General features: G+C 63.2%; 51 protein-coding genes and 1 pseudogene. 20 read left to right on the top strand and 32 right to left on the bottom strand.

Annotated elements, in window-relative coordinates:
• The 6 genes and pseudogenes from EN932_RS00565 to EN932_RS00590 all read right to left on the bottom strand — a co-directional run.
• Positions 1-271 (bottom strand): annotated as a pseudogene (locus EN932_RS00565) (PAS domain-containing protein); the annotation flags it as partial.
• Positions 232-1320: a sn-glycerol-3-phosphate ABC transporter ATP-binding protein UgpC gene (gene ugpC, locus EN932_RS00570; protein WP_128368675.1), complete on the bottom strand. Its 1089-nt coding sequence runs from the start codon at positions 1318-1320 to the stop codon at positions 232-234. The pseudogene EN932_RS00565 and the gene ugpC, both read right to left, overlap by 40 nt.
• Positions 1321-1344: 24 nt before the next feature.
• Complete coding sequence (locus EN932_RS00575; protein ID WP_128336337.1) at positions 1345-3009, bottom strand: alpha-glucosidase; 1665 nt, start codon at positions 3007-3009, stop codon at positions 1345-1347.
• Positions 3010-3013: 4 nt separating this feature from the next.
• Positions 3014-4168 carry a carbohydrate ABC transporter permease gene (locus EN932_RS00580; RefSeq protein WP_064992880.1) on the bottom strand — a complete coding sequence of 385 codons (1155 nt, stop codon included), beginning with the start codon at positions 4166-4168 and terminating at the stop codon, positions 3014-3016.
• A gap of 1 nt (position 4169) precedes the next feature.
• The gene (locus tag EN932_RS00585; RefSeq protein WP_063169814.1) at positions 4170-5183 is read right to left on the bottom strand and encodes a sugar ABC transporter permease; all 1014 of its coding nucleotides are present in this window, start codon (positions 5181-5183) and stop codon (positions 4170-4172) included.
• Between the two features lie 228 nt (positions 5184-5411).
• Entirely contained in the window at positions 5412-6767 is a 1356-nt protein-coding gene (locus EN932_RS00590; protein ID WP_013528261.1) for an ABC transporter substrate-binding protein, read from the bottom strand.
• 361 nt (positions 6768-7128) lie between these two features.
• On the opposite strand from EN932_RS00590, the gene EN932_RS00595 reads away from it, so the two are divergent.
• A complete protein-coding gene (locus EN932_RS00595; protein ID WP_013528260.1) occupies positions 7129-8151 on the top strand; it encodes a substrate-binding domain-containing protein in 1023 nt (340 codons plus the stop codon).
• Between the two features lie 119 nt (positions 8152-8270).
• On the opposite strand, the gene EN932_RS00600 is transcribed toward EN932_RS00595, so the two are convergent.
• The gene (locus EN932_RS00600) at positions 8271-9179 is read right to left on the bottom strand and encodes a LysR family transcriptional regulator (RefSeq protein WP_013528259.1); all 909 of its coding nucleotides are present in this window, start codon (positions 9177-9179) and stop codon (positions 8271-8273) included.
• A 78-nt stretch (positions 9180-9257) separates the two neighbouring features.
• Between EN932_RS00600 and EN932_RS00605 the strand changes: the two genes are divergently transcribed.
• Positions 9258-10076, top strand: a complete 819-nt coding sequence (locus EN932_RS00605) for a class I SAM-dependent methyltransferase (protein WP_128368676.1) — start codon at positions 9258-9260, stop codon at positions 10074-10076.
• A 23-nt stretch (positions 10077-10099) separates the two neighbouring features.
• Positions 10100-10609, top strand: a complete 510-nt coding sequence (locus EN932_RS00610) for a hypothetical protein (RefSeq protein ID WP_013528257.1) — start codon at positions 10100-10102, stop codon at positions 10607-10609.
• On the opposite strand, the gene EN932_RS00615 is transcribed toward EN932_RS00610, so the two are convergent.
• The 14 genes from EN932_RS00615 to puuE all read right to left on the bottom strand — a co-directional run bounded on the left by EN932_RS00615 (position 10606) and on the right by puuE (position 26804).
• On the bottom strand, positions 10606-12042 hold the full coding sequence (locus EN932_RS00615) for a S8 family serine peptidase (RefSeq protein WP_127385129.1): 1437 nt from the start codon (positions 12040-12042) through the stop codon (positions 10606-10608). The two genes, EN932_RS00610 and EN932_RS00615, sit on opposite strands and share 4 nt — an antisense overlap.
• Positions 12032-12700: a hypothetical protein gene (locus EN932_RS00620; protein ID WP_013528255.1), complete on the bottom strand. Its 669-nt coding sequence runs from the start codon at positions 12698-12700 to the stop codon at positions 12032-12034. The genes EN932_RS00615 and EN932_RS00620 overlap by 11 nt, the downstream gene beginning before the upstream one ends.
• A complete protein-coding gene (locus tag EN932_RS00625) occupies positions 12697-13263 on the bottom strand; it encodes a sigma-70 family RNA polymerase sigma factor (protein ID WP_013528254.1) in 567 nt (188 codons plus the stop codon). Before EN932_RS00625 ends, EN932_RS00620 begins: the two co-directional genes overlap by 4 nt.
• Before the next feature lie 170 nt (positions 13264-13433).
• Positions 13434-14273 carry an alkaline phosphatase family protein gene (locus tag EN932_RS00630; protein WP_127368851.1) on the bottom strand — a complete coding sequence of 280 codons (840 nt, stop codon included), beginning with the start codon at positions 14271-14273 and terminating at the stop codon, positions 13434-13436.
• 97 nt (positions 14274-14370) lie between these two features.
• Entirely contained in the window at positions 14371-15960 is a 1590-nt protein-coding gene (locus EN932_RS00635; RefSeq protein ID WP_024501943.1) for an ABC transporter substrate-binding protein, read from the bottom strand.
• Between the two features lie 168 nt (positions 15961-16128).
• On the bottom strand, positions 16129-17799 hold the full coding sequence (locus EN932_RS00640) for an ABC transporter ATP-binding protein (RefSeq protein WP_127368852.1): 1671 nt from the start codon (positions 17797-17799) through the stop codon (positions 16129-16131).
• Positions 17799-18623, bottom strand: a complete 825-nt coding sequence (locus EN932_RS00645; protein WP_013528250.1) for an ABC transporter permease — start codon at positions 18621-18623, stop codon at positions 17799-17801. The genes EN932_RS00640 and EN932_RS00645 overlap by 1 nt, the downstream gene beginning before the upstream one ends.
• Before the next feature lie 10 nt (positions 18624-18633).
• Complete coding sequence (locus EN932_RS00650; RefSeq protein WP_013528249.1) at positions 18634-19593, bottom strand: ABC transporter permease; 960 nt, start codon at positions 19591-19593, stop codon at positions 18634-18636.
• Between the two features lie 16 nt (positions 19594-19609).
• Positions 19610-21196, bottom strand: a complete 1587-nt coding sequence (locus EN932_RS00655; RefSeq protein ID WP_128368677.1) for an ABC transporter substrate-binding protein — start codon at positions 21194-21196, stop codon at positions 19610-19612.
• Positions 21197-21350: 154 nt separating this feature from the next.
• Entirely contained in the window at positions 21351-23336 is a 1986-nt protein-coding gene (locus tag EN932_RS00660; RefSeq protein ID WP_127384914.1) for a CocE/NonD family hydrolase, read from the bottom strand.
• Between the two features lie 82 nt (positions 23337-23418).
• Positions 23419-24012: a nucleoside deaminase gene (locus EN932_RS00665; protein WP_024501941.1), complete on the bottom strand. Its 594-nt coding sequence runs from the start codon at positions 24010-24012 to the stop codon at positions 23419-23421.
• Positions 24009-24515 (bottom strand): ureidoglycolate lyase, encoded by a 507-nt coding sequence (locus tag EN932_RS00670; RefSeq protein ID WP_013528245.1) that lies wholly within the window; start codon positions 24513-24515, stop codon positions 24009-24011. Before EN932_RS00670 ends, EN932_RS00665 begins: the two co-directional genes overlap by 4 nt.
• Positions 24512-25375 carry a bifunctional allantoicase/(S)-ureidoglycine aminohydrolase gene (locus tag EN932_RS00675; protein ID WP_024501939.1) on the bottom strand — a complete coding sequence of 288 codons (864 nt, stop codon included), beginning with the start codon at positions 25373-25375 and terminating at the stop codon, positions 24512-24514. Before EN932_RS00675 ends, EN932_RS00670 begins: the two co-directional genes overlap by 4 nt.
• A 10-nt stretch (positions 25376-25385) precedes the next feature.
• On the bottom strand, positions 25386-26804 hold the full coding sequence (gene puuE / locus EN932_RS00680) for an allantoinase PuuE (RefSeq protein ID WP_127369374.1): 1419 nt from the start codon (positions 26802-26804) through the stop codon (positions 25386-25388).
• Between the two features lie 203 nt (positions 26805-27007).
• On the opposite strand from puuE, the gene uraH reads away from it, so the two are divergent.
• The 4 genes from uraH (at position 27008) to xdhC (ending at position 32368) form a co-directional block, all read left to right on the top strand.
• Complete coding sequence (uraH, locus tag EN932_RS00685) at positions 27008-27382, top strand: hydroxyisourate hydrolase (protein ID WP_013528242.1); 375 nt, start codon at positions 27008-27010, stop codon at positions 27380-27382.
• Between the two features lie 3 nt (positions 27383-27385).
• Positions 27386-28867, top strand: coding sequence for a xanthine dehydrogenase small subunit (xdhA, locus tag EN932_RS00690; RefSeq protein ID WP_127384915.1), 1482 nt, complete (start codon positions 27386-27388; stop codon positions 28865-28867).
• Positions 28868-29057: 190 nt separating this feature from the next.
• Complete coding sequence (xdhB, locus tag EN932_RS00695) at positions 29058-31412, top strand: xanthine dehydrogenase molybdopterin binding subunit (protein ID WP_127370157.1); 2355 nt, start codon at positions 29058-29060, stop codon at positions 31410-31412.
• 74 nt (positions 31413-31486) lie between these two features.
• The gene (gene xdhC / locus EN932_RS00700; RefSeq protein ID WP_127384916.1) at positions 31487-32368 is read left to right on the top strand and encodes a xanthine dehydrogenase accessory protein XdhC; all 882 of its coding nucleotides are present in this window, start codon (positions 31487-31489) and stop codon (positions 32366-32368) included.
• Positions 32369-32380: 12 nt separating this feature from the next.
• Here the strand turns inward: xdhC and EN932_RS00705 are convergent, their stop codons facing one another.
• The 3 genes from EN932_RS00705 to EN932_RS00715 form a co-directional block, all read right to left on the bottom strand.
• Entirely contained in the window at positions 32381-33631 is a 1251-nt protein-coding gene (locus EN932_RS00705; protein ID WP_127369942.1) for an LLM class flavin-dependent oxidoreductase, read from the bottom strand.
• Entirely contained in the window at positions 33628-34635 is a 1008-nt protein-coding gene (locus EN932_RS00710; RefSeq protein WP_128368678.1) for an LLM class flavin-dependent oxidoreductase, read from the bottom strand. The genes EN932_RS00705 and EN932_RS00710 overlap by 4 nt, the downstream gene beginning before the upstream one ends.
• A gap of 124 nt (positions 34636-34759) precedes the next feature.
• Positions 34760-35680 carry a LysR family transcriptional regulator gene (locus EN932_RS00715; RefSeq protein WP_024501932.1) on the bottom strand — a complete coding sequence of 307 codons (921 nt, stop codon included), beginning with the start codon at positions 35678-35680 and terminating at the stop codon, positions 34760-34762.
• A gap of 131 nt (positions 35681-35811) precedes the next feature.
• Here EN932_RS00715 and EN932_RS00720 point away from each other — a divergent pair, with 131 nt between their 5' ends.
• The 4 genes from EN932_RS00720 to EN932_RS00735 all read left to right on the top strand — a co-directional run bounded on the left by EN932_RS00720 (position 35812) and on the right by EN932_RS00735 (position 40306).
• Entirely contained in the window at positions 35812-37029 is a 1218-nt protein-coding gene (locus tag EN932_RS00720; protein WP_064992893.1) for a urate hydroxylase PuuD, read from the top strand.
• A gap of 1 nt (position 37030) precedes the next feature.
• Positions 37031-38347, top strand: coding sequence for a guanine deaminase (gene guaD, locus EN932_RS00725; RefSeq protein WP_063169826.1), 1317 nt, complete (start codon positions 37031-37033; stop codon positions 38345-38347).
• 193 nt (positions 38348-38540) lie between these two features.
• Entirely contained in the window at positions 38541-39044 is a 504-nt protein-coding gene (locus EN932_RS00730) for a heme-degrading domain-containing protein (RefSeq protein WP_064992895.1), read from the top strand.
• The gene (locus EN932_RS00735) at positions 39041-40306 is read left to right on the top strand and encodes a glycerate kinase (RefSeq protein ID WP_127384917.1); all 1266 of its coding nucleotides are present in this window, start codon (positions 39041-39043) and stop codon (positions 40304-40306) included. The genes EN932_RS00730 and EN932_RS00735 overlap by 4 nt, the downstream gene beginning before the upstream one ends.
• A gap of 52 nt (positions 40307-40358) precedes the next feature.
• On the opposite strand, the gene EN932_RS00740 is transcribed toward EN932_RS00735, so the two are convergent.
• From EN932_RS00740 to EN932_RS00755, 4 genes are all read right to left on the bottom strand, one after another.
• Positions 40359-41816 (bottom strand): UdgX family uracil-DNA binding protein, encoded by a 1458-nt coding sequence (locus tag EN932_RS00740; protein WP_064992897.1) that lies wholly within the window; start codon positions 41814-41816, stop codon positions 40359-40361.
• 2 nt (positions 41817-41818) lie between these two features.
• Entirely contained in the window at positions 41819-43054 is a 1236-nt protein-coding gene (locus tag EN932_RS00745) for a putative DNA modification/repair radical SAM protein (RefSeq protein WP_064992898.1), read from the bottom strand.
• Between the two features lie 80 nt (positions 43055-43134).
• On the bottom strand, positions 43135-44541 hold the full coding sequence (locus EN932_RS00750; protein ID WP_082827523.1) for a glutamine synthetase family protein: 1407 nt from the start codon (positions 44539-44541) through the stop codon (positions 43135-43137).
• A gap of 11 nt (positions 44542-44552) precedes the next feature.
• Complete coding sequence (locus EN932_RS00755) at positions 44553-45932, bottom strand: aspartate aminotransferase family protein (protein ID WP_127369174.1); 1380 nt, start codon at positions 45930-45932, stop codon at positions 44553-44555.
• A gap of 155 nt (positions 45933-46087) precedes the next feature.
• Here EN932_RS00755 and EN932_RS00760 point away from each other — a divergent pair, with 155 nt between their 5' ends.
• Entirely contained in the window at positions 46088-46540 is a 453-nt protein-coding gene (locus EN932_RS00760) for a hypothetical protein (protein ID WP_127369175.1), read from the top strand.
• Positions 46541-46546: 6 nt separating this feature from the next.
• Here EN932_RS00760 and EN932_RS00765 read toward each other — a convergent pair whose 3' ends face one another.
• The gene (locus tag EN932_RS00765) at positions 46547-47521 is read right to left on the bottom strand and encodes a WD40 repeat domain-containing protein (protein WP_127369176.1); all 975 of its coding nucleotides are present in this window, start codon (positions 47519-47521) and stop codon (positions 46547-46549) included.
• Positions 47522-47774: 253 nt separating this feature from the next.
• On the bottom strand, positions 47775-48830 hold the full coding sequence (locus tag EN932_RS00770) for a GTP-binding protein (RefSeq protein ID WP_127369177.1): 1056 nt from the start codon (positions 48828-48830) through the stop codon (positions 47775-47777).
• A gap of 199 nt (positions 48831-49029) precedes the next feature.
• Here EN932_RS00770 and EN932_RS00775 point away from each other — a divergent pair, with 199 nt between their 5' ends.
• A complete protein-coding gene (locus EN932_RS00775; RefSeq protein WP_128368679.1) occupies positions 49030-49776 on the top strand; it encodes an intradiol ring-cleavage dioxygenase in 747 nt (248 codons plus the stop codon).
• Positions 49777-49987: 211 nt separating this feature from the next.
• Positions 49988-50458, top strand: coding sequence for a MarR family winged helix-turn-helix transcriptional regulator (locus EN932_RS00780; protein WP_127369179.1), 471 nt, complete (start codon positions 49988-49990; stop codon positions 50456-50458).
• Positions 50459-50482: 24 nt separating this feature from the next.
• Here the strand turns inward: EN932_RS00780 and EN932_RS00785 are convergent, their stop codons facing one another.
• On the bottom strand, positions 50483-51352 hold the full coding sequence (locus EN932_RS00785) for an AraC family transcriptional regulator (protein WP_128337702.1): 870 nt from the start codon (positions 51350-51352) through the stop codon (positions 50483-50485).
• Positions 51353-51401: 49 nt separating this feature from the next.
• On the opposite strand from EN932_RS00785, the gene EN932_RS00790 reads away from it, so the two are divergent.
• From EN932_RS00790 to EN932_RS00810, 5 genes are all read left to right on the top strand, one after another.
• The gene (locus EN932_RS00790) at positions 51402-51809 is read left to right on the top strand and encodes a DUF2000 family protein (protein WP_024501919.1); all 408 of its coding nucleotides are present in this window, start codon (positions 51402-51404) and stop codon (positions 51807-51809) included.
• 198 nt (positions 51810-52007) lie between these two features.
• Positions 52008-52892, top strand: a complete 885-nt coding sequence (locus EN932_RS00795) for a DMT family transporter (RefSeq protein WP_063173523.1) — start codon at positions 52008-52010, stop codon at positions 52890-52892.
• Between the two features lie 77 nt (positions 52893-52969).
• Positions 52970-53992: a LacI family DNA-binding transcriptional regulator gene (locus tag EN932_RS00800; protein ID WP_127259551.1), complete on the top strand. Its 1023-nt coding sequence runs from the start codon at positions 52970-52972 to the stop codon at positions 53990-53992.
• Complete coding sequence (locus EN932_RS00805; RefSeq protein WP_127369338.1) at positions 53989-54972, top strand: 2-hydroxyacid dehydrogenase; 984 nt, start codon at positions 53989-53991, stop codon at positions 54970-54972. The genes EN932_RS00800 and EN932_RS00805 overlap by 4 nt, the downstream gene beginning before the upstream one ends.
• Positions 54973-55054: 82 nt before the next feature.
• Positions 55055-55459 carry a hypothetical protein gene (locus tag EN932_RS00810; protein WP_164766146.1) on the top strand — a complete coding sequence of 135 codons (405 nt, stop codon included), beginning with the start codon at positions 55055-55057 and terminating at the stop codon, positions 55457-55459.
• Here the strand turns inward: EN932_RS00810 and EN932_RS00815 are convergent, their stop codons facing one another.
• Positions 55460-56233, bottom strand: coding sequence for a gamma-glutamyl-gamma-aminobutyrate hydrolase family protein (locus tag EN932_RS00815; protein WP_027164201.1), 774 nt, complete (start codon positions 56231-56233; stop codon positions 55460-55462).
• Between the two features lie 263 nt (positions 56234-56496).
• Here EN932_RS00815 and EN932_RS00820 point away from each other — a divergent pair, with 263 nt between their 5' ends.
• Complete coding sequence (locus EN932_RS00820; protein WP_127384919.1) at positions 56497-57606, top strand: TRAP transporter substrate-binding protein; 1110 nt, start codon at positions 56497-56499, stop codon at positions 57604-57606.
• Positions 57607-57671: the final 65 nt, after the last annotated feature.

Raw genomic sequence — 57671 nt, forward strand, 5'->3', positions numbered from 1 at the left:
CCTTCTTCCGCTCCGTAATGTCGCGTGTGATCTTCGCGAACCCCAGGAGTTCGCCATCCTCGTGCCGAATGGCGTCGATGACCACGTGGGACCAGAACGTAGTTCCGTCTTTGCGTATACGCCAGCCTTCGCGCTCAACTCGCCCTTCACGGGCGGCGATCTCCAGGGCACTTTGCGGACTGCCCCGCTCACGGTCCTCGGGCGTATAGAATTGGGAAAAGTGCCTGCCGATTATTTCATCTGCCGAATAACCCTTGATGCGTTCCGCACCCGCATAATGCGCTGACCCTTGGCGTTGAACAGATGCAACTGGGTGAGGTCCGGCGCCAGGAAAACCTTCTGGCCCGGCATCACGGAAATCCGCTCGCGCAGCAACGCGCTCAAGGTGTTGTTGCCGGCTTTGGCCATGACAAGGGTTTCCGCGCCGGTCGGCTCGACCACTTCGACCACCGCCGGCACGCCGCTGTCTGAGAGCTTGAGATGTTCGGGCCGGATGCCCCAGGCAAGCGCACTTTCGCCCTGTCCCAACGCAGGCAGCGGAAATACCGTGCCGTCGCTGGCGACAAAACCGTCCGTAGTGGTGCGGCCGTCCAGGATGTTCATGGCCGGCGAGCCGATGAACTGGGCAACGAACAGATTGCCGGGCTTCTTGTAGAGGTCCATCGGCGTGCCGACCTGCTCGATATGGCCGTCCTTGAGCACCACGATGCGGTCGGCCAGCGTCATCGCCTCGACCTGGTCGTGGGTAACGTAGATCATGGTCGTGTTGGGCATCGATTCCTTGAGCTTGGCGATCTCGATGCGGGTGGCGACGCGCAGCGCGGCGTCGAGGTTCGAAAGCGGCTCGTCGAACAGGAACACCTTCGGATTGCGCACGATGGCGCGGCCGATGGCGACGCGCTGGCGCTGGCCACCCGACATCGCCTTGGGCAGGCGGTCGAGATATTTGGTCAGCTGCAGGATCTCGGCGGCCTGGCGCACGCGGCGGTCGATCTCGGCCTTGTTCTCTTTGCCGATCTTCATCGAGAACGCCATGTTGTCGTAGACGGTCATGTGCGGGTACAGCGCGTAGGACTGGAACACCATGGCGATGCCCCGCTTCGACGGCGGCACGTCGTTCACCACTTCGCCGGCTATTCTGAGTTCGCCGGAGGTGATTTCCTCGAGCCCGGCGATCGACCTCAGCAATGTCGACTTGCCGCAGCCCGACGGGCCGACGAAGACGATGAACTCGCCCGACCTAATATCGAGGTCGATGCCGTGGAGAATGTTCAGATTGCCGTAGGACTTCTTCACTTGTCTTAGCGTGACATCGGCCATTGGTTTCCTCCAGTGATTGGAAATTCAGTCGAGACGCCCGAACCAGGCGCCGTAGCCGCCAAGCTCGATGGAACCGCTGCTCGCCTGCCCCGAAAATCCGTGCCCGGGCAGAGGTTGCAGCGATCGGCCGCCAAGGTCAACCTTGGCCCGCCCGGCTCCCAGATTGAAGACGCAGACGATCTGCTCGTTGCCTGCGCGGCGCGTGAAGGCCACGGTATCTCCCTCACTTTCGATGAAGGTGATGTCGCCCTTGGCCAGCGCCGGATGGGCACGCCGGAAGCTGAGAAAGCGCCGGTAGTGCTCGAGCAGCGAAGCCTCGTCGCCCTGCTGGACATTGACCGCTTGCGCCAAATGCTTGGCCGGCACCGGCAGCCAGGGTTTTGCCTGGGAGAAGCCGCCATTCTTGGCGCCGCCGTCCCACACCATCGGTGTGCGGCAGCCGTCGCGGCCCTTGAATTCAGGCCAGAAGCGGATGCCGTAGGGATCCTGCAAATCCTCGAACCGAAGGTCGGCCTCGCCGAGCCCAAGTTCCTCACCCTGATAGATGCAGACCGAACCGCGCAAGGACATCAGCAGCGCCGAGATGACCTTGAGGTAGGCGGTCGGGTCGGGCTCATTGGCGGCCCAGCGCGAGGCCGGGCGCATTACATCGTGGTTGGAGAAGGCCCAGCACGACCAGCCATCGCTGGCGACCTTGCCGAAGGATTCCAGCACCGAGCGGACCTTGCCCGCGCTGATCTTTTCCGGCGCCAGGAAATCGAAGGAGTAGCACATGTGCACGCGCTTGCCGCCGGCGGTGTAGGCGGCCACCACTTCAAGCCCACGCTGCGAATCGCCGACCTCGCCGACCGCTGCCGTTGCCGGATATTCATCGAGCAGGGCACGGAACCGTTCGAGGAAGCCGAGATTCTCGGGCCGGCTCTTGTCGTAGAGATGGTCCTGGTAGTTGTAGGGGTTGACCGCCGGCGCGGTCTGGTCGTTGCGCTCTTCTGGCGGCAGCGGCGGGGTGTTTTCCAAGCCCTGGCTGTGGAAGTAGAAATTGATGGTGTCGAGCCGGAAACCATCGACGCCGCGCTCCAGCCAGAAGCGGGTGACGTCGAGCAACGCGTCCTGGACTTCGTGGTTGTGGAAGTTGAGGTCGGGCTGCTCGGCCAAGAAATTGTGCATGTAATATTGCTGGCGGCTGGTGTCCCATTGCCAGGCCGAGCCGCCGAAGATCGACAGCCAGTTGTTGGGCGGCGTGCCGTCCGGCCTGGCGTCTGCCCAGACGTACCAGTCGGCTTTCGGGTTGCTGCGGCTCGACCGGCTTTCCTTGAACCAGGGATGATTGTCGGCGGTGTGCGACAGCACCTCGTCGATCATCACCTTCAAGCCCAACCTGTGTGCCTCGGCGGTCAGCGCGTCGAAGTCGGCCAACGTGCCGAACATCGGATCGACATCGCAGTAATCCGACACGTCATAGCCGAAATCCTTCATCGGCGACTTGAAGAACGGCGAAATCCAGATAGCGTCCGCGCCGAGTGCGGCGATGTAGGCGAGGCGGCCTATGATGCCCTTGAGATCGCCGATGCCGTCGCCGTTCGAGTCCTGGTAGCTGCGCGGATAGATCTGGTAGATCACCGCGCCCCGCCACCAGTCGCGATCGATGGCGAGGTCAGGCTTCGAGCTGGCCTTCAAAGCGGATTGCATCGTCTCAGCCTCCTTTCACCGAGCCGGCAAGCAGCCCGCGGACAAAATAGCGCTGCAGCGAGAAGAACACGATCAGCGGCACGATGATGGTCACGAAAGCCGATGTCGTCAGAATCTCCCAGTCGCCGCCGCGTGAGCCCAACAGCGCGTTGAGCTTGGCGGTCAGCACAATCTGGTCTGCCTCTGTGCCGAGGAAAACCATCGCCACCAGCAGATCGTTCCATACCCACAGGAACTGGAAGATGGCAAACGAAGCCAGCACCGGAAACGACAGCGGCAAGACGATCTTGACGAAGATCTCGAAATCGCTGGCGCCGTCGATGCGCGCCGATTCCATGATTTCGCGCGGCAGGCCGGCAATGTAGCTGCGCAGCAGGTAGATGGCGAAGGGCAGGCCGAAGCCGGTATGCGCCAGCCAGATGCCGAGATAGGTCTTCGACGGCATGCCGAAGAAAGCGCCGACGCCGTTGTAGAGTTTCAACAGCGGGATCAGCGACATCTGCAATGGCACCACCAGCAAGCCGATGATGACCGCGATCAGCAGCGCCCGGCCGGGAAACCGCATCCAGGCCAGCGCATAGGCGGCAAAGGCGGCGATCAGGATCGGGATGACGGTCGCCGGAATGGTGACGGTCAGGGAATTCATGAAAGACCGTCCGATGCCTTCGGAAAACAGCACGGTTTTGTAATTATCGGTGGTGAATTTCGGCGGCGCCGACGAAGCATAATAGACGCGCTGGCCGCGATCGCCTTCGAACGCTTTCGGGGACTGCATGACGAAGCTGCCGTCGGCATTGAGCTGCAAGGTCACGCCGTCGCCGAGATCGGCTGTGGTGCCGGCGGGATACTGCGTCGGTGCCGCCGATTTGACCCCGAAGGCGCTGATGTCGCGCTTGGCGCCGTCGCCAAAGATATTGCCCTCGAGCACGAACTTGCCGGCCTTCTCGACTTGCGCCGAGGCGGGCGGCAGCCGGCCGGCTTCGGTCTGGGTGGAACTGGCGAACGAGTTCCACCAGCCCGAGGCGATGATCTGGTTCTTGTCGCGCAGCGACGAGACCAGGATGCCGAGGGTCGGTATGGTCCAGATCGCGACGAAGATGAGCACGGCGATGTGGACGCCGAAGCGGCTGGCGAAGGAATTTCCGGTCGCGACGGCCATCTCAATGTCCTCCCGTCTCTTTGTTCGCCTGTCGGATGTTCCAGACCATGATCGGAATGACCGCAATCATGATGATGATGGCGATGGTGGCGCCGCGGCCGAAATCGCCGCCGCCGCGGAACATCCAGTCGAACATCAGATTGGCCAGCACCTGGCTGTTCCACTGGCCGTTGGTCATGGTCAGCACGATGTCGAACACTTTGAGCACCAGAATGGTGATCGTGGTCCAGACCACGGCGATGGTGCCCCAGATCTGCGGCACCATGATCTTCCAGAAGATCTGGAACGGATTGGCGCCGTCGATGACGGCGGCTTCCAGCGTTTCCTCGGGGATGCCGCGCAGGGCGGAAGACAGGATGACCATGGCAAAGCCGGTCTGGATCCAGATCAGGATGATCATCAGGAAGAAATTGTTCCAGAACGGCAGCGATATCCAGACCTGCGGCTGGCCGCCGAAATGCTGGATGATGGCGTTGAGGATGCCGATCTGCGTCTGGCCCTCGCCCCGATACTCGTAGATGAATTTCCAGATCACGCTGGCGCCGACGAAGGAGATCGCCAATGGCAGGAAGATCAGGCTCTTGGCGATCGTGCCCCACCAGATCTTGTCCGTAAGCACGGCGATGATCAGCCCGAGGAAGGTGCAGGCGGCCGGCACCACCGCCAGCCAGATGATGTTGTTGAGGATCGAGTTGCGGAACTCGCGGTCGCCGAACGCCCATTCATAGTTCGCCAGGCCGACGAAACTGATGCCGCCGCGATCGAGGAACGACAGCCGCAGCGTCTCGACCACCGGATAGATCAGGTAAATGGTGAGGATGATCATCGCCGGGCCGACGAACAGCCATGGGCGGACCAACCCTTGCCGGCGTAGATTGTCGATGGCCGCGGCACCGGCGACGCCGCGTGACGGGAATATCAGGTCGACCAGTTTGTTGGCGCCCCAGAAATAGGCGACGCAACCGCCGACGCCGACGATGATGACGAATATGGCCGAGAAAATCTGAGCCGCCATGGGTCCCTCTCCCCCTGCGCATGACCCGACAAGGAATGACCTTGGTGACGGGGACCAGGCGCCGATTCAGTTGTTTGGAGCGCGTCATCGGCGGCTTGCGCACATTGCCGATCGCGCTTCATGTCAATGCGCTCATGACGAAAGGCTGCGGCACGGGCCGCCGTCGGATCCGGGCCGGTATGGTCCGGATCCAGTGCGAGAATGGTTGGTCGTCTACGTGCCAGCCGTCTACTTGATGGCGTCCCAGCTCTTCTGGATGTCGGTGGCGACGTCCTGTGCCGACTTGCCGCCGACCAGGTCGATCATGCCGGTCCAGAAGGCGCCGGCGCCGATCTTGCCCGGCATCAGGTCGGAACCGTCGAAGCGGAAAGTCGAGGCATTGGCGAGGATTTCGCCCTGTTTCTTCAGCGCGTCGCTGGCATAGGCATCCTTGTTGACCGACTTGAGCGGCGTCACGAAGCCGCCCTCGGCCATCCAGATCTCGTGGGCGAGCGGCATCTTCAGGAATTCGATGAACGCGCGCGCACTCTTGCTGTCCTTGGTGATCATCGCCAGCGTACCGGCGCCGAGCACGGGCGTGCCCAGTTCAGGCTTGGCGGCATAGGGCGGGAAGTAGAAGAAGTCCGCGTCCTGGCCGACCTTGGTGCCTTCCGGGAAGAAGGTCGGAATGAACGATGCCTGGTGGTGCAGGTAGCATTTCGGCGGCACCGAAAAGAGGCCCTTCGGGCTGTCGCGGAAGTCGGTCGCCGCAACCGCCTTGGCGCCGCCGTCGACCATCTTGTCGTCGGTCGCGATCTTGCCGAAAATGTCGATGGCGTTGACCACCGCCGGATCGTTGAACGGGATCTCGTTCTTCACCCATTTGTCGTAGACCTCCGGAGGCTGGGTGCGCAGCATCAGGTCTTCGACCCAGTCGGTTGCCGGCCAGCCGGTGGCACCGCCGGAGCCGAGGCCGATGCACCACGGCTTGCCGCCATCGGCGATGATCTTCTTTTCGAGATCGGCGAGTTCTTCCTGGGTCTTCGGCACCTTGTAGCCGGCTTCCTCGAAATTATCCGGCGAGTACCAGACCAGCGACTTCACGTCGGCCTTGTAAGGGAAGGCGAAGAAGCCCGGCTTGCCGTCCTTGTCCTTGAAGGTGCCGAGATCGACCCATGACTGGCCGGCGCCGTAATTGTCCTTGACCCATTTGGCGGTGTCGTCACCGAGCGGCGTCAAAAGGCCCTTCGACGCCAGGTCCTGGATGAGGCCCGGCTGCGGCAGCACGGCGATGTTGGGCGGGCTGCCGGCCTGCGTGTCGATGACGATCTGCTGCTCGTAATTCTCCGAGGAGGAGTATTTGATCTCGACGCCGGTGGCTTCCGAGAAATAGTCGAGAACGCCGCGCACCAGGCCTTCGTCCTCGCCGCGCCACGGTCCGAAGATCGACAGCGTCTCACCCTTGAGGTCGACTTTCTTGAGCTCTTCGTAGTTCGCCCAGTTGAAGCGCTTGTCTTCGCCGGGCTTGAACTTCAGTTCGGCCTGCGCGGGCGCGTTCAGGGCGAACGTGGCAAACGCAGCACCCAGCAAAAGCATTTTCTTCATCGGTATTCCTCCCAGTGGGTCTCACACACCGGACGGAACCTCCATTCCGCCCGCCGACGCCGCAGGACTGTGACTCAGTCGGAAAGGAACCGCAACCTTTCGAAGAGTCTTCCAAAGCGCTTTGGCTTTTCCGATCACGCCATTGAATCGCGGGGAAGTCAAGAGGCTGGCGAATCAATCGATTTAGGTTCGCGCATTTGCGCCCTAAAAGTGCGTCGCAGCATGCTATTATGGCAGTGCAGCAGCAATTTTTGTTTCAAACATGCCCAAACCGCGTCTATGGTTGGGCTTCGTATGGCTCGGCCCCGATGGCACTTGGGTCGATTCAATTTAAAAGCGCTTTGAGGGAATGGAGACTTTCGTGAACCTCAAGCAGCTCGCCCACATGCTGGCACTTTCGCAAACCACGGTAAGCCGCGCGCTGAACGGCTATCCCGAGGTCAATGAGGAGACGCGCAGGCGTGTCATGGATGCCGCCAAGCGCCATGGCTATCGGCCCAACCCGAGCGCGCGCCGGCTGGCGACCGGCAAGACCGGCATGATCGGCTATGTCCTGCCGACCGGTGCGTCCGTCGACATCGATCCGCATTTCGTCGAGTTCCTGTCCGGCCTTGGCGACTATGCTCGCTCGCACGAGCTCGACCTTGTGCTGTCGCCGGCCGACGCCGACGACCAGGAGACGACCTACCGGCGCATCGTCGCCAACCGGCAGGTCGACGCTGTTTATATCTCCTCTCCAAGGCCCGCTGACCGGCGCGTGGCGCTGGTCAACACGCTCGGCATTCCCTTCATCGTCCATGGCCGCAGTGAGGGCTTCGATTTCGACTACGCCTTCACCGACATCGACAATGAGGGCGCCTTCCACGAAGCGGCCAGGCTGCTGATCCAGCTCGGTCATCGGCGGCTGGCGCTGATCAACGGTGACGGCCGCGAGACCTTCGCCATCCATCGCGAACGCGGCGTGCGCCGGGCACTCGCCGCGAGCGGACTGACATTGATCGAACGCCATGTCTGCTCGGTCGATATGACCGAGGAGAACGGCTATCGCGCCACCAGGCGTTTGCTGGAAGGGGACGACGCGCCGACGGCGATCGCCTGCTCCAGCCTGATCATGGCGCTGGGCGTCGTGCGTGCGGTGCGCGACCTCGGCTTGAGCATCCCGGGCGACGTCTCGCTGATCGCCCATGACGATGTCTTCCCCTGGCTGAGGCCGGAGAATTTCTCGGTGCCGCTGTCGACGACGCGTTCATCGATCCGTCTCGCCGGCGCCCGTGTCGCCGAGCGGCTGGCGGCACGGATTTCAGGACTGGAGGAGGGCGCGCGAGGCGAGGTCTGGCCGGTCGACCTGGTGGTGAGAGGGTCAGTCGCCGGTGCGCCGGCGTAGCTGGAGATCAAAGCCATGTGCTCTGCGGGATCGAGTTGAGACGCGACACTCACGCCGCATCAATCTCGCCCGACGCCGGCAGTAGCGAGACCACCGCAAGGGGGCCGGATTCCGACATCTCACGCCGCGGATTTGAGGTGGTCGATGAAGGCGCGCAGCTTCGGCAGGACTTGGCGCTTGCCGGGATGATACAGGAAGACGCCGGGCGTCGTGGCGGCAATGCCGTCCAGCACCGGTTCCAGTTTACCTTCGGCTATCGGAGCTTCAGCGATTGGTCGAGGCGTCTGCGCCAGCCCGACGCCCCGCATCGCGGCCCCGAGCAATGTCGGATAATCGTGCGCTATCAGCGGGCCTGAGAGCATCGCCTCGATCGTCTCGTTGCCGTCGACGAAAGCCCAGGGCGCTATGGCGCCATTCGAACGGCGCAAGCGCAGGCAGGCGTGGTTGCGCAGATCATCGACGCGTTCGGGGCGGCCGTGGCGTTTGAGATAGTCAGGGCTGCCGACGACCACGAACGAAAACGATGGGGTTAGCCGCACCGCGACCATGTCGACCGCGATGAACTGGCCGAGACGGATGCCGGCATCGAACCCGCCGGCCGCGAGATCGACCATCTCGTCGCTCGCGGCGATCTCCAGCTCGATCTCGGGGTAAGCCCGGCAGAACGACGCGATCATCGGCTCCAGGATCAACGGCACGACAGCGCGGGGCACGGAGAGGCGCAGCAGACCGGTCGGCCGTTGGCCGATGTCACGCACGGCCTCGCCGGCCGCGACGAGTTCTTCGAAAGCAGGGCCGGCACGATCGAGGAACCGCTGGCCAGGCTCGGTCAAGCCGACGCTCCGTGTCGTGCGGACGAACAGCGCCGCACCCATGCGTGCCTCCAGCGCGCGCACCGCCTGGCTCACGGCGGACGGTGTCACGCCGAGTTGCGCTGCGGCGCGGCGGAAGTTGCGGTGCCTGGCGACAGCCAGGAACGCCTCGATGCCCTCCAGCGCACCATGTCGGACTGTGTAGTTCTGCTTCATAGGTTGTTGTTATTACGCCGGGTAGTCGAATTATGGAAGTGGGCCTAGGTATGAGCTGAACCTAGGAGACATCATGCGATGACCGATGAACTTGAAGGGGTACGCGACCATTATCGCGCGACGGGCCTGACCGAGCGGCTGAAGACGGTGTTGGCTGCCCTCGGCCCGGAGGACCAGCTCCTCACGCCCCAACAATTGGGCGTTCTCGACCAGTTTCACACCCGTGGGCTAGCTGCCACCGGCGAGCTTGCCCAATTGGCGGGGATCGCTGCCGGCATGTCGATACTGGACGTCGGCTCGGGCGTCGGTGGGCCGGCGCGCTTTCTGGCTGCGACCTATGGCTGCCGGGTTACTGGCGTGGATCTCAGCGAGCCTTTCGTGGATGCCGCGCGCTATCTGACCGAGCGCACGGGACAGAGCGGGCAGCTGTCGTTCCAGACCGCCAGCGCATTGGAGCTCCCATTCGACGATGGCCGTTTCGACGCGGTGCTGTTGCAGCACGTGGCGATGAACATCTCTGACCGGACGCTGCTCTACAGCGAGATTCGGCGCGTGCTGAAGCCAGGCGGCAGGTTTGCCACATACGACGTCGTGTTGTCTGGAGGCGAGCCGCACTATGCGCTTCCCTGGGCGAGAACGCCGGCGACGAGCTTTCTCCTAACAGCCGGTGCGACGCGCGAGGCGATCGAACCGGCCAGCTTCCGCATGCTGGCATGGCAAGACGACACCGACGCCGCCAAGGCGTGGTTCGCACAGTTGCGCGCGTCGGGGCCGCCGCCTTCGCCCAATCTCGGCGTGGTGATGGGACCGGACTTCGCTGAGCTTGCGGCCAACCTCGGACGAAATCTTATGCAAGGTCGGCTCGGTATCCTGACCGCAGTGTTCGAGGCCGCATGAACCAATTGTCGAGAGGAGGCCAGATGTCCACCGAAGTCCTATTCCAAATCCATCTTGTTCTGGGCTATGTCGCGTGGCTGCTTTGCTTCGCTACATACGGTTTGCCGTGGCTCAGGTCGATGGACCGGGTCGCGGCGCAGCGCGCTGTTGCCGCTCTGCACAGCTTCCGCTTCTTCGGGCTGGTCTTCCTCGTTCCGGGTGTCGTCAGCCCCGATTTGCCTGCCGGCTTTGCCGTGTTTGCTGCCTACGGCGACCTTGCAACAGGAGTGCTGGCCATGCTGGCGCTGCTCACGGTGAGGATACCTCAGCTCTTCTGGGCGCTCGTCGTCGCCTTCAATCTGGTCGGGACGGTCGACCTCATCGTGGACTATTACCACGCCATCCAGGTCGGCCTCCCCCAGCGTGCGGGCGAACTGGGCGCCACCTACGCGATCCCGATCATCTACGTGCCGCTGCTGATGATCACGCACATCGTCGCGTTCTATTTTCTGGTGCGTCCTCCGCAAGCCGCGGCTTGGACTGTCGCAGACTAGTCCTTTGCCGCCGCCGCCTTGATGTCCAGCAGGCCGTAGCCGAAATCATTGTCGCGTCCCTTGGGGCCGAGATCCCTGGCCGTTGCCGCGAGCGCCTTTTCGATGTCGTCGGCCGAGCGATCGGGCGCGGCATGGATGAGATTGGCGATGGCGCCGCTCACGATCGCCGCGGCAAACGAGGTGCCTGTGACCACATCCGAGCCGGCGCCGCTCGGCGCCACCATCTCGACGCCGGGTGCCGAGATGAAGACATAGGCGCCGCGATTGGCCTGCGGCATCAGCCCGTCCTTGGCATCGGTGGCGGTCACCGCGATGACACCATCGAAGGCGGCCGGATAGCCATAGGGTGCCTTCGGCCCGTTGTTACCGGCTGCGGCGACCAGCACCATGCCGAGCGCGCGGGCATTGCGGCAGGCGACGCCGAGCAAATCGTTCTTCGGCCCGACAAAGCTCATATTGATGATGCGCACGTCCTGTTCCGCCGCCCAGTCGAGCGCCGACAGGATGACGTCCATGGTCGACTTGCCGCCCTCGAAGGCGCGGGCGTGATAGATTTTTGCGCCCGGTGCCATGCCTTCCAGCGCGCCGACGCCGGCGATCAGCCCGTCGATCGACGTGCCGTGATCGCGCTTTTCGATCGGCACGTCGGGCATGGCGTCGAACTGCCCGGCAATGACGCCCGAGAGCGCCGGGTTGGTGTCGTCGATGCCGGTGTCGATCACCGCGATGCGGACGTTTTCTCCGCTGGCCTGCTTGGAATCGAGTGCAATGCGGTCGAACGCATAGTTGACGATGCCGGCGGCCTGCTGCAGCGAATAGACGTGATTGGGCTCGCGCCGCTGGGTGCGGCCGTCGGCGGCCAGTTGCGCCAGCACGACGCCGACGGGCCGGCCGTCGGGAATGCCGAAGCGCACCAGTGTGGTGCCAAGCAGCCGCGACTGGCGCTGCGAGCGCACCTGCAGGCCGAAGGAGGCGGCGATCTGCTGGACAGCGCCGGCATCGCCGTCGACGGTCACCAGCACCTCGTCGGGCACGAAATCGCCAACCACCGCGCGCCGCGGCTGAACGGCAATGAGATCGGTCGGCGAGACGATCGGGCCACCGGGCGGGGGGCCGGCTTGAGTATCGGCCGGCGGCGTCGCCGGTTCGGGCCGTGGCGTCGGCACAGGGGTCGGGGGCGCCGCCGGGTTGGGAAACAGGTCGACGATCAGGGCCGGCAGGAACACCGCGCCGGATTGCGCCGCATCCGATCCGCCCTCTGTGTCGCTGCCATCCTTGGCGCAGTCGGCGCCTGCCGCATTGGTCCCGTCGCGGCAGTCGATTTTCGTCTGGTCGGGATTGGGATCTTTGGTCTGCGCCGACGCGGGCACGGCGACGGTTATCATCGCCGCCGCAAGCATTGCCGCAAATCGAATGACCGCCTCAGCCGCCATCAAGCGGTTTCCTTCCCTCGATCACAGTCTCCGTGAAAGCCTGGGCGGCAACAAGGCCGATTTGCCTGGTGTAGTCGGCTGCGTTGGCAGCAGGGATGCCAAGCCGGAACACGCCGTCGGCGGTCGGTCCGCCGACGATCTTCAGCCCGTTGCTGCCGAGGAAGGCGGAAATGTCCGACATCTTCGCATCCGGCTTGAACTTGACCAGGGCGTACGGCATTTTCGCCAGATCGTCTTGCGCGCCGGCAATCTCGAAATCATTGCCCTTTCCGCCGGGTTCGACAAACGACTGCACCATGACCAGAGCCAGCAGAACCGCGGCTGCCGCCCAGGCGACGCCGACCGGCACCGCCATGAAGCGGCCCCAGGCCTGCGCCAGCCAGGACGATCCTGCCGGCTTGCGCGCAGGCCCGGCCTCGGCGTCGAGTGCCTTGGCAAAGCGGCTGAGCGCATCGGCCGGCGGCCGGATTGCTTCGTTGGCGGCCGTGGCGCCGGAGAATTCGGCTTCAGCCTCGCCAAGGGCGGCAAGTGCGGCCGGATCGCTGGCCAGCCATTCCTCGACCGCTTCCAGGTCGGAACCTTCCAGCGAGCCGTTCAGGTAGAACGGCAGCAGCGTTTCCATTTCGTCGCGGCGCGACATCTTTTCAGCGGCGCTCATGGCCAGCCCCTGTCGTAACCGGCGGCCTTGAGAGCCTCGCCGAGTTTCTTGCGGGCGTAGAACATCCGGGTCTTGACGGTGGCGACCGGAATGTCGAGCACCTCGCTGATCTCGCTCACCGACTGCCCGTGATAATAGGCAAGATCGATGACGGCGCGATGCTCTTCCGGCAAGGCGTCGACGAAGCGCCGCAGGGCGGCCGCCTTGTCTTCCTTCATGGTGACGACTTCCGGTGTGTCGGCGCCGTCGGGCACTGCGGCGGCGGCCTCGTCGTCGATCCAGTCTTCCTTTTTCTTGCGCAGAAAGGACAGCGCCTTGAAACGGGCAATGCCGAGCAGCCATGTCGAGACTTCGGAACGCCCTTCGAAGCCGGGCGCCTGACGCCACAGCTCGAGGAAGACTTCGTTGGCGATATCGTCGGCCATCATTTCCGATCCCGTCTGGCGCGCCACGAAGCGGTAGACCCGCGCGTGGTGACGCATGAACAGGAGCCGCACGGCGGCTCGGTCGCCCTTCGCGACCCGGTCGACAAGCGCGCGATCGGTCTCCGTCGCTGCCGTCATGGCCGGTCGAGCCGCCTGGCTCCTGTCTGCTCTGTCGCTGATCGGCCCAAAAAGGTTCATCCTCCGCCAAGGAATTTTGCGGAGGCTAACCGAAGAGCGCGGAGGTTGCCAGAGGTGCGCCTCTTCCTTCTCCCACAAGGGCAGAAGGGAAGAGCTTCGCGGACCGCTTCTCACTCCAAGAAAGACTTCGCCTTCATCGTCGCGGGCACGGGAACACCCAGTCGGCTCAGCACCGTCGGCGCGAGCTGCAGCTGGTCGAGTAGTGTGTCCGCATCCGGCCCTTTGCCTTGTCCAAAATAATACAGCGCGAAATCCTGCATCTCGTCGTCATGGCCGCCGTGATGGCCACGATCGGTCTGGCCGTGATCGGCGGTGACGATCACCTCATAGCCGGCTTCGATCCAGCGTGGCAGGAAGGCGGCCAGCATGCCGTCCATCGCATAGACGGCATGGTCCATCTCGTGGCAGTCGTGGCCGAAGCGGTGTCCCATCGAATCCAGCGTGCAGGTGTGCAGGATGCCGTAGTCGATGCCATGGCGTTTCGTCAGCATGGTCAGCGTCGCGAACAGGTCGACATCGCTCGGCGTCATCTGGTTGCGGAGATTGTAACCGGTCATGGTGTGGAAGCGGCCATGCGTGATCGGCCCGCCTGGCTCGTCGAATTCCATGCCCTCGACCAGGTCGAACGGGAAGGCGCGGAAGAATTCCGACCAGTAGGAATGGGTCACCGCCCCCGTCTTGCCGCCTGCCTTGCTGACCTCGGAGAAGATATCGGGCTGCTCGACGCGGAAACGGTTCTCATTGGAGAGAATCCCGTGCAGCTGCGGCGAAACCCCGGTGTGGATCGAGGCATAGCAGCAGGCCGAGGTCGACGGCAGCACCGAGCGCATCTTCCAGACGCGCGCCTCGCCCGATTGCACCCAGCCTTCGAGATTGCCCATCAGCCGGCGCCAGTTCCGGTAAGGCACGCCATCGAGGATGATCAGCAGAAGCTTGGATTTGAGCGCCACGGGCTGCTCCATGCGGTTGGCGGTTGAAACGGGAACGCCGTGTGCCGTCCCGGGCACACGGCGTTCTGATAGATGAAATCGGCCGATCAGGGTCCGCTCAAGCGTTGAGCCAGCACTCGGCAAGCGCGTAGCCGTCCATCATTTCGCCGATAGGGCTCTTGGCATAGCCGCCGATCTTGTTGGTGGCGGCCGCGTCGATGAACTGGTTGAAGAAGGGCACGATCAGCCCGCCTTCGTCACGCATCATCACTGCCATATCGTGGTAGATCGCCTGGCGCTTGGCCTGGTCGAGCTCGCCGCGCGCGGTAAACAGCATCTTGTCGAATTCCGGCCGCTTGAAGCGCGTGTCGTTCCAGTCGGCGGTCGAGACATAGCCGGTGGAATACATCTGGTCCTGCGTGGCGCGTCCGCCCCAGTAGGAGAGCGAGAAAGGCTGCTTGTTCCAGACCTCCGACCAGTAGCCGTCGCCGGGTTCGCGCTTGATCTCGATCTTGATGCCGGCTTTGGCGCAGGACTGCTGATAGAGCTGTGCGGCATCGACGGCGCCCGGGAAGGCGACGTCCGAGGTGCGCAGCACGATCGAGCCGCTGTGGCCTGATTTCTTGTAGGCTGCCGCCGCCTTGTCCGGATCGAACTTGCGCTGTTCGATATCGGCGGAAAACAGCGGATAGGCCTCGTTGATCGGGAAGTCGTTACCCACCGAGCCATAGCCGCGCAGGATCTTTTCCAGCATCTCGTCGCGGTCCATGGCTAGCTTCAGCGCCATGCGCAGATCATTGCTGTCGAAAGGTGCGGTGTCGCAGAACATGTTGAACGGATAGTAGCCCTTGCCCGAGACATTCTCGATGGAAACGCCCGCGATGCGCTTGACCAGATCGACGACCTTGGGTTCGACGCGGTTGATCATGTGCACCTGGCCGCCTTGCAAAGCTGCAAGCCGTGCGGTCGCATCATTGATGACGATGATCTCGACCTGGTCGGCATGGCCGGCCTTGTCGCCAAGCCAGTAATTGGCGAAACGCTCGCCGCCATGGCGCACGCCTGGCTGGTTGACGCTAACCTTGTAGGGTCCGGCGCTGATGCCGGCATTCGGATCGTCCTTGCCGCCATTCGGCTGGATGACGAGATGGTAGTCGGCCATCAGATAAGGGAAGTCGGCATCGGCGTCGCCGAGCGTGACGATGACTTCCTTGCCGCTCGCCTTGACGCCCTTGATGTTCTTGAGGATGCCGAGTGCTCCGGACTTGGACTTCTCGTCCGCATGGCGCTCGATGGTGGCGGCAACGTCCTCCGCGCCGACCGTCTTGCCATTGTGGAACTCGATGCCATCGCGGATCTTGATCGTCCATGTCTTGGCGTCGGCTGAGGCGCCAATCTCTTCGGCAATCAGGTTGACCAGCTTGTTGTCCGGTGTGAGGCGCACAAGATACTCGCCCCAAAGCTTGCCGAAGCTGAAGGTTACCTGGCTGAGATTCAGCGCCGGATCGAGGCTGTTGGTGGATTCCCCGCCCTGCAGGCCAGCCTTGATGATACCGCCCTTCACCGCCGTCTGGGCAAATGCCTTGCCGGCCAGCGCCGGCATCATGGCCGCCGATACGCCGAGCGCGGCGGCGCGCCCAAGAAAGGCACGGCGCGATATCCGGCCGTGACCGGCGAGTTCGGCGAGATAATCGAGTTCAGTTTTCATGTCCTACCCCTGTTTAAAAGTCGTGCGAGCGGCGCTCGTCCCGAAGGACGTGTGGCGCTCTAGTGTTGCATCCGGATGACGGTCGCTGACGCCCCTATGTGGCAGCTTGGTCTGACACAATTTCCAGGGGAAGCGCCTGCCTTTTTCTTCCGGCAGTATTGGTTCCCTTTAGTTCCCCGCGCTGGCCATGCGCCGTCCCTTGATTGCCTTTTCCAGCCAGCCGATTTCCATCTCTGGAACCGAGGAGAGCAGCAGGTCGGTGTAGGCGTCGAAGGGCGGGCTCAGCACCTTGCCCTTGGGGCCGTAACGCACCACCTCGCCGCGATACATAACCGCGATTGAATCGGCGATCGACTTCACCGTGGCAAGGTCATGCGTGATGAACAGATAGGCGACGTTCTCTTCCTTCTGCAGCTCCAGCAGCAGCTCGAGGATGCCGTGTGCCACCAGCGGATCGAGCGCCGAGGTCACCTCGTCGCAGATGATCAGCTTCGGCTTGGCGGCAAGCGACCGGGCGATGCAGACACGCTGTTTCTGGCCGCCGGAAAGCTCGGCCGGGTAGCGGTCGGAAAATCCCTTGCCCATCTCGATCTTGTCGAGCAGTTCGGCAACGCGTCTGTCGCGCTCACGGCCGCGCATGCCGAAATAAAACTCCAGCGGTCGGCCGATGATGGTGCCGACGGTCTGACGCGGGTTCATCGCCACATCGGCCATCTGGTAGATCATCTGCAACTGGCGCAGATCCTCCTTCGGCCGGTCGGCCAGCCTGTTGGCCAGCGCGCGTCCGTCGAAGGTGACGGTACCCTGTTCGGGTGGCAAAAGTCCCGTGATGGCGCGCGCCAGCGTCGACTTGCCGGAGCCGGACTCGCCGACCACGGCCAGCGTCTGGCCCGGATAGATGTCGACGGATACGTCCTTCAGCACCTTGATATGGCTGCGGCCATAGGCGGCGGTGACGTTCTTCACCGACAGGAACGGCGACGTGCCGGGCTTCTGCTCCTGGTGTTCGATCTCATGCACCGAGACCAGCGCGTTGGTGTATTCCTGGCGCGGCTCCTTGATGATCTGCCTTGTGCCGCCCCATTCGACCAGCCTCCCATGGCGCAGCACCATGATCTCGTCGGAGACCTGGGCGACGACGGCAAGGTCGTGCGTGATGTAGAGCGCAGCGACATGGGTGTCGCGGATGGCGTCCTTGATCGCCGCCAGCACGTCGATCTGCGTCGTCACGTCGAGCGCCGTTGTCGGCTCGTCGAAGACGATCAGGTCCGGCTCGGAGCACAGGGCCATCGCCGTCATCACACGCTGCAACTGGCCGCCCGAAACCTGGTGCGGAAAACGCTCGCCGATGGTTTCAGGGTTCGGCAGGCTGAGCTTCTTGAACAGCGCAACCGCGCGCTTCTCGGCCTCGGCGCGTGTCGCGGTGCCGTGCAGCAGGGTGGCTTCCACCACCTGGTCCATCAGTCTGTGCGCCGGGTTGAAGGCCGCTGCCGCCGACTGCGCGACATAGCAGACCTCGCGGCCGCGTAATTTGCGGAAGCCGTCCTTGCCGCCCTTGAGGATGTCGCGGCCGTTCAGGATCACCTCGCCGCCTGTGATGCGCACGCCGCCGCGGCCGTAGCCCATAGACGACAAGCCGATAGTCGACTTGCCGGCGCCGGATTCGCCGATCAGGCCGAGCACCTTGCCCTTCTCGAGCGTCAGCGAGACATCGTGCACCAGCACGATGTTCTTCGGCGGTTCGCCGGGCGGGAAGACGGTAGCCTCGATGCGCAGATTGCGGATGTCGAGCAGCAGGCCTGACTTCGGTTGCCCGAGCTTCGCTTTGGTGTCGGCCATCACCCGCGTCCTCCCTTGAGGCTTGTCGTCCGGTTGAGCACCCAGTCGGCAACCAGGTTGACGGAAATCGCCAGCAGCGCGATCGCCCCCGCTGGGATGAGTGCGGCCGCGATGCCGAACACGATGCCGTCTTTGTTTTCCTTGACCATGCCGCCCCAGTCGGCGTCCGGTGGCTGCACGCCAAGGCCGAGGAACGACAGCGTCGACAGGAACAGCACCGCGTAGATGAAGCGCAGACCGAGTTCGGAAACCAGCGGCGACAATGCGTTGGGGAGGATCTCGCGGAAGATGATCCAGCCGCTGCCTTCACCGCGCAGTTTCGCCGCTTCGACATAGTCCATGACGTTGATGTCGACGGCGACCGCGCGCGACAGGCGATAGACGCGGGTCGAATCCAGAATGCCCATCACCAGGATCAGCGTCACCAGATTGGTCGGCAGCACCGACAGCACGACGAGACCCATGATCAGCGTCGGGATCGACATCAAGAGATCGACGAGGCGCGACAGCAGCGTGTCGAACCAGCCGCCGAAGACGGCCGCCGAGAAGCCGAGAATGGCGCCGAGCGAGAACGACAGCGCGGTGGCCAGCACCGCGATGAACAAAGTGATGCGGGCGCCGTAGATCATGCGCGAAAGCAGGTCTCGGCCGAGATTGTCGGTGCCCAGCAAATGGGCAGCCGACATCGGTTCCCAGACGTCGCCGACGATTTCGCCATTGCCGTGCGGCGCGATCCAGGGGGCGAAGACCGCCGCAAGCACGAACAATGCCGTCAGCACGATGCCGATCAGCGCGGGGATGGGGATGCGTTTGATATCGAGCATATCCGCCCCCCTATTTCGGATGTCTGAGACGCGGATTGGCGACGATCGCCGCTATGTCCGCAATGATGTTCAGGCTGATATAGACGGCGGCGAAGATCAGGCCGACCGCCTGCACCACCGGCACATCTCGCTTGGTGACGTGGTCGACCAGATACTGTCCCATGCCCGGATAGACGAAGATCACCTCGACCACGACGACGCCAACGATCAAGTAGGCGAGGTTGAGCATGACGACATTGATGATCGGCGCGATGGCGTTGGGGAAGGCGTGCTTGCGGATGACGTTGAAAGCCGACAGGCCCTTCAGTTCCGCCGTCTCGACATAGGCCGACTGCATGACATTGAGGATCGCCGCGCGTGTCATGCGCATCATGTGGGCGAGCACGACCAGCGTCAGCGCCGTCGCCGGCAAGGCGATCGCCTGCATCCGTTCGCCAAAAGGCATGCCGTCATAGACGGTCGAAATGCCGGGGAAGATCTGCCATTTCACGGCGAAGAAATAGACCAGCACATAGCCGATGAAGAATTCGGGAAACGAGGTCGAGGCCAGCGCCAGCCCGGAGATCAGCTTGTCGACCCAGCCATTGCGGTAGCGCACCGCGATCAGGCCGAGGATGATCGCCAGCGGCACGGCGACGATCGCCGCCCAGAAGGCGAGGAACAGCGTGTTCCACAGCCGTCCCTTGATCGACGTGGCGATGTCCTGCCCGCTCGACATGGCCGTGCCGAGATCGCCGGTCAGCACGCCGCCCAGCCAATGAAAATACCTGAGATAGGCTGGCTGGTTGAGTCCGAGCTGCTCGCGCAGATTGGCAAGCGACTCCGGCGTCGCCGACTGTCCGAGAATGGCTTGCGCGACGTCGCCGGGCAGGATCTGGGTGCCGGCGAAGATCAGGACCGAAACGGCCAACAAGAGCAGAATGCCCAGCGCAACGCGCTGGGCCACCAGTTTCAAGATGGGTGAGGACATATCCGCAAGGCCAAGCTCAGGCTTCGAGCCAGCACTTCGCCAGCGCGTAGCCGTTCATCAGCTCCTGATGCGGATCGTCGACCCAGCCGCCGACCTTGGCGCCGGTAGCGTCGATGAACTGGTTGAACATCGGCAGGATCAGGCCGCCCTCGTCTCGTACCAGGACAGCCATGTCATGATACATCTGCTTGCGCTTGGTCTCGTCGAGCTCGGCGCGCGCCGCCAGCACCATCTTGTCGAAGTCAGGACGCTTGAAACGCGTGTCGTTCCAGTCGGCGGTCGACAGATAAGCGGTGGAGTACATCTGGTCCTGGGTCGAGCGGCCGCCCCAGTAGGACGCGCAGAAGGGCTGCTTGTTCCAGACCTCGTTCCAATAGCCGTCGCCGGGCTCACGCTTCAGCTCGATCTGAATGCCGGCCTTGGCCGCGCTCTGCTGGAACAACTGCGATGCATCGACGGCGCCCGGGAAAGCGACGTCCGAGGTCCGCAGCAGGACGGCGCCGTCGTGGCCGGACTTCTTGAAGTGGAACTTGGCCTTGTCGGGATCGTACTTGCGCTGCTCGATCTCGGTAAACAGCGGATAGGACGCATTGATCGGGAAGTCGTTGCCGAGCGAACCGTAGCCGCGCAGGATCTTGTCCAGCATTTCCTCGCGGTCGATGGCCAGCTTCAGTGCCATGCGCAAATCGGCGTTGTCGAACGGCGCCGTGTTGCAATGCATGATGAACACGTAGTGGCCAGGACCCGCGTGGTTGCGGATGGTGACGCCCGGCAGGCGCTTGATCAGGTCGACGATCTTCGGCTCGACGCGGTTGATCACGTTGACCTGGCCGCCCTGCAGGGCGGCCGTGCGCGCCGTCGCATCGTTGATGACGATGATCTCGATCTGGTCGGCATGGCCCATCTTGTCGCCCTGCCAGTAATTGGCGAAACGCTCGCCGCCATGGCGCACACCGGGCTCATTGGTCGTGACCTTGTAAGGACCGGCCGAAATGCCTGCGTCAGCCTTGTCCTTGCCGCCATTTGGTTGGACGATCAGGTGATAGTCGCTGAGCAAATAGGGCAGATCGGCATTGGCCTCCTTCAGCGTCAGCACGACTTCCTTGCCGCTGGCCTTGATGGTCTCGATACCTTTCATGTAGCCGAGCGCGCCGGATTTCGACTTCTCGTCGGAATGGCGCTCAAGTGTGGCGGCCACGTCCTCGGCGGTCACTGTCTTGCCGTTGTGGAATTCGACGCCGTCGCGGATCTTCAGCGTCCACACCTTGGCGTCGTCCGACGAGCCGATCTCCTCGGCGATGCGGTTCTCGAGCTTGCCTTCCGGCGAAAGCTCGACAATCAATTCGCCCCACATCTTGCCGAAGGCGAACGGCACCTGAGTCATGAACAGTGCCGGATCAAGGCTGTTGGTGGATTCGCCGCCGACAAGTCCGGCCTTCAGTGTGCCGCCCTTGACCGGGCCTGCCGCGCGTGCAGCGCTTGAAAGCAGCGAGTTGGCGAAGGGCGCGGAGATACCGAGCGCCGCCGCCCGGCCGAGAAAATCATGACGGCTCAGTTTGCTCGACGCGACACGCCGGCTAAGAAATTCCAGTTCGTTCGACATTTTGAGTTCCTCACTCTGTTGGTTCGACTCTGCGGTCGTTTTTCTTGTTTCTTGTGAGGAGAATAATGACCGCAAGGGAAAGCGGTAAGCAAGACCGAATGCGACATGCCGTGGCGTAAATCGTACGTCGCAATTGGACCAATGAAATCGGCATTCAAAGAAGCGCGCGCGGCACCTTCTCCTCGAAATTGCGCTCGAAGACGAGGGTTTCGTCCTCATAGGCCTCGATTCTGGCGCTGACGATGAAGTTTTGCGCATCCGATCGCATTTCGGCTGTCGTTTCGGTGCGTACTGACCATCCGTTTCGCGACAGGGTCTGCGTCCAGTGCGTCTTCCCCGAGGCCGACAGCGGATCGTCGGGATGGATCGTCCAGGTCTCGCGGGCGATGCTGCCATTGGCGAGGCGATGGGCGAGATCACGCACCTCGCCGAAATCGTCAACAATGGAAAGCGTCACCATTCCGGTCTTCTCATCACGATCGACATGGCGCTCTGAATTGGCGGCGCGGATCGTCTCTGTTGCCCAGGGGGTGGCACCTTCCGGCTCGGCGAACGTCACTTCGTCGCCTGTCGCCAGCGGCCGCAGCGGCAAATTGAGCGTCGCCGTCGACAAGGTGAGCTGGACCGGCTCCGGCGACGGCCAGATGGCAGGCCAATAGGCGTTCGAAACGGCAACACGCAGCCGGTGGCCGGCCGGCACGCGATAGGCGCATTGATCGAGCACGACGCGCACCGAGACGGTTTCGCCCGGCACCAGCGCCTCGGGGAATTCGTGCGAATTGCGGTGCGTCAGATTGAGCACGCCATAGGAGATCAACTCCGAGGCGCCGTCGGGATGCACATCGCAAAGCCGGACCGCGATGTTGGCCTGCGGACGATCAGAGGATAGCCGCAGCTCGACCTCCGGCGCTCCGACGATGTCGATCGGCTCGCTGAGTTCCGGCTGGTCGAAACACACCGACAGCGCATCGTCGGGGCGCTGGTCGCCGGGCAGTTCGGGGCCGAAGGTGAAGGGAAAATACTCGCCGCCGGCCAGGCCGCAGCTTTGCGGAGAGGCGATGATGGCGGGTTTTTCCGTTGAGGGGATCAGATCGACTGTTTGCATCTTGATGGTTGGCGAGGGCCATTCCTGCTCCGCCACCCAACGGCCGGGACGCTCGGGGTGCCAGCGCGCCGGACGCACGCTGTCCATGACATAGGCGCGGTAGGCCGGGTCGGCCTCGACGCCGGTGTCGACACCCTTCAGCCAGCGGTCCCACCAGCGCAAGGCCTCCTGCAGGAAGCCGATGGCAGGCTTGGGCCCGGCGTAGTGCGGGTATTTGTGGATCCATGGCCCGACGATGCCCTTGACCGGGGCTTGGATGTTGGTCGCCAGATGCGAGACGGTGTTGCGGTAGCCGTCATGCCAGCCGCCGATCGACAGCACGGCGGCTTTGACGGCGGAAAAATCCTCGCAGATCGAGCCGCGCTTCCAGTAGGCATCACGGTGCTGGTGTTTCAGCCACAGCGGCGCCAGGAAGGATTGGTTCTCCAGCCGGGTCAGCCACAGATCGCGCCACCGGTTGTCGCCGGCCAAAAGCGGATCCGGCGGCCGCGACGAGTAGGACAGCATGGTCGAGGCCCAGCCGAAATTCTCGATCAGCAGGCAGCCGCCCTTGTAGTGGATGTCGTCGGCATAGCGGTCGACGGTCGAGCACAGGCTGATCACCGCTTTCAGCGCCGGCGGCCGCTTGGCCGCCACCTGCAGGCAGTTGAAGCCGCCCCAGGAAATGCCCATCATGCCGACATTGCCGTTGCACCAGGGCTGGCTTGCCGCCCAGGCGATGACGTCGCAGGCGTCCTGCAATTCCTGCTCGGAATATTCGTCGTCCATCAGCCCTTCGGAATCGCCATTGCCGCGCATGTCGACGCGGATCGAAGCATAGCCGTGGCCGGCGAAATAAGGATGCGTCAGCTGATCGCGAAAGATGGTGCCGTCGCGCTTGCGGTAGGGCAGATGCTCTAGGATGACAGGCACCGGATCGTCGCCCGCATCCTCCGGCATCCACACCCGCGCCGACAGGCGGCAGCCATCCGGCATGACGATGCCCATATCCGGGAATTCGACGATTTTGCGGGCAAATTCGGTGACGGTTTTCATGGCATGCTCCAGGATCGCCAGATGATGGAACCTGCCGTGCCGCGTCGTGGGCCAGCCAACGAATTCGGCTGGTCAATCCGCGTCAGTTCAGCGGGATATCGTTATCGTCCTTGTTCGCCTGATAGATGTTGGACAATTCATCGTAGCGCGCCGAAATCGCGCCGATACGGGTCTCCAGCCGTCGCCGCTCTGCCTCGGGCAACGCTCGCACCAGCCTGCGGATAGAAAAGCTCTTCCAGTAGGCATTCTCGGCATTGTAGCCGCCGGGATCGAGGGTGAAGACCTCTTTCAGGATCTTCAGGTCGTGCGGGATGGCGAAGCTGTCGCGCGAATCCTCGTGGCTGAACAGATAGTAGAAATTATCGAAGCCGGTCCAGGTGATCGCCGACAGGCACAGCGAGCAGGGTTCGTGCGTGGCGATGAAGATGGCGTCTTTCGTATCGACGCGCTCAGCCCTGGGCATTTCGTAGAAACGCTTCAGGCAGTGTACCTCGCCATGCCAGAGCGGGTTTTCCATCTCGTTGTTGGTTTCAGCCAGCACCAGCGAACGGTCGTCCTTGCGCAGGATCGCCGCGCCGAACAGCTTGTTGCCATAGGTAACGCCCTCGGCCGTCTTCGGCACGATGTCGTGCTCGATCACATCGAGCAGGCGGTCGATCAGTGAAATATCGGTCACAGGAGGCTCTCGTTGGGCAAGTGGATCTCGTAGGCGTGCGAGAAATGGAACTCTTCGAGATTGGAGCCATCGCCGCCACGGTCGACGATCAGGAAGTCCTGAGCCTCGCCGAGCGGCGTCAGCACGCCATGCCAGAGATTGCGCCGGTAATTGATACCTTGTCCGGGTGCGGTGATGAAGGCATGCGGCTCGCCCGGCCCCTGCTCCCCGTCATGGCAGACGACGACCAGGAAGGGGCGCGGCGAGAGCGGGATGAAGGCCTGGCTGCCGAAGGGATGGCGCTCGACCATGCTCAATTTCAGGGGCAATTCGTAGGGCGTGCCGCGCACCATCGAGATCAGCACGCGGGCGTTCGGACCGGTTGCTTCGGCGGTAGCCAGATCATGATAGCGCTCGGCCCTGCCGCCATTGATCGGGTAGTGGTTGTCGCCGCCCATGTCGATGACATCGCCGAAGGGGGCAAAGCCCTCGCGGGTCAGCGGCCGCGCGACGATACGGGTCACAGCGCGCGCCTTGCGATGCCGGCGCCGCCGAGCTTGGCGTGCCGGTTGACGTCCTTGTAGAGCAGATAGCGGAATTTACCCGGGCCACCGGCATAGCAGGCCTGCGGGCAGAAGGCGCGCAGCCACATATAGTCGCCGGCCTCGACCTCGACCCAGTCCTGGTTGAGGCGGTAGACGGCCTTACCCTCCAGCACATAGAGACCGTGCTCCATGACATGGGTCTCGGCGAAGGGAATGACCGCGCCGGGTTCCAGCGTGACAATGGTCATGTGCATGTCGTGGCGCAAATCTGCCGGATCGACGAACCGCGTCGTCGCCCAGCGGCCTTCGGTGCCGGGCATCGGCGTTGGCGCGATCTCCTGCTCATTGGTGAAGAAGGCTTCCGGCACATCGAGACCGTCGACCACCTCGTAAGCCTTGCGAATCCAGTGGAAGCGCACGGCGGCCCTGCTTTCGTTGCGAACCGTCCAGCCGCTGGCCGGCGGCAGGAAGGCAAAGCCGCCGGGCCGCAACACATGCGTCTTGCCGGCAAGCAGAACCGTCAGTTCGCCTTCGACCACGAACAGAGCGCCTTCGGCGCCGGCATCGGGTTCCGGCCGATCGCTGCCGCCGCCGGGCGCGACCTCGACAATGTATTGCGAGAACGTCTCGGCAAAACCCGATAGCGGTCGCGACAAGATCCAGACGCGGGTTTCGTCCCAGAACGGCAACGCACTGGTCACGATGTCCTGCATCACACCCCGGGGAATGACGGCATAGGCCTCGGTGAAGACGGCGCGGCCGGTCAGAAGCTCGTTCTGGCCGGAATGGCCGCCATGTGGCGCGTAATAGGTTCGCTCGGGCATCCTGATCGTATCCATGGTTTCAAACCTATTGCGGAAGCATGTCCTTGAGGCGGAGCAGCGCGATGCGCTCGACCTGTTTGCAGGCGGTCTCGAATTCGACGCCGCGGCTGTTGCCGATGCGCGCCTCGAACTCCGCCAGGATTTCCTCCTTCGTCTTGCCCTTCACCGCGATGATGAAAGGGAAGCCGAAGGTGGTGACGTAGGCGGCGTTGAGCTTGGAAAACAGTTCGCGCTCCTTGTCGGTCAGCGCGTCGAGGCCGGCCGAGGCCTGTTCCCTGGTCGATTCCGCCGTCAGCCGTTTGGCCTTGGCCAGCTTGCCGGCAAGGTCGGGATGGGCGTTGAGCACCGAAAGCCGTTCGGTTTCGCTGGCGGAGCGGAAGATACGGCAAAGCGCATTGTGCAGGCCGCCCGAAGTGTCATGCGCCGGGCCTAGTTCCAGTTCGTAGGCGCGTTCGGCGATCCAGGGCGAATGCTCGAACACGCCGCCGAAAGTGTGGACGAAGGTCTCGAATTCCATCTTCGATGGACGGAGTGCCGCCGGTTGATAAGGATTGACCTCTTGCCAGTGCTTGGCGATGTCGATGCGCCTCGCCAGCCAGACCTTGTCGTGCGACTTCACATAGTCGACGAAGCGCTTCAGCGCCGCCACCCGGCCCGGCCGCCCGACGAGGCGGCAGTGCAGGCCGATGTTCATCATGCGTGGCCGGCCGGCCTTGCCCTCGGCATAGAGCGTATCGAAGCTGTCCTTCAAATAGGCAAAGAACTGGTCGCCCGAGTTGAAACCTTGCGGCGTGGCGAACCGCATGTCGTTGGCGTCGAGCGTATAGGGGATGATGAGTTGCGCGCCGCCCTCATGCTCGAACCAGTACGGCAGCTCGTCGTCATAGGTGTCCGACACATAGTCGAAGCCGCCTTCTTCCGCCACAATCCGCACCGTGTTGATCGATGTGCGACCCGTATACCAGCCGGTCGGGCGCGCGCCGGTCACTTCGTAGTGCAGCTTGATCGCCGCCTCGAGGTCGCGGCGCTCATCCTCGGCGCTGTGGTCGCGGTAGTCGATCCATCTTAAGCCGTGCGAAGCGATCTCCCAGCCGGCGTCATGCATGGCCGCTACCTGATCCGGCGAACGGGCGAGCGCTGTGGCGACGCCGTAGCAGGTGATCGGCACTTGCGACTCGGTGAACAGCCGGAGCAGCCGCCAGAAGCCGGCGCGGGCGCCGTATTCGTAGATGGATTCCATGTTCCAGTGGCGTTGACCCACCCAGGGTGCCGCGCCGACGATTTCCGACAGGAAGGCTTCGGACGCCTTGTCGCCATGCAACACGCAGTTTTCGCCACCTTCCTCGTAATTGACGACGAACTGCACGGCGACATGTGCACCGCCAGGCCATTTCGGGTCCGGCGGATTGGCTCCGTAGCCACGCATGTCTCTGCTGTAACGCATCGTCCCTCCCGCCGGGCACGGCCCGAAGTATGATCAGAATATCGAAAGGGTGCTTCTCGCATTCCCCCGAAAATTTTTGAAAGTGTTTTTGTCGCACTCCGCTCGACCGGGACTTATGCATCGCCTTTAATTGGCGCACAATTCACTGTTGATACTTGACCGTACCGGGCCAATTCGCTCGTACCGGAAATGGGAGGCGGCCAATGGCAGAAACGTCGAAAGCCGACGGCGGGCGTCTGACGACCCATGTTCTCGACACGGCGACCGGCAAGCCGGCGGCGGGACTGTCGATCGCGCTCTATCACCTCGAGGGCAAGGCGCGGACACATCTGAAGACCGTTCTCACCAATGCCGACGGCCGTTGCGACAAGCCGCTGCTCGCCGGCGCGGAATTCCGCACCGGCGAATACGAACTGGTCTTCGCCGCCGGCGACTATTTGCGCCAGCAGGGGTTGAGCCTGCCGAAACCGGCCTTTCTCGATGTGATACCGATCCGCTTCGGCATGGCCGAGCCTGTGCATTATCATGTGCCACTGCTGGTCTCGCCCTACGGTTACTCGACCTACAGGGGGAGCTGAGGCATGACGAAAATTAGCATCCGCAACGAAATCCGCTTCATTCTCAATGGCAGGGATGTGGCGCTTTCGTCGGTGGCACCCGACGCGACCTTGCTCGACTGGCTGCGGCTCGACCGTTCGCTGCGCGGCACCAAGGAAGGGTGTGCCGAGGGAGACTGCGGTGCCTGCACCGTGCTGGTCGGCAAGCTGTCGGAGGGCGGCTTGGTCTATGAAAGCGTCAATGCCTGCATCCGCTTCCTCGGCTCGCTCGACGGCACCCATGTCGTGACGGTCGAGCATCTGCGCGGTTCACCCGGCCAGTTGCATCCGGTGCAGCAGGCGATGGTCGATTTCCACGGCTCGCAATGCGGCTTCTGCACGCCCGGCTTCGTCATGTCGCTCTATGGCTTGTGGATGAAGTCGCCTGATCCCTCGAACGCGGATGTCGAAAAGGCTTTGCAAGGCAATCTCTGCCGCTGCACCGGCTACGAGGCGATCATGCGCGCCGCGCATGCCATCTCCAGCTACGGCAAGGCGGCAAAGGACCCGCTGGCCACGGAACGCAAGGCGATCACCGCGAGGCTCGAGGCCATGCGTGACGGCGCCCGGGTCGAGATCGGAACCGGCAAGGCGCGGCTGGTCGTGCCGGCCGATGTCGACGATTTCGCCGCCGTGCTGGACAAGGAACCCGGCGCTACCATCGTGGCCGGCTCGACCGATGTCGGCCTGTGGGTGACCAAGCACATGCGCGATATTTCACCGGCCATTTTCATCGGCGATCTCGACGGGCTTTGCACCATCTCGGAAGACAAGGGCGTCATTTCGATCGGCGCCGGCGTCACCTACACTGACGCCTTCGCGACATTGGCGAAGCGCATCCCGGCGTTGGGGCCATTGTTCGATCGCATCGGCGGCGAACAGGTGCGCAACATGGGCACCATCGGCGGTAACATCGCCAACGGCTCGCCGATCGGAGATACGCCACCGCCATTGATCGCACTTGGCGCAAGTCTCACCTTGCGCAAGGGCAAGAAGCAGCGGACGATCCCGTTGGAAACCTTCTTCATCGCCTACGGCAAACAGGATCGGCAGCCGGGTGAATTCGTCGAGGCCGTGCATGTGCCGGTGCCGGCCAAGGAAACGAAGTTTGCCGTCTACAAGATCACCAAGCGTCGCGACGAGGACATTACCGCGGCCCTTGGCGCGTTTTTCCTGGAACTGGCCAAGGACGGCACGGTGGCCGACATTTGCATCGCCTATGGCGGCATGGCAGCGACACCTAAACGGGCCCTCGGTGTCGAGCACGCCCTGCTCGGCAAATCCTGGACGGAGGCCACGGTCGAGGCGGCCATGGCCGAATACGCCAATGATTTCACGCCGCTGACCGATATGCGGGCAAGCGCCGAATATCGGGCGCTGGCGGCAAAGAACCTGCTGTTGCGTTTTTTTGCCGAGACCAGCGGCACCAAGGCGCCATTCCAGGTCTCACGGCACGAGGCGGCGTGATGCATATCAGCGCCAGCAAACCAATAGCGTCCTTCTCCCCGTTCACGGAGAGAAGATACCGGCAGGCAGATGAGGGGCGGCGCCGTCGTCGATCGGTATCTGCAAACCAGTCACGGTCAGCGTCGCCCCTCATCCGACCCTTCGGGCCACCTTCTCCCCGTGAGCGGGGAGAAGGGAAAAGAGGCATTCGATGAACAAGCACGCTGCCCCCAACCTCAAGGCTGAAAAGATCGCTGGCGGCGTCGCCACCGATCAGCGCCACGATTCCGCGCACAAACATGTCAGCGGTACCGCCGTCTACATCGACGACATGCCGGAACCATCAGGCACGCTGCATGGCTGCCTAGGGCTTTCCGGTGCCACGCATGCCACCATCACCAGCATGGATCTTTCGGCGGTGCGTACAGCGCCCGGTGTGGTCGACGTGTTGACGGCCAGTGACGTGCCGGGCGAAAACGACATTTCGCCGACCGGCCGCCACGACGAGCCGGTGCTTGCCGACGGCAAGGTGCAATTCTACGGCCAGCCTATCTTCTGCGTTATTGCGCAAACTCGCGAGCAGGCGCGCCGCGCCACAAGATTGGCAAAGGTCGAATACAAGGAATTGCCTTTCGTCACCGACATCGGCGCGCTCGATCCGAAGAAGGACAAGCTCGTCACGCCGCCTCTCACCCTGAAGCGCGGCGATGCCGCTACGGCGATCCGTCAGGCGCCGCGCCGGCTAAAGGGAAAAATGCGCATCGGCGGCCAGGAACACTTCTACCTCGAAGGCCATATCGCCATGGCCGTTCCTGGCGAGGATCAGGACGTCACCATCTATTCCTCGACCCAGCATCCAAGCGAAGTCCAGCACATGGTCAGCCACGTACTCGGCGTGCCGAGCAATGCCGTCACGGTGGAAATCCGCCGCATGGGAGGCGGCTTCGGCGGCAAGGAAACGCAGGGAAATCAGTTTGCCGCATTGGCCGCGATCGCCGCGAAGAAACACCACCGCGCCGTGAAGATCCGGCCCGACCGCGACGACGACATGATCGCCACCGGAAAGCGTCATGATTTCCTCGTCGATTACGAGGTCGGCTTCGATGATGAGGGCAACATCCTCGGCGTCGATTTCATGTTCGCGGCGCGCTGCGGTTTTTCGTCGGATCTGTCCGGCCCGGTAACCGATCGCGCGCTGTTCCACTGCGACAACACTTATTTCTGGCCGGCGGTGCATGCGCAGTCGGCGCCGCTCTACACCAACACCGTGTCGAACACCGCCTTTCGTGGTTTCGGCGGCCCGCAAGGCATGGTCGGCGCCGAGCGCGTCATCGACGAGGTGGCCTTTGCCGTTGGCAAGGATCCGCTCGAAATCCGCAAGAAGAATTTCTACGGCACCAGTAGCGAGGGGGGCCGCAACATCACGCCCTACCACCAGACGGTCGAGGATAACATCATCCAGGGCATCGTCGCCGAGCTGGAGCAAAGCGCGAGCTATGCGCGGCGGCGGCGTGAAATATCGGCCTTCAATGCCAACAGCCGTTTCATCAAGCGGGGCCTCGCTCTGACGCCGGTCAAATTCGGCATCTCGTTCACCGCCACGCATTACAATCAAGCCGGCGCGCTGGTGCATGTCTACACCGACGGTTCGGTGCATCTGAACCATGGCGGAACCGAGATGGGGCAGGGCCTCTACGTCAAGGTGGCGCAGGTGGTGGCGGAAGAGTTCCAGATCGATCTCGACCAGGTGAAGATCACCGCGACAACGACCGGCAAGGTGCCGAACACTTCGGCTACGGCAGCGTCGTCCGGCTCCGACCTCAACGGCATGGCGGCGCAGAATGGCGCGCGCCAGATCAAGGATCGGCTGACCGATTTCGCCGCCGAAAAATATCAGGTGCCGCGTGATCAGGTGCTGTTCCTGCCCAACCGGGTGCGCATCGGCAACCAGGAAATCGCCTTCGCCGACCTTGTCAAGCAGGCCTATATGGCCCGCATCCAGCTGTCGGCGGCTGGTTTCTACAAGACGCCGAAAATCCACTGGAACCGCGACAAGGGCGAGGGCCGCCCCTTCTATTATTTCGCCTATGGCGCCTCGTGCTCGGAAGTCTCGGTCGACACGCTGACCGGCGAATACATGGTCGAGCGTACCGATATTCTCCATGACTGTGGCCGCTCGCTGAACCGGGCGATCGATATCGGCCAGATCGAAGGCGGCTTCATCCAGGGCATGGGCTGGCTGACGACGGAAGAACTGTGGTGGGACGCCAAGGGCCGGCTGCGCACGCATGCACCGTCGACCTACAAGATCCCGCTCGCCTCCGACCGGCCGAAGATCTTCAACGTCACCTTGGCCGACTGGCCGGAAGCCGGCGAGCCGACCATCCACCGCTCCAAGGCGGTCGGCGAGCCGCCGTTCCCGCTCGGCATGTCGGTGCTGCATGCGCTATCGGACGCGGTGGCCAGTGTCGCCGACAACAGGATCTGCCCGCGCCTCGATGCTCCGGCGACCCCGGAGCGGGTTCTGATGGCGATCGAGCGGCTGAAGAAGGAGGCCGGCGCCTGAATCCGGCCCCAGGGTCGGCAATGCGTGCAATCCGGGCCGAAAAAACCTATATTTCCCATTCGGGAACGTGAACCATGAACTCGAAAGTGCAAAGCCTGAAAGCCTTTCTCGCCAGCGCCGGTCGGGTTGCCCTGGTCGAAGTGGCCGGAACAAAAGGCTCGACGCCACGCGAGAAGGGCGCCTTCATGCTCGTCTCGCAGACGGCGATCTTTGGCACCATCGGCGGCGGTCAGCTCGAATATATGGCAATCGACAAGGCCAGGCAGATGTTGGGCAAAGAAGTCCGCATCGAGGTTGACGAAGTCTGCGCTATCCTAGACGTCCCGCTGGGTCCCGAGATCGGCCAATGCTGCGGCGGGCGCGTCGAAGTCTTGATCCGGCTCGTCGATGCTGCGCTTGCCGGCGACCTGGTTGCGGCCGCGGAAGCCGAGGAGGCGCACCTGCCGTACGTCTACATCTTCGGTGGTGGCCATGTCGGCCAGGCGCTGGCATCGGCGATCGCACTTCTTCCCGTGCACGGCGTCGTCATCGAGACGCGGGCCGAAGCACTGGAAGGCATGCCCGAAACCATCGAGACACGGCTGACAGCTATGCCGGAAGCGATGGTGCGGAATGCCCCCGCCGGCGCCGCCTTCGCCATCCTTACCCACGATCATGCGCTGGATTTCCTGATCGTCGCGGAAGCGCTGAAACGCGGTGACACCGCCTATGTCGGCATGATCGGCTCGAAGACCAAGAAAGCGACGTTCAGGACTTGGTTCCTGAAATCGGCGGACGGCAGCCAGGCCGAGTTTGCCCGCCTCGTCTCGCCAATTGGCGGCGACACCGTCAAGGACAAGCGCCCTCAGGTCATCGCGGCGCTGGCTGCGGCCGAGATCATGACGGCGCTGGTCAATCACAACGCAGCCTTAAATGCCGACCATCAAATTCCGCATGGCAAGGTGATGGCAGGCTAAGCTGCGCCGCAGCTAAACCGGCCGTTTCAAACCCAGATGGTCGCGCAGCGTGCGGCCCTGGTATTCCGTCCGGAACAGGCCGCGCCGCTGCAACTCCGGCACGACGAGCGTGGCAAAGGCATCGAGTTCCCCGGGGAAATATGAGGGCATGACGTTGAAACCGTCGGCCGCCCCACCCTCGAACCGCGTCTGCAGTTCGTCGGCGACTTGGGCCGCTGTGCCGACGATGCGCCAATGGCCCCGCGCGCCGGCAAAATGCCGGGCGAGCTGGCGGATGGAGAGGCCGTCGCGGCGCGATTGCTCGATCACCAGCGCTTGCCTGCTCTTCATCCCCTCGCTCTCCGGCAGTTCCGGCAGTGGCCCATCGATCGGATAGCGCCACAGATCGGAGATGCTGAGATAGCTGGACAGCAGCGCCACGCCGACATCGTCGGGGATCAGCTCCTGCAATTCCTCGTATTTTTCACGGGCCTCCGCTTCGGTCTCCGCCACCACCGGTGCGACGCCCGGCATGATCTTGATGTCGTCCGGCTCGCGCCCGTAGGCCGGCAGACGTCCTTTGAGATCGTCATAGAAGGCCTTGGCTTCCTCGAAGGTCTGCGCCGCCGTGAACACCACATCGGCGGTGCGGGCGGCAAGGTCGCGGCCGACATCCGAGGCGCCGGCCTGAACCATCACCGGCGCGCCCTGCGGCGAGCGCGGCAGGTCGAGCGGATCGCGAACCGAAAAGCTCTGGCCGTTATGGCCGGAAGCCTTGCCGTGCCACAGGCCGGTCACCACCTCGGCGAACTCGCGCGCCCGTTCGTAGCGGTCGGCATGGGGCTTGAGGCCCGTCGCGCCGAAATTGGCTGCTTCGATGGGGCTGGCCGAGGTGACCAGATTCCAGCCGGCCCGGCCGCCGCTCAGATGGTCGAGCGACAGGAAGGTTCGTGCCAGCCCATAGGGCTCGTTGTAGCTTGTCGACGCTGTCGAGACGAGGCCGATGCGGCTGGTCTGGACGGCGAGCGCCGAGAGCAGGCTGATCGGCTCGAAACCGATCGAGCGCGACGTCTGGCTGGCAATGCCGATATTGGCTTCACGCAGGCCGGCGGCGTCCTCGCAGAACACCATGTCGAATTTTGCCGTCTCCGCCGTGCGCGCCAATGCGATGTAATGGTCGATGTCGATGCCGGCGGTGACGTGTGCCTTGGGATGGCGCCAGGCGGCGATGTGGTGGCCTGTCGCCCACAGGAAGGCGCCCAGCCTCATCTGGCGAGCGGTCATCGGTCACCTCCGCCGGCAAGCCCGAGATGCGAGCGCAACGTTTTTCCGCGATAGCTTTCTCGAACCAGGCCACGCCGCCGCAGTTCCGGCAGAACCAAGCCGACGAAATCGTCGAGCGCTGAAAGCTGTGCCGGCATCAGGATGTTGACCCCGTCGCAGCTTTTCGCCAGGAATTCCTTTTCCAGCCTCTCGGCGACGGCAGCCGGCTTACTATCGGCGATAAGCGCGACGTTCGTCAGCACTTTCACAGCATCGGGAGTGCGTCCGCACGCCGTGACACGGCGCCTGATATCGTCATAGCGTTCGGTCGCGCCCTCCACCAGTCCGCCGTCCAGCAGGATGACATCGGCGGTGCGAGTGGCAATATCGAAGTCGGATTCCTGCAGGCCCGACAAGACGAGCACTGGCGTATCCTGCGGCGACCGGGCGACGTTCAGCGGTCCGCGCACGGAAAAGAATTCGCCCTTGTGCTCCAGCAGGTGCATCTTTTCGGGGTCGTGGAAGCGGCCGCCGCTCTGGTCGAACAGCAGCGCGTCCGCATCCCAGCCCTGCCACAGACCTTGCACGATGCCGATATATTCCTCACTGCGACGGCGGAAATCGTTAGGCGAAAATCCTTCGGGCCGGCTGAAATTGGCTGCTTCCCGTGGCGCTTGCGTCATGGTTGCGTTCCAGCCACTGCGGCCGTGGCTGATAACGTCGAGCGAAGCGAAACGGCGTGCCAGATTGTAGGGTTGGTGGGCAATTGTCGAGGCAGCCGCAACCAGGCCGATCCTGCTTGTGACAGTCGCCAGAGCGGCCAGTAAGGTCGTCGCTTCGAAGGGCATCCGTTTGTTCGCGGCTTCGCTTTCGGACGCTGGCACGGCATCGGCAAGCAGCACCATGTCCAGCCCGGCTGCTTCAGCCTTTTGCACGAAACCAGCCAGGCGGCTGAATTCCAACCCAGTCTCGAGGGATGGATCGGCGAGCGAAACGGCAAGATGCATTGTGGCGCCGTTGTCCATCGAGGGTTCCCTATGAGATGAAATGCCACCCGAACTATGTTCGCCACATCCTGGGATGGCAACCGCCGGCGCTGGGCCAAACCGCCGCTCACCTACCGGCCAGTCCCTATTTGCCGGCCAGCCTTTATTTGCCAGCAAGCAGATCGTTGATCAGCCGCTGGCAGCGCTCGGCCATGAAGTCGAGCAGCAGCCGCACTTTTGGATCCTGCAGCTTCTTGTGCGGATAGACGGCGGCGAACTGCACCGGTGTCGGTGGCGTGCTGGGCAGGATCACCTTCAGCCGCCGGTCGCGGATGAATGGCTCGACCTCGAAGCGCGGCTTGTTGATGATGCCGCGGCCTGAAAGCGCCCAGCCGGTGAGCACGTCGCCATCGTCGGTGTCGTAGGGCCCGTGTACCTCGAATTTCTGCGGGCCGGTGGGGGTCTGCAGCGTCCACACATATTCGCGCGCGCCCGAATAACGCAGCATCAGGCAGTCGTGCTTCTTGCCGATCAGCTCCTGCGGCTCAATCGGTTCGCCGCGCGCTTCGAGATATTTCGGTGCCGCCACCAGCACGCGCTCGCATTCCATGATGCCGCGCATCCTGAGGCTGGAATCCTCGATGATGCCGAGCCGGAAGGCGACGTCGATGCCTTCCTTCATGATGTCGACATTGTGGTCCGAGAGCCTCAGCCGCACCTCGATATCAGGGTATTTGTCGTGGAAATCGGGGATGCCCGACGCCACCAGCCGGCGGCCGAGGCCGAGCGGTGCCGTGACGCGGATGGTGCCGCGCGGCTGGCCGGAAAGGGCAGAGACCGCGGCTTCCGCCTCGGTGATCGCCTCCAGCACCTGCTTGGCGCCCCCGTAAAAAACCGTGCCATGCTCGGTCGGCATCAATTGCCGCGTGGTGCGGTTGAACAGCCGCACGCCAAGGTGCTTCTCCAGTTCCTTGATGCGGTTGGAAGCGACCGCCGGCGAAATGCGCATGTCGCGCCCGGCCGCCGACAGATTGCCGAGTTCAACGACGCGAACGAAGACGGCGATGTTGTCGAGATAGGCCATGCGGAGCACCTTCGCCGGTTTGCAGGATCAACCTAGTATTTTCCATTTTTTTTTGAAAGTCCTCGTGCGTCGCGCCTCTTTCCGTTTGCGCTCCAGCCCGTAAAGTCACCCAATCGGCAGGGACGAGTTCAATGATGGATTTCGCGATTTTCTGGGACTGGCTGAGCTTCGCCGTGCGCTGGCTGCATGTCGTCACCGGCATCGCCTGGATCGGCTCGTCGTTCTATTTCGTCGCGCTTGATCTCGGCCTGCGCCAGCGTCCCGGCATGCCCGTCGGCGCCTTCGGCGAGGAATGGCAGGTGCATGGCGGCGGCTTTTATCACATCCAGAAATATCTGGTGGCGCCGGCCGAAATGCCGGAACACCTGACCTGGTTCAAATGGGAATCCTACGCCACCTGGCTTTCCGGCTTCGCCATGCTGTGCGTCGTCTATTATGCCGGAGCCGATCTGTTCCTGATCGATCCGAACGTGCTGCCGATGTCGGTGCCGGTCGGTATCCTGCTGTCGCTGGCAACGATCGGCGTAGGCTGGGTGGTCTACGATCTGCTGTGCCGCTCGCCGCTGGGCAAAAGCGACACCGGCCTGATGCTGGTGCTCTATTGTGTGCTGGTGTTCATCGCCTGGGGGCTGACGCATCTGTTCACCGGCCGCGCCGCCTTCCTGCATCTGGGCGCCATTACCGCCACGATCATGTCGGCCAACGTCTTCATGGTCATCATCCCCAACCAGAAGATCGTCGTCGCCGACCTCATCGCCGGCCGCAAGCCCGACCCGAAATACGGCAAGATCGCCAAGCAGCGCTCGCTCCATAACAATTACCTGACGCTGCCGGTCCTGTTCCTGATGCTGTCGAACCACTATCCGCTGGCGTTCGGCACTGAGTTCAACTGGGTCATCGCCTCGCTGGTGTTCATCATCGGCGTGCTGATCCGGCACTATTTCAACTCGGTCCATGCGCGCAAGGGCAATCCGACCTGGACCTGGATGGCGGCACTCGTCCTGTTCATCGTCATCATTTGGCTGTCGACCGCGCCGAAGGTGCTGACCGGCGAACCCAAGGAATCCGCGTCGGCGCAAATCTATGTCGCTTCAGCGCATTTCCCGGCAGTGCGCGACACCGTGCTCGGCCGCTGTTCGATGTGCCACGCGGCGGAGCCGGTGTATGAGGGCATCTATCATGCGCCCAAGGGCGTGATGCTCGACACCGATGCCGACATCGCCAACCACGCCCGCGAAATCTATCTGCAGGCCGGCCGCAGCCACGCCATGCCGCCCGCCAACGTCTCTCAGATCACCGACAAGGAACGGGCGCTGCTGATGGCCTGGTTCGAAGGCGCAGGGAAATAGCATGAATTCGACACTTCTGCGCGGCCGCACGCTGTCCTTTGTGCGCTGGCCGCAAACTCTCGAAGACCATTCCGCCTGGCGCTACGAGGAGGATGGCGGACTGCTGATCCGTGACGGCAGGATCGTCGCCGCGGGTAGTTATGCCGATGTTGAAAAGCAAGCCGACGAAACGGTGAAAAGGATTGACCACCGGCCGCATCTGCTGCTGCCCGGCTTCATAGATGCCCATGCGCATTTTCCGCAGATGCAGATCATCGCCTCCTACGGCGCCGAACTGCTCGACTGGCTGAACACCTACACTTTTCCGGAAGAAACGAAGTTCGCCAACGCCCAGCACGGCCGCCGCATCGCGCGGCTGTTCCTCGACGAAATGGTGCGCCACGGCACCACGACGGTCGCCGCCTACTGCTCGGTGCACAAGGCCTCGGCCGAAGCCTTCTTCGCAGAATCGCATGACCGCAACATGCTCAACATCGCCGGCAAGGTGATGATGGATCGCAATGCGCCCGACGGCGTGCTCGACACCCCGCAATCCGGCTATGACGACACAAAGGCGCTGATCAAGGAGTGGCACGGCAAGGGCCGCCAGCACTACGCCATCACGCCGCGCTTCGCCATCACCTCGTCGCCGGAGCAGATGGAGATGGCGGGCGTGTTGTGCCGCGAACATCCCGGCCTGCACATGCAGACGCATCTGTCGGAAAACCACGCCGAGATCGCTTTCACGCAGGAACTCTACCCGTGGGCGCGCGACTACACCGACGTCTACGAGCATTACGGGCTGTTAGGCAAAAAGAGCCTGTTCGGCCACTGCATCCATTTGTCGGAGCGCGAAGCGGATGCGCTTTCGGACTCGGGCTCGGTGGCGGTGTTCTGCCCGACCTCGAACCTTTTCCTCGGCTCCGGCCTCTTCGATTATCAGCGCTTTCGCCGACGCGACAAGCCGATCCGCATCGCCGCCGCCACCGATGTCGGCGGCGGCACCAACTACTCCATGCTGCGCACCATGGACGAAGGCTACAAGGTGATCGCGCTGAATGGCGAAAAGCTCAACCCGTTCCAGTCCTTCTGGCAGACGACGCGCGGCAATGCCGAGGCGCTGTCGGTGGTGGAAAAGATAGGCACGCTGGACGCGGGCACCGACGCCGACATCGTCGTGCTGGACGCCAGGGCAACGCCGGGAATGCGACTCAGGATGGAGACGGTCGAGACGCTGGCGCAGGAACTCTTTCTCCTGCAGACGCTGGGCGACGACCGCTCCGTCCGCGAAGTTTATGTGGCGGGGCGGCCAGCCAAGGCTGACATGAGCGCGGGGTAAGACCCCCTCACCCGGATTGCCAACCGAATTGCGAAGGCAATTCGGGGCAATCCGGCCTCTCCCCGAGGGGAGAGGAGGAAGCCGAGGCCCGTGCTCGTCTCTTCTCCCCTCGGGAGAAGGTGGCCACGCCACGGAAGCTTGACCGAGCGGAGCTTGTCGTACACACGACGTGTGACGATTTCGGAGAAAGAAAATGGCCGTTGCTGACGACATCGCTCTGATCAAGAGACAGGAAGAGACCCTTGTCTTCGCGACCTTCGACGAGGCCGTCGCTTTCAAAATCGGCTCCGCCATTCGCGATCGTGCAATCGCCGAAGATCTACCCATCATAGTCGACATCAGGCTGTGGGACCGGCCGCTGTTCTACGCCGCGCTGCCGGGCTCGAACGCTTCCAATCCCGACTGGGCGCGGCGCAAGATCAATGTGGTCAAACGGTTCCTGAGAAGCACCTATCGCATGGTGTTGGAACAGCAGCGCCCCGACCGCACCTTCAAGATTGGTGAAGGGCTGGATATTGCCGACTACGTGCTGGCCGGCGGTGGCTTTCCGGTGACCGCCAAGGGCACCGGCGTCATTGGCGTCATCGCCGTTTCCGGACTGCCCGAGCGCGAGGATCACGGCGTCGTCGTCGATGCGCTGTGCGATCATTTGGGCGTCGACAAGCGCGGCTTGGCATTGCCTCGGGAAGCCGAATGACCGTGCTCGACCCCAAATCGTTCCTCGTCTCCATCTTCAACGCCGCCGTCGCCGCCGCCGATCCGGAACGAACCATCAGGGATCATCTGCCGGCCAAGCCCAAGGGCCGTACCATCGTCATCGGCGCGGGCAAAGGCTCGGCGCAAATGGCGGCAGCCTTCGAGAAAGTGTGGGACGCCCCCATCGAAGGGCTGGTCGTCACCCGCTATGGCTATGGCGCGACCTGCGAGCGCATCGAGATCATCGAGGCGGCGCACCCGGTGCCGGACGCTGCCGGCCTTGAAGCCTCGCGCCGGCTGCTGGCGAAGGTGCAAGGGCTGACGGCGGACGATCTGGTGGTGGCGCTGGTTTCCGGCGGCGGCTCGGCGCTGTTGCCGTCGCCGGCCGGCAGCTTGACGCTGGCCGACGAGATCGCCGTCAATGAGGCGCTGCTCGCCTCGGGTGCGCCGATCGCGGCGATGAACACTATCCGCAAGCACCTTTCCACCATCAAGGGCGGCAGGCTGGCGGCGGCCGCATGGCCGGCCAGGGTGGTGTCGCTGATCGTCTCCGATATTCCCGGCGATAATCCGGCAATGGTCGCCTCCGGCCCAACCGTACCGGATACAGGCAGCCGCGCCGACGCGCTGGCCTCGATATCGGCCTATGGCATGAAACTGCCGGCCTCGGTGATGGCGCATATCAATTCGCCGGCCGCCGATGCGCCAAGCCCGGATAACGAGCGCTTTTTGCGCAACGAGGTGCATCTGATCGCTTCGGCCGGGGTATCGCTGGAAGCCGCCGCTACGGAAGCGAAACGGCAAGGCGTCGAGGCGATTATCCTCTCCGATGCCATCGAAGGCGAGGCGCGCGAGGTTGGCGGTGTCCACGCCGCGATCGCGCGTGAAGTGGCGACGCGCAACAGGCCTTTCTCGAAGCCGGTGCTGATCCTGTCGGGCGGCGAGACAACCGTGACGCTGCGCGCAAAAGGCAAGGGCGGCCGCAATTCGGAATTCCTGCTCGCCTTCGCCATCGGCATCAATGGCGTCGACGGTATCAATGCGCTGGCCGCCGATACTGACGGCATCGACGGTTCGGAAGACAATGCCGGTGCCTTTGCCGATGCTTCGACCGTGTCGCGCATGCGCGCTGCCGGGGTGGACGCCAAGGCTATGCTTGCCGGCAACAATGCCTGGACGGCCTTCAACGCGGTTGACGATCTCTTCGTACCCGGCCCGACCGGTACGAATGTCAACGATCTCAGGGCAATTCTGATCAGGTAGCCGCAGCAATTCCAGGAAGGTTTTCCGTCCGGAATCGCGCAAAACAGACCAATCAGGCGGCCATCAGCCGCTTCACCAGCTTCATATCCTGCAGGAACCGTTCGCGTTCAGCCTCCTTGTCCGCGGGTTCGCGGATGCGCAGGATGAAGGAGGGATGGATGGTGATGAACACGCGCAATCCGTCCTCGCGCTCGATCACTTGTCCGCGCATCTTTGTCACCGGAATCGCCTTGCCGAGCAGCGACATCGCCGCTGTCGCGCCGAGTGCCACGGCGAGGTTCGGCTTGATCAGCTCGAATTCTTGGTCGATCCACCAGCGGCAGGCCTGAATCTCACCGGAATTCGGTTTGGAGTGGATGCGGCGCTTGCCGCGCGGCTCGAACTTGAAGTGCTTGACCGCGTTGGTGACATAGACCTTTTGCCGGTCGACACCGGCATCGTCCAGGATCGCATCGAACACCTTGCCGGCCGGACCCACGAAAGGTTTGCCGGCGAGGTCCTCCTGATCCCCCGGCTGTTCGCCGACGAAGATCACCTTGGCATTGTCAGGGCCTTCACCGAAGACGGTCTGCGTCGCGTCGCGCCACAGCGGGCAGCGGCGGCAGCCTTTCGCTGCCTCGCGCAATTCCGGAATCGTGCTTGCATCATCTTCCGGTGCTTCGACGGGCTGCTTCGGCCAATGCCGTGCCTGCACCTTTGCGTGGTGCGGCGCGGGTGTTGTCGGCATCTTCGCAATCATGTCCTTGGCGGCCTTGTCCGCTCCTGCGATCATGTCTGGAATGAGCGAGGCCTCGGGAAGGTTCCGCCAATATTTCTTCGGCATCTCCTTCTGCATGGCTTTCACCTTCAATCGCGCCGGGTTGAAGATGTTCTCGAAATAGGTGCGCCAGAGCGCCTCGGTATCGTCCTGATCAGGCGCATCGCCCTTGGCCGCGCCCGGCCCGATCGCCAGCCTTTCGCCATCCCAGTCGGCAGAGGCATAAGGGGTCAGGATCGTCCAGCGCATGCCGGTGAAACGTCTGACGAAGAAATCGGCGTTGCGCTCGACGATGAAATGATCCGGCTCGAACCAGGCGACATAGCGCTCATCGGCACCGTCGCCGATTTTCCGGAAACGTACGAAGGCGTGCATCTTGTGGCTGTCGCGCCGCACCGCCTTCTCCATGGCCTCGAGCCGCCTGGTGTCGGAATCCGACGCGATTTCCAGCAGTTTAGCCTCGTCGCGCAATCGCCACAGCATTCGGTAGAGAAAGGCAAACCGGCCGGGATCGGAATGGCAGAACGCCGTTTCGGCATGCCCGAGGAAGTCGCGCGGCACGACGAGTTGCGCGCCCGCAGGCACTTCAGGCAATTGTGCCTGATCAGAGCCTGGCGCGACATGCCAGTCGACGTCCTCGGGCCTGACCTCATTCAAGGCCAGCCGCCGTGCCGCGTCACGCCAGCCCGCAAAATCCGTCTCGCTGTCGAGCCGAACTCTGTATCTGGCGAGATCGAGTTCCGCCGGCCGCATGATCAGAACAACGACAACTGTTCGCAGGAGGAGGCAATCTTTTCGCGCAGGCCGGCCTTGTCGGTCAGCGCGCCAGGTGACCAGCCTTCGGCGATGATGAACGGCCTGAGCTTGGCGATCGACTGGCAGATCCGTCCGACGTCCTCGAGCCGCATGCGCCGGTGCCGACGCGTCTCCAAAATCTTCGCCACCACCTTGGTGCCGAGGCCCGGCACCCGCAGCAGCGCTTCGCGGTCGGCGCGATTGATGTCGACGGGAAACTGCCCCCGGTTGCGCAGTGCCCAGCCCAGCTTCGGGTCGATGGCGAGATCGAGCATGCCGTCGCTGCTGCCGGCGAGGATTTCCGGTTGCGAAAAGCCGTAAAACCGCATCAGCCAGTCGGCCTGATAAAGCCGGTGCTCACGCATCAGAGGCGGCTTCTGCAGGGGCAGCGACGACGACGAATCCGGAATCGGACTGAAGGCCGAGTAATAGACCCGCCGCAGATGGTAGCTGCCATAGAGCCGGGCGCTCGTGTGCAATATGCCGTCGTCGGATGTCTTGTCGGCGCCGATGATCATCTGCGTCGACTGGCCGCCCGGCGCAAAGCGTTCGCGCTTTTTGGTCTTCAAAGTCGGCTCGGCCTTCTCCTCCATCTTCTGGCGCAGCCTGGCCATGGAAAGCCGGATTGTCTCCGGCTTCTTCTCGGGCGCCAGCCGCTTCACACCCTCGTCGGTTGGCAGTTCGACATTGATCGACAGCCGGTCGGCATAGAGACCGGCCTGCTCGACCAGTTCGGCCGAGCTTTCCGGGATGGTCTTCAAATGGATGTAACCGGAGAATTTCTCCTCCAGGCGTAGCCGGCGCGCCACCTCGACCATCTCCCCCATGGTCTCGTCCGGCGAGCGAACGACACCCGAGGACAGGAACAGGCCTTCTATGTAGTTGCGCCGGTAGAAATCCATGGTCAGCTTCACCACCTCGTCGATGCCAAAGCGGGCTCGCCGCACGTTGGAAGACGAACGGTTGATGCAGTAGCTGCAATCATAGATGCAGAAATTGGTCAGCAGGATTTTCAGCAGCGAAATGCAGCGGCCGTCCGGCGCGTAGGAATGGCAGATGCCCATGCCCTCGGTGGAGCCGATGCCGCCTGATTCCAGCGAGTCCTTTTTCGCCGCACCCGATGAGGCGCAGGACGCATCGTATTTGGCGGCATCGGAGAGGACAGCCAGTTTTTCACGGACGGTGAGTGCGCTCATCCGTTCATGATATGTTCTTATCCGCCCTTATGCCACCTCATTTGATGGAAACGGCGAAAAAGTGATCGCCCGCCCGGCCCTCAGACTTCGTGCAGATAGAGGTGGTAATCCAGTTCGCTGACCGTGCGTGCCACGCGCAGGTATTCGGACTGTTTGATCGCCACGAAGGTCCGGTGCAGGTCCTCGCCGAGCGCGTTCTTCAGGAAGCTGGACGCCCGGGCCGATTCGATCGCGGCGCGCCAGTCGACAGGCATGGTTGTGCGCGTGACCGCTGCCTCATAGCCGTTGCCGGTCGTTTCGGGCCCCGGATCGAGCCCTTCATCCATGCCCTTGATGATGCCGGCGAGCACGGTTGCGGCGATCAGATAGGGGTTGGCGTCGACGCCCGACGGCCGGTGCTCGATGCGCCGGTTCTTGGCGTCGCCGGCCGGCACACGCAGCGCCACCGATCGGTTGTTGACGCCCCATGTCGGCGCCACCGGCGCATAGGATTGCGAGACGAAGCGCCGCCAGGAATTGGCGTGCGGCGCAAACACCAGCATCGATTCCGCCATGGTCTGGATGAGGCCGCCGAGCCCTTGCAGCAGCGGCAGCGACCAGCTCTCGCCGCCGGCTTCGGCAAAGACGTTTCGGCCGGCTCTGTCCTGCAGCGAAACATGGAAATGCATGCCCGAGCCGGCGTATTTCTCGATCGGCTTGGCCATGAAGCAGGCGGTGACGCCGTGGCGGCGCGCCTGCGCCCGCACCAGCCGCTTAAGCATGACCAGGTCGTCGGCCGCCCGCATCACATCCTTGCGGTAGTTCAGCGTCAATTCGTACTGGCCGGGCGCATATTCGGAAATGACCGTCTCGGCCGGAATGCCTTGCGCCTTGGCTGCGGCATAGATGTCGGAGAACAGCGGCTCCATGCCGTGCAGATGGTCGACGGAATAGACTTCCGTCTTGCCCGAGACGCGGCCGTCGAGCACGGCGCGCGCCGGCTGCACCTTGCCGTCGGCATCGCGCTCATTGGCCAGCAGGAAGAATTCAAGTTCGAAGGCGCCGGCCGGATAGAGGCCCTTGGCCGCCAGGATGTCGACTTGCCGAGCCAACGCCAGCCGCGGATCCGACGACATCGGCCGGCCGTCGAGCATGTACATCGCCATCAGCAGCTGGCCACGCGGCGGGCTCGTGCCGTAGAGCGGCACCAGCGTACCGGGGATCGGCCATGCCCTGAGATCGCCGTCGCCGGTCGTCCAAATCAACCCGGTCTCGTGCACATCCTCGCCGGTGATGTCGAGGCCCAGGATCGAGATCGGCATATGGCGGCCGCCCTCGAAGATGCTCTTCAGCTCATGCCGGCGCACGATCTTGCCGCGGCCGACGCCATTGGCGTCGGTCAGCACGATATCGAAGGCTTCGATCTCGGGATGGGCGTCGAGAAAGGCTTGCGCCTCGGCGGATGTCGAGCCCGAAGGTGAGGTCATTATGGCATTGGGATGGTCCATCGCCGCTTGTCTCATGCCGCAAGCTTTGCCGCAACCGCGCCGAAGGCGGTGATCAGCCGGTTAACCTGGGTCGCAGTGGTCGCCGGCGAGATCAGCATCATGTTGTGGAAGGGTGCGATCAGCACGCCGCGATTGACCAGCGCGACATGGATGGCGGCCTCCAGTTCCGGCGCATGCGCCACTTCCGCCTCGGCGCCATTGCGCAGCGGACCGGGCGCGCAGATGAACTCGACGCGGGCGCCGACACGGGAAACATGCCAGGGCAGGCGATAGCGATCGATCACGCCGGTCAACCCGGCATCGAGCCGCCGCGCCAGGTGATCCATGCGGTCATAATTTTCCGGCGTCATTACCTCTTCAAGCGCGGCGCGCATCGCTGCGAACTGCAGCGGGTTGGCCGAGAGCGTCGTGCCCATGCCGGAATAGCCCGGCTCCTTGGTCCTGTTGTAGTCCGCGTAGCGCGAGGCGACGTCGTCGCTCATGCCCCAGACACTGGCCGGCACGCCGCCGGCGATCGGCTTGCCCAGGACGAAGAAGTCCGGGTCGAGACCATATTTCCTCGTGTAGCCGCCGGGGCCGGTCGAGATCGTGTGCGTCTCGTCGATCAGAAGCAGTGTGCCGGCTTGGCGTGTCAGTTTGCGCAGGGCGTCATGGTAGCCCGGATCGGCAAGCACCATGCAGGAGTTGGTCAGCACCGGTTCGGCGATGACGCAGGCGACGTCCTTATCCCCAAGCGCGGCTTCGAGTGCTGAGATATCGTTGAACTCGATGACCTTGGCCGTACGGGTCAGGTCGCGGAATTCCCCCGCCAATCCCGGCCGGTTGACGGGCTTGCCGTCGATCAGCCGCACCATCGTCTCGTCGACCGAGCCATGGTAGCAGCCGTTGAAGACAAGGATCTTCTCCCGGCCGGTGACGGCTCGGGCGACGCGCAGCGCAAAGCGGTTGGCGTCGGTCGCCGTCGTCGCGATCTGCCAGAACGGCAGGCCGAAGCGCTGCTGCAGCAGCGGCCCGATGGCGAGCGCATCTTCCGAAGGCAGCATATAGGTCAGGCCACGTCCGGCCTGGCGGCGGATGGCGCGCGCCACCGGCGGCGGCGAATGGCCGAACATCGAGCCGGTGTCGCCAAGGCAGAAATCGTCGAGCTTGTTTCCGTCGATGTCGGTGATCGTGGCGCCCTTGGCGCTGTCGACCAGGATCGGGAACGGCGTCGGCCAGTCGTTCATCCAGTGCATCGGCACGCCGCCGAAGAAGCCGGGCAGGCCGTTGCCGACCTTCGCCTGAGATTGCGGCCGCGCCTTGCGGAAGGCTGCCCCCTCGGTCTCGCGCAGATCGGCAATGCGGTCGCGGCCGATGCCGCCGATGGACGTCTTGGACATATCGCTGTGCATGAAAACCCCTCTGGTCGATTCCTCTTAGCCAATCCGTGTCTGCATCCGCAATTGGCCGCGCATCTGTCCTGCGTTGGCTCAGCCTTTGGCGGCGGCGCTTGACCGTGCTGCCGAAGTCGGCGCCAATATGAGCGGAAATTGAGGGGGGAGGGGTAATGAGGACGGTCATCTGTGTGGCGATGCACCTGTCGTTGGCGAGCGCGGCCTTCGCGTCGGGCGGCATCTGGTGCTCCACCGACGACACGGCGGCGACATTCGAGGTCGAGGCCGGCGTCACCAGAGGCATGGGCGGGCCGACCTTCAACTTTCGCGGCAACCTCGAAATTCTGAGCCGGCCTGCCAGCGACAGCCTGCGCAAGACCGTGTTTGAGGATTCCAACCTGACGCAGTACTGGCTCGACGGCAAGGAATTGCGGCTGAACATCTATCGTGAGCACGAGGCCGCGCAAAAGATCAACTCGGTCGAACTGACGATCCTGACCAGGACCAGCGACGAAGGCGTCTACGACGGGAGCTATACGCTCTTCATCTACGACGCCGCGGCGGATACGGACCAGGACGGCAAACCGGTTGAAATCAGCGGCAAAGTGTCGTGCGGAGCGGAGTGAGCGGGGTCAGGCCGTGATGTCGATGACGCCGCAGTCGCCTGCCGCGCTGCCGAAGGCGACGCGGCGTTCTTCCTTGTCCCACATCATCGAGGTGATGGCGCCCTTGCCCGGCCGCCGCAACAGCACTTCCTTGGCGTCGGCAAAACGCACCGCCATCACCATGCCGTCATCATAGCCGACGGCGACGACATCCTGGCTCGGGTGACAGGCGACAGCCGTCACCATGGCGTTGCCGCGCGTGCCGAGTTCCAGCGGTGCCTTGCCCATCGGCCCGTCCTTGCCGGAAAACGGCCAGACGATCGCCGCCGGCGCGCCGGAACTCGCCAGCCACTTGCCCTTCACGCTCCACGACAGGCTTTTGACCTTGCCGGGATAGCCGGTCATGCGCATGTGCTTGCCGTCGGCGAGCTTCCAGCCGTGCAATGCGTTTTCTTGCATGGTGGTGACGAGGAAGGCGCCATCCGGCGAGAAGGTGATGCCGGTATGGGCGCCGGCCCATTCGAGTTCCACGGGCTTGCCCTCGGCGGCCGGGAAATGCAGCGTCGCGCCATTGTAGCGGGCGACGCCGAAGCGCATGCCCTTGGGCGAGAAGGCCAGCCCCTCCACCGAACGCGGATGGACGAATTCCCTGGTCTTGCCGTCGGCGAAGCGCACGAAGGCAGTCTTGCCTGAGGCATAGGCGATGGCGCCTTGCGACCCGGCGGCAACGCTGGTGATCCACTTCCTGGCCGCGCTTGCCAATTCCGTGGCCTCGCCGCCCGTTTTCACGGCAAACACCTTGCCGTCCTCGCCGCCGGTGATCAGCCGGTCATTGGCCGCATCATGGAAGGCGGCGAGCAGCCCGTCATTGGCCTGAACCGTCTTGTGGCCATGGTCGAGCCGATGGATGGCGCCGTCGGCCATCGCGAAATGCGGCACGTCGCCGAGAAAGACGGCGGCGATGCAATGGCCTTCGAGGTCTAGGGGGGCGACTGTGGGCATCAGGGAACCATTCCAATGAAGTTTGTTGCCATCCCCGGGAAGTCGCCAGCGCGGCCAGGTGTGGCGCCAACCTTCTCCCCTTGTGGGAGAAGGTGGATCGGCGCGCAGCGCCGAGACGGTTGAGGGGTGTTGGACGGATCGCCGTCGGTGCCCAGCTGGAGCACCCCTCATCCGACCGAGCTTCGCACGGCCACCTTCTCCCACAAGGGGAGAAGGACAGAAGGGGCAGCGCTAGCGTTATAAGGCTTGGAAATCAAGCCGCCTGGCAGGCGTCAAAACTCTTCTTCAGCCGCTCGGCGTCGAGTTCCCTGCCGATGAACACCAGCCGGCTCTCGTGCTTTTCGCCGTCTTTCCAGGCGCGCTGATGGTCGCCTTCGATGATCATGTGCACGCCCTGGATGACATAGCGCTCGTCGTCGCCCTTGAGCGCGATGATGCCTTTCAGCCGCAGGATGTTGGGGCCTTCCATCTGGGTGATCTTCTCGATCCAGGGGAAGAATTTCTTCGGATCCATCTCGCCGCCGCGCAGCGACACCGATTGCACCGTCACGTCATGAATGTCCGAAGCATGCGCGTGATGGTGGTGGTCGTGCCCGTCATGATCATGGTGGTGGTGATCGTGGCCGTCGTGGTCATGATGATCGTGATCGTCATGCGCCTCGAGGAAGTGCGGATCGTTTTCCAGTGCCCGGGACAGATCGAAAGCGCCGCGGTCGAGTACTTCGGTCAGGTCGACGCCGGCGCGGGTGGTACGATGGATCTTTGCCGCCGGATTGATGGCGCGGATCGTTGCCTCGACCTTGGCGACTTCTTCTGACGTGACGAGGTCGGTCTTGTTGAGCACGACGACGTCGGCGAAGGCGATCTGGTCCTCGGCTTCCCTGGAATCCTTGAGCCGCAACGGCAGGTGCTTGGCGTCGACCAGCGCCACCACCGCGTCAAGCCTGGTCTTGGAGCGCACATCGTCGTCCATGAAGAAGGTCTGCGCCACCGGCACCGGATCGGCGAGCCCGGTGGTCTCGACGACGATGGCGTCGAAGCGGCCGGGGCGGCGCATCAGGCCCTCGACGACACGGATCAGGTCGCCGCGCACCGTGCAGCAGACACAACCATTGTTCATCTCGTAGATTTCCTCGTCGGATTCCACGATCAGATCGTTGTCGATGCCGATTTCACCGAACTCGTTGACGATGACGGCGTAGCGCTTGCCGTGGTTTTCCGACAGGATGCGGTTGAGCAGCGTCGTCTTGCCGGCGCCGAGATAGCCGGTGAGAACGGTTACGGGGATTTGCGTCTGTGCGTCGCTCATGGCTTGCCTCGAAAGTGCTGGGCCGCGAAAGATCCGGCCCTCAAAAGGGATTGTCGGTTCCATATAGGATGTGTGCCGGGCTTTTGCACGGGGCAAACCGATGGGCCAAACCGGCTTGCTACAATACCGGATTTTGGCTGGCGAAAGCCGCTGTGATTGCCTAGCTCGGGATGCGGAAGATCAATTTGAGAGGCAAGATATGTCCGGCAAGCCATCCTCCTTCTCATTGAGCCGGCGCCAGGCGCTCGGGTTGATCGCGGTCACCGCCGGAGGTGGTGCCTTCCTGCCGGCCTCGGCAATGGCCGCTCAATCTTCGGCTGCCCAGGCTTCACCCTATGCCGGACTGGCCTTGTTCGAAAACGGCGCCGGTGTCTGCACCATTACGCCTGAAGTGACCGAGGGACCGTTCTATTTCGACCCGAAACTCGAACGTGCCGATGTCACCGAAGGCAAGAAAGGTATTGCCCTTGACGTCCGGCTGCAGGTTGTCGACGTGGACTGCCGCCCACTTGCCGGCGCCCGCGTCGATATCTGGCATTGCGACACGCAGGGCGCCTATTCCGGCTATCCCGGACAGGGTGACGGCCGCGACGTCGACACATCGGGCCAGACCTTCCTGCGTGGTTGGCAGAAAACCGATGCAAGCGGCATCGTCTCCTTCGCCACGATCTATCCCGGCTGGTATCGCGGCCGCACCACCCACATCCATTTCAAGGTCTTCCCCGACGACAGGTCGGTGATGACCGGCCAGTTGTTCTTCCCCGACAGCCTCAGCGAGCAGATCTTCACCTCTGTCGCGCCCTACAATGACCGGCCCGGCAAGCGCGACACTTCAAACGCCGATGACGGCATCGCCAGGCGGGCAGGACCGCAATCGCAGGCTGCGCTGCGCGAGTTGGAGGATGCCTATCAGGCGCTGATGATCGTGGCGGTGAAGCCCGGCTGAGCGTTCCCTCACGCACCTTGTCAGCGGCGAAAACTCCGGTCACGAATTCGTTTGTCATCTAACTGAAATAAACATCTGGCATTAGCACGGCGGACACCACAATGCTTGCCGGCAAAGCTGTTTGAAGCGCCGGAATCTTTTTGATCGTCGATTGCCAACCGGCCGGCTGCCTCTATGCTGCCCGCACCGGTACGGCCGAAGAGGGAAGACCATGGCCAAGGCGGACAAGACTGCGACAATGAGCCGGCTGCATTCCGCGGCAAGGCTGGCAAGGACGGCGCTGGCTGCCCGGCTTCTGGCGCACGGCTTCTATGCCGGCCAGGACCAGATCATGCTGGCGCTCGACCGTGAGGACGGCCAGACGCCGGGCAATCTTGCCGGACGTCTCGGCGTGCGCCCGCCGACGATCACCAAGACCATCAACCGGCTGCAGGCCCAGGGTTTCCTGGAGAAGCGCACTTCTGAAGCCGATGCCCGCCAGGCCCACATCTTCCTCACCGATACAGGCCGCGACATCATCCACGCCATCGAGAAATCGGTGAAGAAGACCGAAAAGCAGGCGCTGAAGGGCCTCGACAAGAAGGACCAGAAGTCGCTGTTCAAACTGCTTGCCCGCATCGAGGCCAACCTCTCGAACGAGGAACTGGTGCTCATCGACGACGACGCCGAGTCGGACGACTGACCGGCGGATTGTCGCGGCAGGCGATCAAGCCGCCGCGGCAGAGCCCTGGATCAGCGACGACCAGCGTCCCGGTGTCATGCCGAACGCCTTCTTGAAGTACCTGATGAAATGGCTCTGGTCGCTGAAGCCGGCTTCGACTGCGATCTGCGCCAACGGTTCGCCGGCGGCGATCATCCGCCGCGCACGCTGAAGCCGGCGCATCACCAGGAAGCGATGCGGACTGGTCGAGAACGCCGCGCGGAAATGCCGTGACAAGGCATAGCGGTCGAGCCCGGTTATCGCTTCCAGTTCGCCGGAGCGCACCGGCCGGGTCAGGTTTTCCGTGAGATAGTCGCGCGCCAGTGCAGCCGCCCGCCACGCCGTCCGGGTCATCGGCTTTGCCGGCTGGCCGCCATGCCGGGTCAGGCTTTGCATCAGTTGGACCAGGAAGTCGTCGACGAACAGGTCGTCGAGTTCCTGCTCCAGCGGCCCCAGCGCCGAAAGCAGCGTTGCGCAAAAGGCCGCGTCCGTCACCACGCCATCCCTCACAAAAGGCAGCGAAGCGCCGCCAAGGCAGTCGAGCATCAGCGACGGCTCCAAATAGAGCATTCGGTAGCGCAGGCCGTCCTCGGTGCCGGCGCCGCCGTCATGCAGTTCGTCGGGGTGTAGCACGATGATCTGGCCTGGAAGGCTGTGACGCGCAGCACCAAGATAGCGAAACGTCTGCACACCGTGCAGCGTTACCCCGATCGCATAGGTGTCGTGGCGATGCAGGTCGAACGCGCTGCCATGGAAGCGTGCCTCGATCCGCTCCATGCCTGCGGGATCGGGACCGGAGATAATACGGTTTTCCGCCGCATCGATGCACAAACGTCCAAGACCCTCGAAGGCCTGGCTGTCTAGATCGTGCGACATCGTCTCCGTAAGCCTCGCATTGGGGCACAAACCGAATGGCCAATGTCTCATGTTCGATACGAAATTTGCAATCGTGCTCAGGGAAGATCTGCCGGTCTGGCAGAAACTCAACGTCACGGCCTTCCTGACCAGCGGCATTGTCGCCCAGTTTCGCGACATCATCGGCGAACCCTATCGCGACCGCGCCGGCAATCTCTACAACCCGCTGTCGATCCAGCCGGTCATCGTTTTGTCCGCCGACCAGGCCACGCTGGGCACGATCCACCGGCGCACATTGGAGCGCGGCGTGACCACCTCGCTCTATGTCGAGGAGATGTTTTCGACCGGCTTTGACGCGGCCAACCGGGCCGTCTTCGCCGAATTTGCGCCTGAAGACGCCAAGGTGGTCGGGATCGCGCTTCGCGCCGACAAGAAGCTGGTCGATAAGATCACCAAGGGCGCCCGTATGCACCCGTAGCTTTCAAAGGCATCGACTAAGCCTGCCGCCGACACTTGTTGTGCCAGCCGGCTTTGGCGTGGCGACAGCCGACAATTGGCTTGCCGGGAGCCGGCAATTCCCGCAAAGGTGGGTCCAGCCCAGCTCCCACCCGGCCTGCAAGTGAGTGCTCCCCAAAGACATGTAGAAAGCGCGACGCCCCCGGTGGCGATCCTGTGCATGCTTTCCACTTACGTCTGCTTCACCTTCCTCGACACATCAAGCAAATACCTCGTCCTCGCCGGCATTTCCGTGCTGGTCGTTGCCTGGGTGCGCTTTGCCGTGCATGTCATCCTGGTCGGCACCCTGTTGCGCGGCTGGCGCCAACCCATGCGGTTTCGCCCGGTCAACCTGCCTGCGCATATCCTGCGCGGGGCTTTCCTGTTCGGATCGACCATATTCAATGTCCTGGCGCTCAAATCCCTGCAACTGGCCGAGACAACCTCGATCTATTTCTTTGGGCCGATGGTGATCACGGCGCTGGCCGGTCCGCTGCTTGGCGAGTGGGCGGGCTGGCGGCGCTGGCTGGCCATCCTGGCGGCCTTTGCCGGCGTCCTCATCATCACCCGACCGGGCGTCGGCGTGTTCGGCATCGGACATCTCTTCGCGCTCGGCTCGATGCTGTCGAACTGCTTCTACGTCATCATGACGCGCCGCATGTCGGCGACCGAGACATCGGAGAGCCTCATCCTGTTTTCGGCGCTGGCGCCGGCGCTGCTGCTGTTGCCCCTGCTGCCGTTTTCGTTTTCCCTGCCGCATGACGGCTGGCACTGGTTCGTGCTGCTGATGCTCGGCGTGTTCGGCGGCGTCGGTCACTGGCTGCTCGTCCAGGCCTACCGGCTGGCGACGACTACGGCTTTGGCGCCCTATCCCTATTCGCAGATGGTGTGGATGATCATTTCCGGATGGATCGTCTTCAAGCAGTTTCCCGACCGCTGGACGCTGGTCGGCGCCGCCATCATCGTCGCCAGCGGCCTCTACATCGTCCATCGCGAGCATAGGCTTCGGCTGCGGAGCCGCGCGGCCTCGGACGTCGAGGCCGAGGCGTTGGCAAAAAAACTTTGATTTGCCCCCGATCGGTGGCATAACGCCGCCTTTAAACAGTTTAGGTCTGGAAAGTCAGGTCCGGGGAGCACACGTCGCTGGCACAAAAAATCAAGCTTTCGACGATCGCGGATGCGCTCGGCGTGTCCACGGCCACGGTCTCGCTGGCGCTGCGCGACAGCCCTCTTGTTGCCGGGACCACCCGTGACCGCATCAAGGAACATGCCCGCGCCATCGGCTATATCTACAACCGACGCGCCGCCAGCCTGCGCACCTCGCGTTCCGGCATTGTCGGCGTCGTCGTGCACGACATCATGAACCCGTTCTTCGCCGAGATCCTGCGCTCGATCGAAAGCGAGCTCGACCGCAGCCGGCAAACCTTCATCCTGTCCAACCACTATGATCAGCTCGAAAAGCAGCGCACTTTCATCGATACGCTTTTGCAACTCGGCGCCGACGGCGTCATCATGTCGCCGGCGATCGGCACGCCGGCTTCCGACATCGTGATGGCCGAGGAGAACGGCCTGCCGGCTGTGCTGATCGCGCGCACCGTCGAGGGTGCCGACGTGCCGGTCTTTCGCGGCGACGACTCTTATGGAACAGGCCTCGCCACCAACCACCTGATCTCGCTCGGCCACAAGCGCATTGCCATGATCGGCGGCACCGACCAGACCTCGACCGGCCGTGACCGCTACCAAGGCTATGTCAACGCGATGGAGGCGGCCGGGCTGGAAGTCAGGCCGTCCTGGCGCATCGCCGGGCCGCGCACCAAGCAGGCCGGCTTCGAGGCCGCCGGACAGTTCCTGGCGCTGAAGGACAGACCGACGGCAGCCTGCTGCTGGAACGACCTCGTCGCCATCGGTCTGATGAACGGCATTGCCCGCGCCGGCCTGGTGCCGGGCGTCGACATCTCGGTCACCGGCTATGACGACCTCGAAGAGGCGGCGATCGCGACGCCGGCGCTGACCACAGTCTGGAACGGCCAGCGCGAGGTTGGCCGCCGCGCCGCCAGCGCGCTGCTCGACAAGCTCAACGGGCAGACGGTGCGACCCTCGCAGGAATTGATCAAGCCGGAACTGCATGTGCGTCAGTCGACCGGCAAGCCGGTGGAGCGTGCATGACCAAGGCCGAACAGTTGCAGACCGTCGCCATCCTGGTGCCGGGCGATTTCAACGACCACGCGGTCGACCGCATCAACCGCACGTTCAGGCGTGTCAGAATTGAACGCGCCGATCCGGCGCTCGTCACCGACGAGATGCGCAGTGATGTGCGCGGCGTCGCTTCGTTCGCCGGCATCAACGCGGCGATGATGGATGCATTGCCCAACCTCGAACTCATCGCTTCCTTCGGCGTCGGCTATGATTCGGTCGATGTCGGTCATGCGGCGGCGAAAAACATCATGGTCACCAACACGCCCGACGTGTTGACCGAGGAGGTCGCCGACACCACGATCGGGCTGTTGATCAACACCATCCGCGACCTGCCGCGCGCCGAGACCTGGCTGCGCGACGGCAGCTGGGTGCGCAAGGGCAACTATCCGCTGAGCCGGCTGACCTTGCGCGGGCGCAGTGTGGGTATTTTCGGCATGGGCCGCATCGGGCAGGCCATTGCCCGGCGTCTGGAAGCCTTTGGCTTGCCGGTCGCCTACCACAACCGGCGCCGTGTCGAAGGTCTTTCCTACCACTATCATGCGACCCTGAAAGGGCTTGCCGAAGCCGTGGATACGCTGATTTCGGTCGCGCCGGGGGGCGCCTCGACGGAGAAGGCGGTCAATGCCGAGATACTGTCGGCGCTTGGCGCCAACGGCGTCTTCGTCAACATCGGCCGTGGCAGCACGGTCGATGAGGCAGCGCTTGCGGCAGCCCTTGCCAACGGCACCATCGCCGCTGCCGGCCTCGATGTCTTTGCCGACGAACCGAACGTGCCCAAGGCGCTGCTCGACGCGCCCAACACCTCGCTGCTGCCGCATGTCGGCTCGGCCTCGGACCATACACGCCGCGCCATGGCGGATCTGTGCGTCGACAATCTGGTGTCCTGGTTCACCGAGCGCCGGCCGCTGACGCCGGTGCCCGAGACGGCGCATGTGAAGGCTAGAAACTGATCGGTGGCTGCCACATTTATTAACGTCAGCTTAACCCTTTGGAATCATTGTTCAACCTGTCCGTGTACGTGGATGAAGAATGATGAAAGCACTTTCCGCATTGATCGCTGCCGCAGCGCTGTTTGGTGGCATTCAGCTGTTTCATGGCGGCAGCCGGGAAAGCGTAGCCAACGAGGCCGCCCCGTCCAACAGCTACAGGCTGGTCGCCAATGGCGATGAGGCGGTCTGTGCAGTCAGCCGCGGAGCCGAAATTTCGGACGGTTTGTCGTTGCTCACCGTTGCTCCCAAATGCCGTCGGCTCTTGCCGGGCATAGAACAGGCGAAGTTCTGGCGCGAGCAAAACGATGGCACCGTTGCCTTCAGCGCCAATGGCACCGATCCAATCGTCACCTTCGTGGCTGCCGATGGCGACGGCTACGAATCCTATGCCCCGGCGCTGCCGCTGCTGTCGCTGGCGGCCACCCGTGATAAAAAATCCGGCGAGTGATTATTCCGCTGCGGCCCGCGCGCCCGCCTTCGCTGCGGCGTGCAGCCGAACCGCATCGCCGAAGGCACGGAATATTTTCACCGAATTGCTGTCCGACTTGACCCAGTATTCCGGGTGCCATTGCACGCCGACGGCGAAGGCGCGGGCGTCCCGCACCGAAACCGCCTCGACCGTGCCGTCGGTGGCGACGGCCTCGACCTGCAGCTTCGAGCCGAGCCGGTCGATCGCCTGGCGGTGCAACGAATTGACCTTGATGTCGCCGGCACCGAACACACCGGCCAGGCAACTGTCAGGTTTGATCGAAATGGTCTGGTGGATGGCGAAGCGTTCGTCCTGCTTCTCGCTCACCGGCGCGCGGTGATCGAGCGAACCCTCGCGCTCCTGGATCTCGGTGCCGAGCGTGCCGCCCAACGCCACGTTCAGTTCCTGGATGCCGCGGCAGATGGCGAGCAGTGGCACGCCGCGTTCGATCGCCCGGCGGATCAGCGGCAGCGTCGTGGCGTCGCGCGCCGGATCATAGGGGCCATTGGCTTCACTGGCGTCGCCGCCATAAAGCGAGGGATGCACATTGGATTTCGAGCCGGTGACCATGACGCCGTCGACCGACGACAGGAGTTCGTCGAAATCGAGCCGGTCGCCGAACGATGGCACCAGCACCGGGAACACGCCGGCGCCGGCGATCGCCGCTTCCAGATATTGTTGTGGGGCGGCATGCCAGGTGTAGTTGTCGAACTGACGGACGTCGGTCGATATGGCGACGAGCGGCTGATGCATTTTGGCTCTATGTTCCATCGGGGCAAGGGATACCTGCCTTCAAAATAGGCGATCCCACGTTATTTTTCCATGCCAAGTTTCGGCGTGTCGCATGGGCCACGAAACGGCCTGTTAGACTATAGTTGCAGTGCAGCCGGGCTTCGCCGTCAAATCGGGCCGGCCTGCTGGACTCGACTTCTTGCCTGTGTATTGTCTCGAACGAACCGACACGGAAACCGAGGATTTTCTGACGTCGGCCTGTTGATCCAAAAGGGAGGAACTTCATGGATCGTCGTTCATTCATTCGCAAGGCCGGTGTCACCGGCGTCGGTGCCGCGGCGGCGGCGGCCACGCTGGCGGCGCCTGCAATCGCCCAGTCCAATCCCAAGGTGACATGGCGGCTGGCGTCGTCCTTCCCGAAGTCGCTCGACACCATCTATGGCGGCGCCGAGGTGTTCTCGAAGATGCTGTCGGAAGCCACCGACGGCAATTTCCAGATCCAGGTTTTTGCTGCCGGTGAGCTGGTACCTGGCCTGCAGGCCGCCGACGCCACCACAGCCGGCACGGTCGAGGCCTGCCATACGGTGGCATATTATTACTGGGGCAAGGACCCGACATGGGCGCTCGGTGCGGCGGTTCCCTTTTTGCTCAACGCACGCGGCATGAATGCCTGGCATTACCATGGCGGCGGCATCGACCTGTTCAACGAGTTTCTCGCCACGCAGGGTCTTTTCGGCCTGCCGGGCGGCAACACCGGCGTGCAGATGGGTGGCTGGTTCCGAAAGGAAATCAACACGGTGGCCGACCTTTCCGGCCTCAAGATGCGAATCGGCGGTTTTGCCGGCAAGGTGGTGCAGAAACTCGGCGTCGTGCCGCAGCAGATCGCCGGCGGCGACATCTATCCGGCGTTGGAAAAAGGCACCATCGACGCGGCCGAATGGGTGGGCCCCTATGACGACGAGAAGCTCGGCTTCTACAAGGTGGCGCCCTATTATTACTATCCCGGCTGGTGGGAGGGCGGCCCGACCGTCCACCTGATGTTCAACAAGGCGAAGTACGAAGAGCTTTCGCCGACGTACAAGTCGCTGCTGCACACTGCCGCGCAGGCGGCCGACGCCAACATGCTGCAGAAATACGATTATCTGAACCCTGCGGCGGTGAAGCGGCTGGTGGCCGGCGGCGCGAAACTGCGCCCGTTCAGCCAGGAGATCATGGCCGCCTGCTTCGAAAAGGCCAACGAGGTCTATACCGAAATGGAAGCCTCCAACGCCCCGTTCAAGAAGATCTGGGAATCGATCAAGGGCTTCCGCAAGGAGCATTATCTCTGGGCACAGGTGGCCGAATACAATTACGACACCTTCATGATGGTCCAGCAGCGCAACGGCAAGCTGTAGCCGGCCGGACTTCTGCTCAAAAGCTCTCTGGGCGGACCCCGCTCAGGGAGCTTTTCTGTATATGC

This window comes from Mesorhizobium sp. M7A.F.Ca.US.002.01.1.1 (genome assembly GCF_004022955.1).
GTDB lineage: Bacteria > Pseudomonadota > Alphaproteobacteria > Rhizobiales > Rhizobiaceae > Mesorhizobium > Mesorhizobium ciceri.

Excerpts from the sequence above, each read along its gene's own strand:
- EN932_RS00620 (WP_013528255.1), bottom strand. The coding sequence starts at position 12,700 with ATGAGCGCCGCTGAAAAGATGTCGCGCCGCGACGAAATGGAAACGCTG.
- EN932_RS00575 (WP_128336337.1), bottom strand. The coding sequence starts at position 3,009 with ATGCAATCCGCTTTGAAGGCCAGCTCGAAGCCTGACCTCGCCATCGAT.
- EN932_RS00815 (WP_027164201.1), bottom strand. The coding sequence starts at position 56,233 with ATGCATCAGCCGCTCGTCGCCATATCGACCGACGTCCGTCAGTTCGAC.
- EN932_RS00590 (WP_013528261.1), bottom strand. The coding sequence starts at position 6,767 with ATGAAGAAAATGCTTTTGCTGGGTGCTGCGTTTGCCACGTTCGCCCTG.
- EN932_RS00655 (WP_128368677.1), bottom strand. The coding sequence starts at position 21,196 with ATGTCGAACGAACTGGAATTTCTTAGCCGGCGTGTCGCGTCGAGCAAA.
- EN932_RS00810 (WP_164766146.1), top strand. The coding sequence starts at position 55,055 with ATGAAAGCACTTTCCGCATTGATCGCTGCCGCAGCGCTGTTTGGTGGC.
- EN932_RS00750 (WP_082827523.1), bottom strand. The coding sequence starts at position 44,541 with ATGGACCATCCCAATGCCATAATGACCTCACCTTCGGGCTCGACATCC.
- EN932_RS00745 (WP_064992898.1), bottom strand. The coding sequence starts at position 43,054 with ATGAGCGCACTCACCGTCCGTGAAAAACTGGCTGTCCTCTCCGATGCC.
- EN932_RS00755 (WP_127369174.1), bottom strand. The coding sequence starts at position 45,932 with ATGCACAGCGATATGTCCAAGACGTCCATCGGCGGCATCGGCCGCGAC.
- EN932_RS00820 (WP_127384919.1), top strand. The coding sequence starts at position 56,497 with ATGGATCGTCGTTCATTCATTCGCAAGGCCGGTGTCACCGGCGTCGGT.
- EN932_RS00645 (WP_013528250.1), bottom strand. The coding sequence starts at position 18,623 with ATGCTCGATATCAAACGCATCCCCATCCCCGCGCTGATCGGCATCGTG.
- EN932_RS00650 (WP_013528249.1), bottom strand. The coding sequence starts at position 19,593 with ATGTCCTCACCCATCTTGAAACTGGTGGCCCAGCGCGTTGCGCTGGGC.
- EN932_RS00740 (WP_064992897.1), bottom strand. The coding sequence starts at position 41,816 with ATGCGGCCGGCGGAACTCGATCTCGCCAGATACAGAGTTCGGCTCGAC.
- EN932_RS00605 (WP_128368676.1), top strand. The coding sequence starts at position 9,258 with ATGACCGATGAACTTGAAGGGGTACGCGACCATTATCGCGCGACGGGC.
- xdhC (WP_127384916.1), top strand. The coding sequence starts at position 31,487 with ATGAACTCGAAAGTGCAAAGCCTGAAAGCCTTTCTCGCCAGCGCCGGT.
- puuE (WP_127369374.1), bottom strand. The coding sequence starts at position 26,804 with ATGCGTTACAGCAGAGACATGCGTGGCTACGGAGCCAATCCGCCGGAC.
- xdhB (WP_127370157.1), top strand. The coding sequence starts at position 29,058 with ATGAACAAGCACGCTGCCCCCAACCTCAAGGCTGAAAAGATCGCTGGC.
- EN932_RS00790 (WP_024501919.1), top strand. The coding sequence starts at position 51,402 with ATGTTCGATACGAAATTTGCAATCGTGCTCAGGGAAGATCTGCCGGTC.
- EN932_RS00625 (WP_013528254.1), bottom strand. The coding sequence starts at position 13,263 with ATGACGGCAGCGACGGAGACCGATCGCGCGCTTGTCGACCGGGTCGCG.
- EN932_RS00720 (WP_064992893.1), top strand. The coding sequence starts at position 35,812 with ATGATGGATTTCGCGATTTTCTGGGACTGGCTGAGCTTCGCCGTGCGC.
- EN932_RS00635 (WP_024501943.1), bottom strand. The coding sequence starts at position 15,960 with ATGAAAACTGAACTCGATTATCTCGCCGAACTCGCCGGTCACGGCCGG.
- EN932_RS00760 (WP_127369175.1), top strand. The coding sequence starts at position 46,088 with ATGAGGACGGTCATCTGTGTGGCGATGCACCTGTCGTTGGCGAGCGCG.
- EN932_RS00640 (WP_127368852.1), bottom strand. The coding sequence starts at position 17,799 with ATGGCCGACACCAAAGCGAAGCTCGGGCAACCGAAGTCAGGCCTGCTG.
- EN932_RS00710 (WP_128368678.1), bottom strand. The coding sequence starts at position 34,635 with ATGGACAACGGCGCCACAATGCATCTTGCCGTTTCGCTCGCCGATCCA.
- EN932_RS00775 (WP_128368679.1), top strand. The coding sequence starts at position 49,030 with ATGTCCGGCAAGCCATCCTCCTTCTCATTGAGCCGGCGCCAGGCGCTC.
- EN932_RS00600 (WP_013528259.1), bottom strand. The coding sequence starts at position 9,179 with ATGAAGCAGAACTACACAGTCCGACATGGTGCGCTGGAGGGCATCGAG.
- EN932_RS00660 (WP_127384914.1), bottom strand. The coding sequence starts at position 23,336 with ATGAAAACCGTCACCGAATTTGCCCGCAAAATCGTCGAATTCCCGGAT.
- EN932_RS00580 (WP_064992880.1), bottom strand. The coding sequence starts at position 4,168 with ATGGCCGTCGCGACCGGAAATTCCTTCGCCAGCCGCTTCGGCGTCCAC.
- EN932_RS00610 (WP_013528257.1), top strand. The coding sequence starts at position 10,100 with ATGTCCACCGAAGTCCTATTCCAAATCCATCTTGTTCTGGGCTATGTC.
- EN932_RS00805 (WP_127369338.1), top strand. The coding sequence starts at position 53,989 with ATGACCAAGGCCGAACAGTTGCAGACCGTCGCCATCCTGGTGCCGGGC.
- EN932_RS00795 (WP_063173523.1), top strand. The coding sequence starts at position 52,008 with ATGCTTTCCACTTACGTCTGCTTCACCTTCCTCGACACATCAAGCAAA.
- ugpC (WP_128368675.1), bottom strand. The coding sequence starts at position 1,320 with ATGGCCGATGTCACGCTAAGACAAGTGAAGAAGTCCTACGGCAATCTG.
- uraH (WP_013528242.1), top strand. The coding sequence starts at position 27,008 with ATGGCAGAAACGTCGAAAGCCGACGGCGGGCGTCTGACGACCCATGTT.
- EN932_RS00715 (WP_024501932.1), bottom strand. The coding sequence starts at position 35,680 with ATGGCCTATCTCGACAACATCGCCGTCTTCGTTCGCGTCGTTGAACTC.
- guaD (WP_063169826.1), top strand. The coding sequence starts at position 37,031 with ATGAATTCGACACTTCTGCGCGGCCGCACGCTGTCCTTTGTGCGCTGG.
- xdhA (WP_127384915.1), top strand. The coding sequence starts at position 27,386 with ATGACGAAAATTAGCATCCGCAACGAAATCCGCTTCATTCTCAATGGC.
- EN932_RS00780 (WP_127369179.1), top strand. The coding sequence starts at position 49,988 with ATGGCCAAGGCGGACAAGACTGCGACAATGAGCCGGCTGCATTCCGCG.
- EN932_RS00705 (WP_127369942.1), bottom strand. The coding sequence starts at position 33,631 with ATGACCGCTCGCCAGATGAGGCTGGGCGCCTTCCTGTGGGCGACAGGC.
- EN932_RS00770 (WP_127369177.1), bottom strand. The coding sequence starts at position 48,830 with ATGAGCGACGCACAGACGCAAATCCCCGTAACCGTTCTCACCGGCTAT.
- EN932_RS00585 (WP_063169814.1), bottom strand. The coding sequence starts at position 5,183 with ATGGCGGCTCAGATTTTCTCGGCCATATTCGTCATCATCGTCGGCGTC.
- EN932_RS00615 (WP_127385129.1), bottom strand. The coding sequence starts at position 12,042 with ATGGCGGCTGAGGCGGTCATTCGATTTGCGGCAATGCTTGCGGCGGCG.
- EN932_RS00730 (WP_064992895.1), top strand. The coding sequence starts at position 38,541 with ATGGCCGTTGCTGACGACATCGCTCTGATCAAGAGACAGGAAGAGACC.
- EN932_RS00735 (WP_127384917.1), top strand. The coding sequence starts at position 39,041 with ATGACCGTGCTCGACCCCAAATCGTTCCTCGTCTCCATCTTCAACGCC.
- EN932_RS00785 (WP_128337702.1), bottom strand. The coding sequence starts at position 51,352 with ATGTCGCACGATCTAGACAGCCAGGCCTTCGAGGGTCTTGGACGTTTG.
- EN932_RS00765 (WP_127369176.1), bottom strand. The coding sequence starts at position 47,521 with ATGCCCACAGTCGCCCCCCTAGACCTCGAAGGCCATTGCATCGCCGCC.
- EN932_RS00675 (WP_024501939.1), bottom strand. The coding sequence starts at position 25,375 with ATGGATACGATCAGGATGCCCGAGCGAACCTATTACGCGCCACATGGC.